Source organism: Castellaniella sp. (genome assembly GCF_049650445.1).
Lineage (GTDB): Bacteria > Pseudomonadota > Gammaproteobacteria > Burkholderiales > Burkholderiaceae_B > Castellaniella.
In genome coordinates, this window is sequence record NZ_JBASAD010000011.1 from 112,316 (window position 1) to 153,534 (window position 41,219).

General features: G+C 66.1%; 39 protein-coding genes and 1 tRNA gene (1 of these 40 cut by a window edge). 14 read left to right on the plus strand and 26 right to left on the minus strand.

Annotated elements, in window-relative coordinates; all coding sequences use genetic code 11:
• The 4 genes from WA983_RS03310 to gabD form a co-directional block, all read right to left on the minus strand.
• Positions 1–699, minus strand: partial view of an SDR family oxidoreductase gene (locus WA983_RS03310; protein ID WP_424252273.1) — the 5' portion only. The gene continues 327 nt to the left of window position 1, outside the view; only the first 699 of its 1,026 coding nucleotides appear in the window; its start codon is at positions 697–699; its stop codon lies off the left edge, out of view.
• A gap of 9 nt (positions 700–708) precedes the next feature.
• Entirely contained in the window at positions 709–1,983 is a 1,275-nt protein-coding gene (gene tviB, locus WA983_RS03315; protein WP_424252275.1) for a Vi polysaccharide biosynthesis UDP-N-acetylglucosamine C-6 dehydrogenase TviB, read from the minus strand.
• Positions 1,984–2,026: 43 nt separating this feature from the next.
• Entirely contained in the window at positions 2,027–3,109 is a 1,083-nt protein-coding gene (locus tag WA983_RS03320) for an MraY family glycosyltransferase (protein WP_424252343.1), read from the minus strand.
• A gap of 232 nt (positions 3,110–3,341) precedes the next feature.
• Positions 3,342–4,796 carry an NADP-dependent succinate-semialdehyde dehydrogenase gene (gabD, locus tag WA983_RS03325; protein WP_424252277.1) on the minus strand — a complete coding sequence of 485 codons (1,455 nt, stop codon included), beginning with the start codon at positions 4,794–4,796 and terminating at the stop codon, positions 3,342–3,344.
• 117 nt (positions 4,797–4,913) lie between these two features.
• Between gabD and WA983_RS03330 the strand changes: the two genes are divergently transcribed.
• A complete protein-coding gene (locus tag WA983_RS03330; protein WP_424252279.1) occupies positions 4,914–5,699 on the plus strand; it encodes an IclR family transcriptional regulator in 786 nt (261 codons plus the stop codon).
• Between the two features lie 28 nt (positions 5,700–5,727).
• Positions 5,728–6,996, plus strand: coding sequence for a sodium/glutamate symporter (gene gltS / locus WA983_RS03335; RefSeq protein ID WP_424311596.1), 1,269 nt, complete (start codon positions 5,728–5,730; stop codon positions 6,994–6,996).
• A gap of 411 nt (positions 6,997–7,407) precedes the next feature.
• Here gltS and coq7 read toward each other — a convergent pair whose 3' ends face one another.
• From coq7 to WA983_RS03365, 6 genes are read right to left on the minus strand one after another with little or no spacing between them, the layout of a single operon-like run.
• Positions 7,408–8,127 carry a 2-polyprenyl-3-methyl-6-methoxy-1,4-benzoquinone monooxygenase gene (gene coq7 / locus WA983_RS03340; RefSeq protein WP_424311597.1) on the minus strand — a complete coding sequence of 240 codons (720 nt, stop codon included), beginning with the start codon at positions 8,125–8,127 and terminating at the stop codon, positions 7,408–7,410.
• 12 nt (positions 8,128–8,139) lie between these two features.
• Positions 8,140–8,784, minus strand: a complete 645-nt coding sequence (locus tag WA983_RS03345; protein ID WP_424252285.1) for a hypothetical protein — start codon at positions 8,782–8,784, stop codon at positions 8,140–8,142.
• Positions 8,781–9,431: an SCO family protein gene (locus WA983_RS03350; protein ID WP_424252287.1), complete on the minus strand. Its 651-nt coding sequence runs from the start codon at positions 9,429–9,431 to the stop codon at positions 8,781–8,783. Before WA983_RS03350 ends, WA983_RS03345 begins: the two co-directional genes overlap by 4 nt.
• Before the next feature lie 18 nt (positions 9,432–9,449).
• A complete protein-coding gene (locus WA983_RS03355) occupies positions 9,450–10,031 on the minus strand; it encodes a c-type cytochrome (RefSeq protein ID WP_424311598.1) in 582 nt (193 codons plus the stop codon).
• Positions 10,028–10,657: a cbb3-type cytochrome c oxidase subunit II gene (locus WA983_RS03360; protein ID WP_424252291.1), complete on the minus strand. Its 630-nt coding sequence runs from the start codon at positions 10,655–10,657 to the stop codon at positions 10,028–10,030. Before WA983_RS03360 ends, WA983_RS03355 begins: the two co-directional genes overlap by 4 nt.
• Before the next feature lie 2 nt (positions 10,658–10,659).
• Positions 10,660–12,333: a cbb3-type cytochrome c oxidase subunit I gene (locus WA983_RS03365; protein ID WP_424252293.1), complete on the minus strand. Its 1,674-nt coding sequence runs from the start codon at positions 12,331–12,333 to the stop codon at positions 10,660–10,662.
• Between the two features lie 159 nt (positions 12,334–12,492).
• Here WA983_RS03365 and WA983_RS03370 point away from each other — a divergent pair, with 159 nt between their 5' ends.
• Entirely contained in the window at positions 12,493–12,915 is a 423-nt protein-coding gene (locus tag WA983_RS03370; protein ID WP_424252295.1) for an OsmC family protein, read from the plus strand.
• A 5-nt stretch (positions 12,916–12,920) separates the two neighbouring features.
• Here the strand turns inward: WA983_RS03370 and WA983_RS03375 are convergent, their stop codons facing one another.
• From WA983_RS03375 to WA983_RS03390, 4 genes are read right to left on the minus strand one after another with little or no spacing between them, the layout of a single operon-like run.
• Positions 12,921–13,892 carry a thymidylate synthase gene (locus WA983_RS03375; RefSeq protein ID WP_424252297.1) on the minus strand — a complete coding sequence of 324 codons (972 nt, stop codon included), beginning with the start codon at positions 13,890–13,892 and terminating at the stop codon, positions 12,921–12,923.
• Positions 13,889–14,707, minus strand: a complete 819-nt coding sequence (locus WA983_RS03380; RefSeq protein WP_424252299.1) for an HpcH/HpaI aldolase/citrate lyase family protein — start codon at positions 14,705–14,707, stop codon at positions 13,889–13,891. The genes WA983_RS03375 and WA983_RS03380 overlap by 4 nt, the downstream gene beginning before the upstream one ends.
• 26 nt (positions 14,708–14,733) lie before the next feature.
• Positions 14,734–16,257, minus strand: a complete 1,524-nt coding sequence (locus WA983_RS03385; protein WP_424252300.1) for a fumarate hydratase — start codon at positions 16,255–16,257, stop codon at positions 14,734–14,736.
• A complete protein-coding gene (locus WA983_RS03390; RefSeq protein ID WP_424252302.1) occupies positions 16,254–17,021 on the minus strand; it encodes a crotonase/enoyl-CoA hydratase family protein in 768 nt (255 codons plus the stop codon). The genes WA983_RS03385 and WA983_RS03390 overlap by 4 nt, the downstream gene beginning before the upstream one ends.
• A 104-nt stretch (positions 17,022–17,125) precedes the next feature.
• Between WA983_RS03390 and glyQ the strand changes: the two genes are divergently transcribed.
• From glyQ to gloA, 7 genes are all read left to right on the plus strand, one after another.
• Positions 17,126–18,019: a glycine--tRNA ligase subunit alpha gene (gene glyQ, locus WA983_RS03395; protein ID WP_424252304.1), complete on the plus strand. Its 894-nt coding sequence runs from the start codon at positions 17,126–17,128 to the stop codon at positions 18,017–18,019.
• Positions 18,020–20,161 carry a glycine--tRNA ligase subunit beta gene (gene glyS / locus WA983_RS03400; protein WP_424252306.1) on the plus strand — a complete coding sequence of 714 codons (2,142 nt, stop codon included), beginning with the start codon at positions 18,020–18,022 and terminating at the stop codon, positions 20,159–20,161.
• On the plus strand, positions 20,158–20,712 hold the full coding sequence (gene gmhB / locus WA983_RS03405) for a D-glycero-beta-D-manno-heptose 1,7-bisphosphate 7-phosphatase (protein WP_424252308.1): 555 nt from the start codon (positions 20,158–20,160) through the stop codon (positions 20,710–20,712). Before glyS ends, gmhB begins: the two co-directional genes overlap by 4 nt.
• Complete coding sequence (locus WA983_RS03410; protein WP_424252310.1) at positions 20,709–21,440, plus strand: lysophospholipid acyltransferase family protein; 732 nt, start codon at positions 20,709–20,711, stop codon at positions 21,438–21,440. Before gmhB ends, WA983_RS03410 begins: the two co-directional genes overlap by 4 nt.
• Positions 21,427–22,203, plus strand: coding sequence for a M48 family metallopeptidase (locus WA983_RS03415; RefSeq protein ID WP_424311599.1), 777 nt, complete (start codon positions 21,427–21,429; stop codon positions 22,201–22,203). The genes WA983_RS03410 and WA983_RS03415 overlap by 14 nt, the downstream gene beginning before the upstream one ends.
• A gap of 174 nt (positions 22,204–22,377) precedes the next feature.
• On the plus strand, positions 22,378–23,319 hold the full coding sequence (locus WA983_RS03420) for a universal stress protein (protein ID WP_424311600.1): 942 nt from the start codon (positions 22,378–22,380) through the stop codon (positions 23,317–23,319).
• A gap of 39 nt (positions 23,320–23,358) precedes the next feature.
• The gene (gene gloA, locus WA983_RS03425) at positions 23,359–23,754 is read left to right on the plus strand and encodes a lactoylglutathione lyase (protein ID WP_424252317.1); all 396 of its coding nucleotides are present in this window, start codon (positions 23,359–23,361) and stop codon (positions 23,752–23,754) included.
• A 1-nt stretch (position 23,755) separates the two neighbouring features.
• On the opposite strand, the gene rsmA is transcribed toward gloA, so the two are convergent.
• From rsmA to WA983_RS03440, 3 genes are read right to left on the minus strand one after another with little or no spacing between them, the layout of a single operon-like run.
• Positions 23,756–24,592 carry a 16S rRNA (adenine(1518)-N(6)/adenine(1519)-N(6))-dimethyltransferase RsmA gene (gene rsmA / locus WA983_RS03430; RefSeq protein WP_424252345.1) on the minus strand — a complete coding sequence of 279 codons (837 nt, stop codon included), beginning with the start codon at positions 24,590–24,592 and terminating at the stop codon, positions 23,756–23,758.
• Entirely contained in the window at positions 24,589–26,118 is a 1,530-nt protein-coding gene (locus WA983_RS03435; RefSeq protein ID WP_424252319.1) for a peptidylprolyl isomerase, read from the minus strand. Before WA983_RS03435 ends, rsmA begins: the two co-directional genes overlap by 4 nt.
• Positions 26,115–28,508: an LPS-assembly protein LptD gene (locus WA983_RS03440; protein WP_424311601.1), complete on the minus strand. Its 2,394-nt coding sequence runs from the start codon at positions 28,506–28,508 to the stop codon at positions 26,115–26,117. The genes WA983_RS03435 and WA983_RS03440 overlap by 4 nt, the downstream gene beginning before the upstream one ends.
• Before the next feature lie 163 nt (positions 28,509–28,671).
• Here WA983_RS03440 and WA983_RS03445 point away from each other — a divergent pair, with 163 nt between their 5' ends.
• The 3 genes from WA983_RS03445 (at position 28,672) to WA983_RS03455 (ending at position 31,382) form a co-directional block, all read left to right on the plus strand.
• Positions 28,672–29,721: an aminoglycoside phosphotransferase family protein gene (locus tag WA983_RS03445; RefSeq protein WP_424252323.1), complete on the plus strand. Its 1,050-nt coding sequence runs from the start codon at positions 28,672–28,674 to the stop codon at positions 29,719–29,721.
• Between the two features lie 31 nt (positions 29,722–29,752).
• Positions 29,753–30,520 (plus strand): nucleotidyltransferase family protein, encoded by a 768-nt coding sequence (locus WA983_RS03450; RefSeq protein ID WP_424252325.1) that lies wholly within the window; start codon positions 29,753–29,755, stop codon positions 30,518–30,520.
• 139 nt (positions 30,521–30,659) lie between these two features.
• Positions 30,660–31,382, plus strand: coding sequence for a hypothetical protein (locus tag WA983_RS03455; protein WP_424252327.1), 723 nt, complete (start codon positions 30,660–30,662; stop codon positions 31,380–31,382).
• Between the two features lie 128 nt (positions 31,383–31,510).
• Here WA983_RS03455 and glnQ read toward each other — a convergent pair whose 3' ends face one another.
• The 7 genes from glnQ to WA983_RS03490 all read right to left on the minus strand — a co-directional run bounded on the left by glnQ (position 31,511) and on the right by WA983_RS03490 (position 36,962).
• Entirely contained in the window at positions 31,511–32,239 is a 729-nt protein-coding gene (gene glnQ / locus WA983_RS03460) for a glutamine ABC transporter ATP-binding protein GlnQ (RefSeq protein ID WP_424252328.1), read from the minus strand.
• The gene (locus tag WA983_RS03465) at positions 32,236–33,075 is read right to left on the minus strand and encodes an ABC transporter permease subunit (protein WP_424252330.1); all 840 of its coding nucleotides are present in this window, start codon (positions 33,073–33,075) and stop codon (positions 32,236–32,238) included. Before WA983_RS03465 ends, glnQ begins: the two co-directional genes overlap by 4 nt.
• A 103-nt stretch (positions 33,076–33,178) precedes the next feature.
• On the minus strand, positions 33,179–33,934 hold the full coding sequence (glnH, locus tag WA983_RS03470) for a glutamine ABC transporter substrate-binding protein GlnH (RefSeq protein ID WP_424252346.1): 756 nt from the start codon (positions 33,932–33,934) through the stop codon (positions 33,179–33,181).
• Positions 33,935–34,074: 140 nt separating this feature from the next.
• Complete coding sequence (locus WA983_RS03475) at positions 34,075–34,860, minus strand: MetQ/NlpA family ABC transporter substrate-binding protein (RefSeq protein WP_424252332.1); 786 nt, start codon at positions 34,858–34,860, stop codon at positions 34,075–34,077.
• Between the two features lie 28 nt (positions 34,861–34,888).
• Positions 34,889–35,545, minus strand: a complete 657-nt coding sequence (locus WA983_RS03480) for a methionine ABC transporter permease (protein ID WP_424252333.1) — start codon at positions 35,543–35,545, stop codon at positions 34,889–34,891.
• On the minus strand, positions 35,542–36,555 hold the full coding sequence (locus tag WA983_RS03485; RefSeq protein ID WP_424252335.1) for a methionine ABC transporter ATP-binding protein: 1,014 nt from the start codon (positions 36,553–36,555) through the stop codon (positions 35,542–35,544). The genes WA983_RS03480 and WA983_RS03485 overlap by 4 nt, the downstream gene beginning before the upstream one ends.
• Before the next feature lie 331 nt (positions 36,556–36,886).
• Positions 36,887–36,962 (minus strand) — tRNA-Lys (locus tag WA983_RS03490).
• A 122-nt stretch (positions 36,963–37,084) separates the two neighbouring features.
• Between WA983_RS03490 and WA983_RS03495 the strand changes: the two genes are divergently transcribed.
• Positions 37,085–37,870, plus strand: coding sequence for a metallophosphoesterase (locus WA983_RS03495; RefSeq protein WP_424252337.1), 786 nt, complete (start codon positions 37,085–37,087; stop codon positions 37,868–37,870).
• On the opposite strand, the gene WA983_RS03500 is transcribed toward WA983_RS03495, so the two are convergent.
• Both WA983_RS03500 and WA983_RS03505 read right to left on the minus strand, forming a co-directional pair.
• Positions 37,848–40,034 carry a glycoside hydrolase family 31 protein gene (locus WA983_RS03500; protein WP_424252339.1) on the minus strand — a complete coding sequence of 729 codons (2,187 nt, stop codon included), beginning with the start codon at positions 40,032–40,034 and terminating at the stop codon, positions 37,848–37,850. The genes WA983_RS03495 and WA983_RS03500 overlap by 23 nt on opposite strands.
• Before the next feature lie 128 nt (positions 40,035–40,162).
• On the minus strand, positions 40,163–41,219 hold a 1,057-nt coding region (locus tag WA983_RS03505), incomplete at its 5' end, for an FAD-dependent oxidoreductase (protein WP_424311602.1).

Here is a 41,219-nt window from a genome sequence, read left to right on the forward strand (position 1 = left end):
GCTGGTCTCGCCGTCGCCGTTGATCACGACCTCCTGGTCGCGGATCATGGAGGACACCCATTTCGGGATCACGGCCGCGTAGGCGCCGTCCGGGTCCTGGCGCTGGCCGAAGACGTTGAAATAGCGCAGGCCGACGGTCTTGAAGCCATAGGCGCGGGCAAATACATCCGCGTACAGTTCGTTGACATACTTGGTGACCGCGTAGGGCGACAGCGGCTTGCCGATCAGGTCCTCGACCTTGGGCAGGCCGGGATGGTCGCCGTACGTCGAGCTGGAGGCCGCATAGACGAAGGATTCGACCTGGGCATCGCGCGCCGCCACCAGCATGTTCAACTGGCCGCCGACGTTGACCGCGTTGGTGGTCAAGGGATCGTTCAGCGAACGCGGCACCGAGCCCAACGCCGCCTGGTGCAGCACGTGGCGCACGCCCTTGACCGCCTGCTGGCAGGTGTCCAGGTCGCGGATGTCGCCCTCGATGAAGCGGAAGCGCGCCCACTGCGCAGGGCTGACGCGGGACTCGACCTCGTCCAGGTTGTGCCGGTAGCCGGTGGAAAAATTATCCAGGCCGACGACCGTCTGACCCAGCCCCAGCAGGGCTTCGAGCAGATTGGAGCCGATGAAGCCGGCGCAGCCCGTCACCAGCCAGGTGCGGGGCTGCGCCTGGAGCTCGGCCCGGACGGATTCGTAGCGAGAAGTCATGCAAAAGCCTCAGAGACGCAGGTCGGACTCGCTGGCGGCGAGCACGTATTTCAGGTCGTACAGCACGTGCTCGGGCTTGCCCAGCGCGCGCAGCGCGGCGGCCCCCATGGCGGCGAACTGATCATGCGCCACCGCCAGGATGATGCCGTCGTAGGCGCCGTCGGCCGGCTTGGAAACCGGCGTCAGACCGTATTCGTGCTGCGCCTCGGCCGCGTCGACCCAGGGGTCGTAGACATCCACGTCGATGCTGTATTCGCCCAGCTCGCGCACGATGTCCACCACGCGGGTGTTGCGCAGGTCGGGGCAGTTTTCCTTGAAGGTCAGGCCCATCACCAGCACGCGCGAACCCTGCACCTGGATGCGGCGCTTGGTCATGGCCTTGATCAGTTGGGACACTACGTAGCCGCCCATGGAATCATTCAGACGGCGGCCGGCCAGGATGATTTCCGGGTGATAACCGATGGACTGTGCCTTGTGGGTCAGATAGTACGGATCGACGCCGATGCAGTGCCCGCCGACCAGACCCGGCCGGAAAGGCAGGAAGTTCCATTTGGTGCCGGCGGCCTGCAACACGTCCAGCGTGTCGATGCCCAGGCGGTTGAAGATCAGGGCCAGCTCGTTGATGAGGGCGATGTTCACGTCGCGCTGCGTGTTCTCGATGACCTTGGCGGCCTCGGCGACCTTGATCGAGGGCGCCTTGTGCGTGCCCGCCGTGATGATCTGGCGATACAGCGCATCGACCAGTTCGGCGACCTCAGGCGTGGAGCCCGAGGTGACCTTGCGGATGGTGGCGACGCGGTGCTGCTTGTCGCCCGGGTTGATGCGCTCGGGGCTGTAGCCCGCGTAGAAATCCACGTTGAACTTCAGGCCGGAAATGCGCTCCAGCACCGGCACGCAGACCTCTTCCGTCGCGCCGGGGTAGACCGTGGACTCATAGATCACGATGTCGCCACGCTTGAGGACGCGGCCGATGGTCTCGCTGGCGCGCTCCAGCGGCGTCAGGTCCGGCTGCTTGTATTCGTCGATGGGCGTAGGCACGGTGACGATGAACACATTGGCGGCGGCCAGCTCGGCGGGGTCGGCCGAATAATGCAGTTGCCTGGCCTCGGCCAGTTCGGGGCCCTCGACTTCCAGCGTATGGTCACGGCCGGCGCGCAGTTCCTCGATGCGCCGCGTGTTGATGTCGAAGCCCAGCACGTCACGGTGCTTGCCGAATTCAACCGCCAGCGGCAGGCCCACGTATCCCAGACCGACAACAGCCAGACGGACGTCCTGAATGTTCATTTGGTTCTCCCCGGCATCAATGCCGATTTGACGATATGAAATTTTAATCGCGCCGTACGCCCCGCCCCAGGGACGGCAACAGCAGCCAGCGCGGCCGTCGCCAGGTCACCAGGCGGATGTACAGCCAGATGTAGGCTGCGGCGAAAACGCCCATGCTCAGGCACAGCAGCCAGGCGTTGTCCCACCAGAGCGTGGCGGGCACCAGCCCGATCAGCGCCAGCACCCACAGATAGGGCGAGGTCATGGCGTTGCACAGCGCCGGCAGCGCATGGCGGCGGTCTCGGCTGAACGTGATGCGTACCAGACGGCGAAACACCAGTTGATGCAGGTGCAGCGCGTCGGGCTGATCCACCGGCACGCCACGTTTGAACTTGCGGCGCCAGATGGAAAACAGCGTCTCGAAGACCGGGTAGAACAGCACGGCCAAGGCATAGAAGGGCGACACCCCGGGATTGCGCACCACCAGTTGCACGGCCAGCTCAGCCAGCATGAAGCCGACGAAATACGCCCCGCCATCGCCCAGGAAGACCCGGCCGAAGGGAAAATTCCAGACCAGAAAGCCCAGGGTCGCGGAGGCCAGGGACGTGGCGATGAGGAAAATGGGCATGTCCTGAACCTGCCAGGCGACCAGAGCGAGCGACACCGCCATCAGGGTGGCGATCATGCCGGCCAGGCCGTTCATGCCGTCAATGATGTTCAGGGCGTGCGTGCAACCGCCGACCGCCACCATGGTGAACAGCAGCGAAATGATCGGCCAGGTCGACAGCAGCGTATCGGCCCACGAAAGACCCACGCGCGACACGCCGCCCAGCAGCCACCAGGCGATGCCGGCCGACACGAAGGCCGCCAGCAGGCGCTTGCCGGAACCGATGTCCTTGGTGATGTCCTCGAGCAGCCCGGCGACGAACACCGGCAGCGCCGACACGAACAGTGCCGGCCACAGCCAGGTCAAGGTCATGTTGCTGGGACCCAGCACCAGCAGACCCGCCAGACTGCCGGCCACCACGGCCAGCCCGCCCACCCGGGGCGCTGCGTGGGCATGCATGGCCTGGGGCTTGTGCATGTCCGTATCGCCCGTCAGGCGACCGTGCCAGCGTTCCGATACAACGATCAGACCGCCGACCATGAAGGCGACAATTCCGATGATGGGCCAGCCGAGCGTCGCGGACAAATTGGAGGCGTTCAAGTCAGACCTATTGAGGTAAAACGAGATTATCGGCCAATTTTGTAACTTGTGGTGCGGCGCAGCGGATACAGATGCAACAAAAGGACCCCGCAGATGTGCGGTATCTGCGGGGCCCCGTCCGGGCGCACGACCGTCCGACCTGGACCGGACGGCGGATCAAACAGTCACAGGATCACAGGCCGCCCATGCACAAGTATTTGACGACCAGATAATCGTCCAGCCCGTAGTGCGAGCCCTCGCGCCCCAGGCCGGACTGCTTGACCCCGCCGAAGGGCACGGCCTCGTTGGAAATCAGCCCGGTGTTGATGCCCACCATGCCGTACTCCAGCGCCTCGGCCACGCGCCACACCCGGCCGATGTCGCGGCTGTAGAAATAGGCGGCCAGACCATATTCGGTATCGTTCGCCATGCGGACCACATCCGCGTCGTCGCTGAAACGGAACAGCGGCGCCAGCGGGCCGAAGGTTTCCTCGCGAGCGAATTTCATCGTGGGCAAGGCGTCGGCCACCACCGTCGGCTGGAAGAAGGTATGTCCCAGCGCATGGGGTTCCCCCCCGACCAGGACGCGCCCGCCCTGGGCCACGGCATCCGCAATGTGTTCCTGGACCTTGACCACCGCATCAGCATCGATCAGGGGGCCCTGCGTGACGCCCTCTTCCATGCCGTTGCCCACCTTCAGCTTGCCGACCGCCGCCACCAGCTTGCGGCTGAACGCGTCATACACCGAATCCTGCACGTAGAAACGATTGGTGCACACGCAGGTCTGCCCGGCATTGCGGTATTTGCTGGCGATGGCGCCTTCCACGGCGGCGTCCAGGTCCGCATCGTCGAACACGATGAAAGGCGCGTTGCCGCCCAGTTCCAGGGACAGCTTCTTGATCGAGGGAGCACACTGGCGCATCAGCAGGCGTCCGACCTCGGTCGAACCGGTGAAGGACAGTTTGCGCACGATCGGGCTGGACGTCATTTCACCGCCGATGGCGGGCGCATCCCCGGTCAGGACGGAGAACACGCCGGCCGGCACCCCGGCCTGTTCCGCCAGCACCGCCAGCGCCAGCGCCGAAAACGGCGTCTGCTCGGCCGGTTTGACGACCAGCGGACACCCCGCCGCCAGCGCAGCGCCGGCCTTGCGGGTGATCATGGAAGACGGGAAATTCCAGGGCGTGATGGCGGCGCAGACCCCGATGGGTTCCCGGGTGACGACGACCCGGCGGTCCCGGGCGAACGAAGGGATCACGTCGCCATAGGCGCGCTTGCCCTCTTCGGCGAACCATTCCAGGAACGCGGCGCCATAGGCGATTTCGCCCTTGGATTCGGCCAGCGGCTTGCCCTGCTCGGCGGTCATGATCAGAGCCAGATCCTGGGCGTGTTCGGTCATCAGCTCGAACCAGCGCCGCAGGATGGCTGCGCGTTCCTTGGCGGTCATCGCACGCCAAGCGCCCCAGGCGGTCTGGGCGCCCTCGATGGCCCGACGCGTTTCGGCCGCACCCATGCGGGGCACGGTGCCCAGCAGTTCGCCCGTTGCCGGGTTATGGACGGCAATGGTTTGGGCGGAATCCGCATCGCACCACTGGCCATTGAGATAAGCCTGCTGGCGCAGCAGGTCCGGTTTTTTCAGTGTCAGCATGGCTGTGCTTGTGCCTCGATTGATCGTTCATTATAATGAACGGCGTTTATTGGGATGAACAATCTGATATTAACGACCCGGCCCTTCGGGCGTCAATCCGACCCGACAGGTTCTTGCATGCAAACCGACAAAATCCTGGCGCCGGCCGTGACCCGCGCCTCTGCCGTACTGGACCTGCTGGCCCGCACCGGCCGCCCCATGGCCCTGGCCGAACTGGCCAAGACGCTGCAACTGCCCAAGAGCAGCCTGCACGTCCTGTGCGCGACGCTGGAACATCTGAATCTGGTCACGCGGCTGGACGGCGGACAGATGACGCTCGGGCCGCACGTGATGATGTGGGCCAACGCCTTCATGACGCGACTGGACATCACGCAGGAATTCTTCGCCTCCTGGGATGACATGCGCGTCCTGCCGGAAGAAACCATCACGCTGTCGGTGCGCGACGGCACCGAGGTCGTGTACATCGCCTGCCGCAACGGCAAGCATCCCCTGGGACTGCAATTCCACGCCGGCATGCGGCTGCCGGCGGTCTATACCGCCACGGGCCTGGCCATGCTCAGCACCCTGCCGGACGCCAGTGCGCGCAAGCTGCTGGACAGCCAACCCGGCGGCTGGCCCACGCCCCTGACCGATCACGGCCTGCGCGACACCGCCTCAGCCATCACCGAACTGCAACGTATCCGTCAACAGCGCTATTCGACCGACCACGAAGGGGTGCGCGACGGCATGTATTGCTTCGGCGCGCCGGTTTTCGATTCGCGCCATCCCGAGGCCGTGGCCGGGGTGGCCGTCAGCATCCGCTCGCTGGAAGCCAACCCGGCACTGGAAGAGCGCGCCGGAGACGCCATCCGCAAGCTGGCGGATCGGCTGTCGGAACGGTTGGGGGCTGTACAAGCGTTTTAAAATGGGGCCAGTCGTACCCGGAGAGCCCATGGAAATCATCCTCAACGACCACCACACGCTCATCATCGCCGCCCTCGTGATGCTCACAGGACATTGGCTGGTCTTTCGCATCAAATTCCTGTCCGCCTTCAACATCCCGGAGCCCGTAGCCGGCGGCCTGCTGGCGGCATTCATCATCACGCTGCTGAACGCCGCCACGGGCCTGACCCTCAAACTCGACACCGATCTGCAAACGACGTTCATGCTGATGTTCTTCGCCTCGATCGGCCTGAGCGCGGACTTCACGCGGCTGAAAGAAGGCGGCAAGCCGCTCGTCGTGCTGCTGGCGCTGGTCTCCCTCTTCATCGTGGCGCAGAACGCCATCGGCGTCGGACTGGCGACATTGCTGGGCCTCAAGCCCCTGATCGGCCTGGTGGTCGGCTCGATCTCGCTGACCGGCGGCCACGGCACGGCGGGCGCCTGGGGGCCGGTGCTGGAGACGCAATACGGGATCGCCGGCGCCACCACGCTGGGGATCGCAACGGCGACCTTCGGTCTGGTATTCGGCGGTCTGATCGGCGGACCGGTGGCGCGCCACCTGATCCGCAAGCAAAATCGCACACCCTTGCCGCAGACACGCGCACGCAGCGATATCGACGCCATTTCCGGCGCGCCGCGCCACGCACAGGCCGGCGAAAACGAGGAAAACAAGCGCCTGACGTTCGAGCTCATCGACCAGCCGCGCCTGATCACGGCCTATGCCGCGATCGAAACCCTGGCCATGTTCGCCGCCTGCCTGAGCAGCGCCGACCTGCTCGGCCGCTGGACGCGCGGCACGGCCCTCGAACTGCCCACCTTCATCTGGGCACTGGGCAGCGGCGTGGTGATCCGCAATGTGCTGACCCACGCCTTCCGCTTCCAGATGTTCGACCGCGCGATCGACGTGCTCGGCAACACCTCGCTGTCGCTGTTCCTGGCCATCGCGCTGGTCAGCCTGCGCCTGTGGGAACTGACCGATCTGGCCGGTCCGGTATCCATCATTCTGGCCGTGCAGGTCATGGCGATCATGCTGTACGCGACCTGGATCACCTACCGCTTCATGGGTGCGGACTACGACGCCGCCGTCGTCGCCGCCGGCCACTGCGGCTTCGGCCTGGGTGCCACGCCTACGGCCATCGCCAATATGCAGGCCGTGACCGACCGCTTCGGCCCCTCGTACAAGGCTTACCTGATCGTGCCCCTGGTCGGTGCGTTCTTCGTGGATCTGGTCAACGCAGCCATCCTGCAGCTCTTCACCCAGATTCCTTTCCTGCAATGAAAGGGGGGGAGCTTACGCCCCCACGCTGCGCCTTCGGCTTGCTGCCCCCCAAGGGGGCGCTTTTTGCCTTGGGGCGGCCCGGCGGCAAAAAATGCCCCCACGCTGCGCAGGCTTCGCCTGCTTGCAGATAAAAAAAAGCCCAAGATCCGAAGATCCTGGGCTAAATCCACCAAAGGAGGAGGGTGGAGGAGACAACCTGGGCATGTCGGGCTGCGAGGAACCTGGGTTCCGAGCCGCCGTGATTAGGGGTTTTCCCTCTGCAATCACGTTTCGACATCCGATAAGCAAAGTATATAGGCAAATCTTGCTGCAATGCAAGATCAAATTGTTGTCAATAGACAATACCCAGTGTTTTGTAGTTTTTCGATCACAAAACAGGGTAAGTCCCTAGCTGACCCTGGCCCAACCCGCCTAGATCCGGTAGGCCGTGGTGGTCATGAGCTTGGACATCAGGCGCATGGCGCCCCGCACCGGAGCAGGCAACGGTGCCGCGCCGTGATCCTCGGCGGTGGTCCGGTGGCCGATCTCGTCATCGCGCATCTGCGTCACGATCCGCCGCGAGCGCTGGTCCTGATCCGGCAGAGTGTCCAAATGCCCGTCCAGGTGCTCCTCGACCTGGCGTTCCGTTTCGGCCATGAACCCCAGGTTGTAGGGAATCCCGGCGCGGCTGGCCGCCAGCCCGAGACCAAAGGACCCGGCGTACCACAGGGGATTGAGCAGACTCGGGCGGCTGTGAAGCTCGTCCAGCCGCTGTCGACACCAGGCCAGATGATCGACCTCTTCTTCGGCAGCCTGCAACAGGACGCGGCGTATGCCCTCATCCCTGCACAGCAGCGCCTGACCTCGGTACAGGGCCTGGGCGCAGATTTCACCCACGTGGTTGACCCGCATCAGGCCGGCGGCGTGGCGGGACTCGGCATCGGACAGCACGGGATCGGCGGCAGCCGCCGGCCCGGCAGGATTGCCCCGTGCGTGGGAGACCGTGCCGTCCAGAACGCGCAAGGCGCGCCCGGCCTCGGCCAGGATCGCGTCCAGCCGGCCGGCCCGGCGACGCCATGCCGGAGCCGCGCCGCGGGGGCCCGATCCGTCCACTGACCCCTTGCTGCCCGCTGCATGCACGACCTGTTCCATGAGAAATCCTTTTCAACGATTGAGAAAGCGCCAGACCGGTTTGATCTCGGCCAGCAACCAGCACGACGGCAGAACGATGGCCAGGGCGATCAGGCCTCGACCGGTCCAGTCCTGGTCATCCTGGAGGTAGGCGTTGCACAGGCGAATGGGTTGATCCAGATAGACCATGCCCACGATCGCGCTCATCCAGCAGAAATTACCCAGGAAGAAGAGCTTGATGACCACGTTGGAGCACCGCAGGGATGCCCGCAGCACCCAGCCGCAGAGCGGCAGGCCCAGGTATTTGAACGCCGCCACGCGCCAGTCCGTCAGGGCGTCGTCCAGCGCCTTGGGAATCATCCAGCCGGCACCGATCAGACTGACCAGCAGCAGGCCGGGAACGCCGTATTCATTATAGGACCAGCCCGCACGCCGCCCTGCCTGCGCTTCACCCACCACCGCGCCCGGACGCCGCCCGGCGCGCCAGGCCTGCTCGGCAAACAGCCCCGCCAGGACCAGCAAGGGAATCTGCACCAGCATGTGCAGACTCATCAGCGCCGTCAACGACGTATGCAACCCCACCGCCACGCCGAGGCAGACCAGGGCCACGATCCACCAGGTCGTCGGCCCCGGCCGCCACGTGCCATCGGGCGCAGCAGACGATCGAGCCTCACTCATGGTGTCCCCTCTCCTTGCGGCGCCGGTTCGGCAGCACGCCCAGACAGCGTTTCAGCCGCAGTCAGCGCCAGGCCCGGGTCGTCCAGGTCCAGAATGCGCGCCAGACGGCCGTCGGGCGTCACGATGTGGAAAGCGGCGTTGTGTTCGAATTCGCCCAGTGGCGCCGGTACGACCGTGATGCCGAACAGGGCCAGCGCGGCGTCACGCTGCGCAGCTTGGGTGAAGGACAGGAATTGCCAGAGGCCGGACTCGGCGCCCATGCGCGCTGCATAACGGGTCAGATCCGGCGCCCGGTCACGGGCATCGAAACTGATGCTGATCAGCCGGATGCGATCCTGCAGTCCACGCGCCACGATCGCCTGCTGCAGGCGTTCCGTCAGGGAACCCTGGGCCAGGCACAGCGACAGACAGCGGGTGTAGAAGAAATTGATGATGGCGACGCGCCCGTCGCGGCGCAGATCCTGGCGCAGGTCCAGAACCCGGCCGTCCTCGGCCAATACCGCGGTGGCCGGTATCGCCCGGGGGTGCTGCGCCACGTCCTGGCGGCGCGCATCCTCGGCCGTCAGGACGGCAAAACCGTCCGTCAGGCCGTACAGCGATCCGAGGCCGGCCGCCAGGGCCAGCGCCAGCGCAACAATCCAGCGCACGCCAGCACCCGCCCCAGGCTATTTGCCCAGCAAGGGACGCAGATCCTCATCGCCCTTCCAGGGGGTCTGCTGATCCTTGGTTTCCTCGCGGACCTGGGCGACCGTCTTGGCGTCCGTAGCCGAGGCGGCATTGCCGAAGCTGGAGCGCACATGGGTCACCAGAGCGGCGATTTCCTCGTCGGAGAGCTTATTGAAATGCGGCATCTCGCCGTTGTACTGCGCGCCCTCGACCGTCAGCGGGCCGTGGATGCCGTGCAGCAGGATGCGGATCATGACGCCCGGATCGGACGCATCCACCCATTCGGACTTGGACAAGGGCGGGAACACCCCCGGCACCCCGGCGCCGCTGGCCTGGTGGCAGGCCACGCAGTTGGCCGTGTAGAGCTGGCCCCCATCGGCCGTCAGCGGCACGGCAAAGTCGACCGCGACGCGATCGTCCCCCAGGGACGCGGACATCGGACTGAAGCTGCTGTACAGGTAGTACACCGCCCACGCCAGCAGCACGCCGATGACCGTCAGGACGAGCTTGGGGACCGGACGGCTGCCTTCCTGCGGCTCAGGCTGCTCGCGGCGCTGCTGCTTGAATCGGGACTCACTCATTGCTTGGCTCCTTCTGCGCCGGCCTGCTTGGGGAGTTCCGGCAACAGCACGTCGGGCTTGACCGGATAGGTGTGATCCAGGCCGATCAGGTAGGCCACCAGGTCCAGCGCCTCGGGTGTGGCCACGACGACCTTGCCGGCCGGCACAAAGCTGGGCGGCAGACTGACGACCTTGTCACCCGGATCCGCCTTGTCCTTCAGACGGAACATGAAGGGAAAGGACGGCATATTGCTGCCCGGCACATAGGCGCGCGGGTTGTACAGGTGGCCCAGGTTCCAATCCACGCTGGGCTGACGGGCACCGATGTTGAACAGGTCCGGCCCGGTGCGCATGGTGCCCAGCAGGTGCGGACTGTCATAGTAGTAGTCGCCCGCGACCGGCGCGCGGCCCCAGCCGCGCTGGAAGTCCGGTGCCTGAGACTGGCTGCGCGGCTGCTGCGAATGGCAGTAGACGCAACCCATCTCGATGTAGACCTGACGCCCGCGCAATTGCTGCTCGGTATAGGGCTTCAGGCCTTCGGAGGGCGGCACGTCGGACAACTGCATATGGGGCACCACGACCAGGGTGGCGGTGGCCAGGGCGAGGGTCACCATCGCCCCGCTGAGAAGTTTGTATTCGCTTTCCATGATCAGGCACCTGCAATCGCCTGACGCTCAGGCAAAGATTTACGTTTGTGCAACAACGCGGGACCCACGCGGCTCGTGCCATAGCGCAGCGCCATCAGCACGAAGTGAACGGCGAACACCAGATGGCCCAGGGTCATCATGGCACCGCCCAGCGTACGGGCTTCGAGGTAGGGCATCGTGACCTTCACGGAATCCATGAACGGCCGGGCGGCGTCCAGCATGGCCAGGCCTTGCAGCCAGCCGCCGATCGACAGGCCGACGACATAGATGCCCATGCCCAGGACCACGAGCCAGAAGTGCACGAGGATGAGTTTCGGATGCGGCCACTCCCAGGACATGACGCGCGGCATCACGAAATAGATGGCGCCGAACATCACGATGGAGAAGAAGGCGTACAGGCCCAGGTGGGCGTGGGCCACGGTGAAGTGGGTGAAGTGCGCCACCGTGCTGACGCTGCGCAGCGCCTCGAAGGAGCCTTCGAAGGAACTGACGGTGTACATCATGGCGCCCAGCACGATGAAGCGCAGCGTGGGCGAATAGTACATGGTCTTGAACTGACCGCGCATCGTCAGGTGCTGGTTCACGGAGAACGCCAGCACGGGAATGATCATCATCATGGACTGGACGATCGACAGCGTGACCAGCCAATGCGGCACCGGACCGCCCACCAGGTGGTGGCCGCCGACCTGGCCGTAGAAGAAGGCCAGCGCCCAGAAGCCGATCAGCGACAGGTTGTAGGACTGGATCGGACGGCCGATGATCTTGGGCAGGAAGTAGTACACCGAAGCCAGGGCGATCGGGGTGTAGTACAGGCCCAGCACGTTGTGACCGAACCACCAGTTCATCGTGGCCTGTTCCACACCGAAGTGCACGCCGGGCATCTTGCCCACCAGGTACAGCACCGGGAACCAGAACAGCGCCGCACCCATGTACCAGATCGACACGTACAGGTGCTCGACCTTGCGGTTGCGCAGCGTGAACACCAGCGGCAGCGCGATCAGGGCGCCGCCCACCACCAGCAGGATGCTGATCTGCCAGGGAATTTCCAGCCACTCCAGGCCGTCATTGATGCCCACGGCGATGCTGCCCAGGCCGGCGACCAGGCCGGCGTTCCACAGCATGCAGCCCAGCAGCGCAAAACGGCCGCCGTACAGGCGCGTCTTCAGCAGACGCGGCAGCATCCAGATCGCCACGCCGAAGGCGGCCATCGGACACCAGCCGTAGGCCACCATGTTCAGGTGCAGCGTGCGCGTGCGGCCAAAGGTCAGCCAGGCGTATTCCGTCAGGAACTCGGGACTGTGCAGCTTGATGGAGCTGATCAGGCCGAAGGCCGAGGCGAATACCAGCCAGACGATGGCACAGCACAGAAAGGTGAAGGTGACGTAGGCGGTCGATTGGTCGGCCTCCAGGCGGTCGACGAGCTCTTGCTTCAGCTCGGCGGCCAGGGACGGGTCCACGACGGCCTTGCCGCCATCCGTGACGACCTGCTGCAGGCCAGCCCGCTGCTCCGGCGTGGCGGAAGGATCTTCGACGTGGCCGATTTCGCCGGTCGAGAAGATCACCCCGGCCGCCTCAGGGTTGTCGTCGAACATGTTCCGCCGAAGGGACCAGATGAAAACACCCAGTCCGGTGACGGATAATATGAAGGTCAGGAGTAATACGGTGACGGTATCCACGGCGCTTCCGATGAAAGAAAAAAGACGCGCAGAGCCTTGAAATCCAGCCCTGGCAGCCCGCTATTGTAGGCTCAGATTTGATCTATGATAAATCTGCGTCAGATTTTCAAGCCAGAATTACCCTAATCATGATACGGACATAATCAGGAACGACTCACCATGGAATGCACCATCGACTGGCAAGGCCCCGAGGGCATGCTGTTCATCACCCGCACCGGCAGCGGCCACGTCATCGCCATGGACGGCGCGCCCGACGGCGGCGGCCGCAATCTGGCCGCCCGGCCGATGGAAACCGTGCTGGCCGGCGCCGGCGGCTGCTCAGCCTATGACGTCGTGCTGATCCTGAAACGCGGCCGGCATGCCGTAACCGGCTGCCAGGTGGTCCTGACGTCCGAGCGCGCCGACACCGATCCCAAGGTCTTCACGAAAATCCACTACGCCTTCCGGATCACGGGCCGCGACCTGCCCGCCGCCGCCGTGGAACGCGCGGTGGACCTGTCGCACACGAAATACTGCTCGGCCATCGCCATGCTGGAAAAGACGGCCGAGATCACCCATTCGGTCGAGATCGTCGCGGCCTGACGCCGCTATACCGCCATCGGCGCCGTCAGCGGCGCATGATGCCGGTAGTCGTCCAGCACGAAGTCCGTCGGCTCCAGGCGCTCCAGCCATTCCGGCTCGTAGCGGCCGGTGTCCGCGTAGGCCGGGATGCGATCCGACAAGCGCAGCCGGGGTGCCGGCAGCGGATCGCGGCTAAGTTGTTCGCGCAGCATGTCCACGTGCGTTTCGTAGATGTGCGCATCGCCGATGAAATACGTGAACCAGCGCGGCTCGTAGCCTGTCAGCCGCGCCACCAGATGCGTCAGGGCGGCGCCTTCGGCCAGATTGAACGGCGTGCCCAGACCCACGTCATTGCTGCGGATGTACAGGCACAGCGACAGTTCGCGCGTCGCCGGATTCGCCAGGAACTGGTACAGCAGGTGGCAGGGCGGCAGCGCCATTTCTTCGAGCTGGGCCCAGTTCCAGCCATGAAACAGGATGCGCCGGCTGCCCGGATCGCGCATCAGCGTGTCCAGGCAGGCGCGCAACTGGTCCACGGCCTTGTAGAGCAGCACGTGCGCCCGCCCCTGGTCTGCAACCGGGCCGACCACGCGGTAGCCCTGTCCCTGCGCCGCCTCGATGCGCGCGGCAGCGTCAGCCGGCAGCAGCTTGTAGGCTGGCCACTGGCGCCACTGCACCCCATAGACCGGCCCCAGGTCGTCGGGGCCGTCACGCCAGGGGCTGTCCAGCCAGGCGCGGTTCTCGTTGGCGTTCTGATCCCAGACCCGGCAACCCAGCGCGCGGAAATCCGCCGCGCTGTCGGCCGCCCGCAGGAAACCGACCAGTTCGCCCATGGCCGACTTGAAGGCCAGGCGCTTGGTGGTGACGGCGGGAAAACCCTGGCGCAGGTCGAAGCGCAGGCAGGCGCCCGGCAGGCTGAGCGTACGCACGCCGGTGCGGTTGTCCTGCCAGGCGCCCTGATCGAAGATCGAGCGGACCAGGTCCAGATAGGCCTTCATGCAGATTGCTCCAGGATGCGCCGGGCCCGTTCGATCAGGGGCAGGTCGACCATGCGGCCATCCAGGCGAAACGCGTATTCGCCGGTCGCATCGGCGTGAGCCACCACCTGGCGCGCCCAGTCGATTTCCTCGGCCAGCGGCCGATATACGCGATGCGCCACGGGGATCTGGGCGGGATGGATGCACATCATCCCGCCGAACCCCATGTCCCGCGCCATCGTGCACGAACGCTCCAGCGCGTCCAGGTCGGTGAAGTCCGGATGGACGCAGTCCAGCGGATCAGCCAGCCCGTGCATCCGGCTGGCCTTCAGGATGTCGAAGCGGATCTGCCCGAGCACGAACCGGGCCGCCTCCGTCATCAGCCGCGTCCCCAGTTCGACCAGCAGGTCCAGGCTGCCGAAGGACAGCCGCGCCACGCCATGGGCCTCGGCAATCCGGTCCAGCGACCGCAATCCGGCGGCGGACTCGATCACCGGCATCAGGGGCTTGCCCGCCCCCGACACGATGTAGACGTGGTCCGCGATCTGCGCCTTGGGCAGGACGATGCCGGTGACCGAGGGCAGCGAACGGCACAGGGCCAGGTCGTCCTCGAACCAGGGGGTCGTGCCATCGTTGATGCGCACCCACAGGCGGTCTCCGGGATGCGCCGCCACGTGGCGTGCCAGCGCGTCGCGCGCGGCGGCCTTGGCCTCGGGCGCGACGGAGTCCTCGAGGTCGACGATCACGACGTCCGCGCCGCTGGCGACCGCCTTGGGTATGCGCTCCGGCCGGCTGGCCGGCACGAACAGCGCCGAACGCATCGATGTATCACGCATGGCAATCCCCCTCTTCAAGTCGCCGTTCAGGCCTGCACCGGGACGATACGCGCGGCGATGCGTTCGCGCCACTCACGCGGCCCGGTCTGATGGACCGAGGTGCCCTGAGCGTCGACCGCCACCGTCACCGGCATGTCACGCACCTCGAACTCGTAGATGGCTTCCATGCCCAGATCCTCGAAGCCCACCACCCGCGCGGAGCGGATGGCCTTGGACACCAGGTAGGCGGAACCACCCACGGCCATCAGGTAGGCCGAGCCATGACGGCGGATGGCCTCGATGGCGGCAGGACCGCGCTCGGCCTTGCCGATCATGGCCAGCAACCCCGCCTGTCCCAACATCATATCGGTAAACGCATCCATCCGCGTCGAGGTGGTGGGGCCCGCCGGGCCGACGACCTCGTCGCGCACCGGATCGACCGGGCCGACGTAGTAGATGACGCGCCCGCGGAAATCCACCGGCAGGGATTCACCGCGTGCCAGCATGTCCTGGATGCGCTTGTGGGCCGCGTCGCGCCCGGTCAGGATGTGGCCCGACAGCAGCAGGCGCTCGCCCGGTTTCCAGGAGGCGACTTCCTCGCGGGTCAGCGTGTCCAGGTTGACCTGACGCGAGGCCTTGTAGTCGGGCTTCCAGTGGACTTCCGGCCACTCGGACAGGGCGGGCGGCTGCAGTACCGCCGGGCCGTTGCCGTCCAGCGTGAAATGCACGTGGCGCGTGGCGGCGCAGTTCGGGATCATGGCGACCGGCTTGGAGGCGGCGTGCGTCGGGCACGTCAGGATCTTGACGTCCAGCACCGTGGTCAGCCCGCCCAGACCCTGGGCGCCAATGCCCAGCGCGTTGACCTGACGGTACAGGTCGATGCGCAGTTCTTCCAGCTTGTTCTGCGGGCCGCGCTGCAGCAGCTCGTACATATCGATGTCCTGCATCAGGGACTGCTTGGCCATGAGCATGGCCTTTTCCGCCGTGCCGCCCACGCCGATCCCCAGCATGCCCGGCGGGCACCAGCCCGCGCCCATGAGCGGCACGGTCTTGAGCACCCAGTCCACCAGCGATTCGCTGGGGTTGAGCATGGCGAACTTGGTCTTGTTTTCCGAGCCGCCGCCCTTGGCCGCGACCTGCACGTCCACCGTGTTCCCGGGGACCAGTTCGACGTGCAGCACACAGGGCGTGTTGTCGCGCGTATTGCGGCGCGTGAACAGGGGATCGTCCAGCACGGAAGCACGCAGCGGATTATCAGGATTGGTATAGCCCCGGCGCACGCCCTCGTCGCACAGTTCCTGCAGGCTGCGGCGCGTGTCGAAGCGCACGTCCATGCCCACCTTCAGGAAGACGTTGACGATGCCGGTGTCCTGGCAAATCGGGCGGTGGCCTTCGGCGCACAGGCGCGAATTGGTCAGTATCTGGGCGATGGCGTCGCGCGCCGCCGGGCTTTCTTCCAGTTCGTAGGCGCGCGCCAGATGCTGGATGTAATCCAGCGGGTGATAGATGCTGATGAATTGGACAGCGTCCTCGATCGACTGGATCAGATCGTCTTCGGTGATTGTGGTCATTTTCCTTTCCAAACCGGGGGGCGTTTCTCGGCGAACGCGGTCGCGCCTTCGCGGGCGTCCTCCGAGGTGAAGATATGGGCGACCAGGGGCCGCTGGCGTTCGAACATCTCTTCCGGGCGCCAGTTGCGCGACTGCGCCACGATGGACTTGGCCGTACGCACCGCCAGCGGGCCGTTGTCGGCGATGGCCCGCGCCATTGCCAGGGCCTCGTCCAGCGCCGCGCCGGGTTCGGCCAGGCGATTGACCAGACCCAGTTGATGCAGGCGCTCGGCGCTGAACGCCTCGCCCGTCAGCACGACCTCCATGGCCACATGATAAGGAATGCGCGAGGGCAGACGCAGCATGCCGCCCGACCCCGGCACCAGGCCGCGCCGGACTTCGGGCAGGCCGAAGCGGGCGTCACGCGCCGCCACGACCAGATCGCAGGCCAACACCAGTTCGCACCCGCCGGCCAAGGCATAGCCCTCGACGGCGGCGATCAGCGGCTTGGCGGGCGGCTGTTCGCACAGGCCGGCGAAGCCGCGCTTGCCTACGTAAGGGCGCTGGCCGGTCGCGGCAAAGGCCTTCAGGTCCATACCCGAACAGAAATTCCCCCCGGACCCGGTCAGCACGCCCAGACGCAGGTCCGGATCGTTGTCCAGGATGTCCATGGCGGCGGCCAAAGCCTGGGCCGTCTCCAGGTTGATGGCGTTGCGCGCCTGAGGCCGGTTAAGCTGCATCACCAGCACCCCGTCCAGGCGCTGCACGTCAAGGCAATCACTCATATGTTCTCCGAAAAAAGAGAAGTGGATAAAATGGCCCTTCCGGACGCGGCCCAGGCCGTGCCCGCCGGACGACACAAACCTTCGCGGGCCGGTCCCGCCATGCCATGCTTACATTCCAACAACTGATTTTATCGCTCCAGCAATATTGGGATCGCCAGGGGTGCGCCCTGCTGCAACCCTACGACATGGAAGTCGGGGCCGGCACCTCGCATACTGCCACGTTTCTGCGCGCCATCGGCCCGGAGCCCTGGCGCGCGGCCTACGTGCAACCCTCGCGCCGCCCCAAGGACGGGCGCTATGGCGAAAACCCCAACCGGCTGCAGCACTACTACCAGTTCCAGGTCGTGCTCAAGCCGGCGCCGCTCGACATTCTGGACCTGTACATCGGCTCCCTGCGCGCGTTGGGCATCGATCCGCAACAGCACGACATCCGCTTCGTCGAGGACGACTGGGAAAACCCCACGCTGGGTGCCTGGGGCCTGGGCTGGGAAGTCTGGCTGAACGGCATGGAAGTCACCCAGTTCACCTACTTCCAGCAGGTGGGCGGACTGGACTGCAATCCGACCATGGGCGAAATCACCTACGGCCTGGAACGTCTGGCCATGTACCTGCAGGGGGTGGAATCGGTCTATGACCTGGTCTGGACCCAGGGCCCCGACGGCACGCCCGTGTACTACCGCGACGTGTTCCACCAGAACGAGGTCGAACAGTCCACCTACAACTTCGAGATTGCGTCCACCGCCATGCTGTTCGCCCACTTCAACGACTACGAGGCCGAGGCCAAACGCCTGATCGAAGTCCCGCTCGCCCTGCCCGCCTACGAGGCCACCCTCAAGGCCGCCCACACGTTCAACCTGCTGGACGCGCGCGGCGCCATCAGCGTCACCGAACGCGCCACCTACATCGGCCGCATCCGTGCGCTGTCGCGTGCCGTGGCGCAAGCCTACTACGATGCGCGCGAACGCCTGGGCTTCCCCATGCTGCGGGAGGTCGCGTAAATGAACACGAATCCGAACGCGCGCCCGCTGATCGTCGAGCTGGTCACCGAAGAACTCCCTCCCAAGGCGCTGGACGCCCTGGGCCAGGCCTTCGCCGAAGGCATCCGCAAGACGCTGGACTCGCTCGGCCTGCTGGCCGCCCCCGGCGCCACCGCCTACGCCACACCCCGGCGTCTGGCCGTGCGGCTGGACGCCGTCCTGGGCCAGGCACCCGACCAGGCCTACACCGAAAAACTCATGCCTGCGGCCATCGGCCTGAACGAGGCGGGTGAGCCGACCCCCGCGCTGCTGAAAAAACTCCTGGCCAAGGGCCTGGGGCACCTGGGCGCCGCCGATCTGAGCCGCCAGCACGATGGCAAGCAGGACGTGCTCTACGCCGAAGGCACCGCCCCCGGCGCACGACTGGCCGACGGCCTGCAGCAGGCCCTGGACTACGCCGTCACCCACTTGCCCATCCCCAAGGTCATGCAATATCAGTTGGCCGATGGCCGCACCAACGTCAAGTTCGTGCGCCCGGCCCAGCACCTGCTGGCCCTGTGGGGCGCGGACGTCGTGCCCGTGCAGACCCTGGGCCTGCAGGCCGACCGGCTCACCCTGGGCCACCGCTTCCTGACGAACGGCCCGCTGTCCATCGAATCCGCCGAGTCCTGGGCTGGCCGCCTGGCCGATGACGGCCGCGTGGTGCCGTCCTTCGCCGATCGGCGCGCGCTCATCGCCCGTCAACTGGACGAATCCTCCGCCTCGCTGGGTGCAACCATCGGCCAGGACCCCGAGGTCAAGGCCCTGCTCGACGAAGTCACCGCCCTGGTCGAATACCCGACGGTCTACGTCGGCGCCTTCGAGGAAGCCTTTCTGGCCGTGCCGCCGGAATGCCTGATCCTGACGATGCGGCTGAACCAGAAATATTTCCCCCTGTTCGACCCGGCCACGGGCGCACTGACCCATCGTTTCCTGATCGTCAGCAATTCGCAGCCCGCCGATCCGACCCACATCATCCAGGGGAATCAACGCGTGGTGCGTCCGCGCCTGGCCGACGCGCAGTTCTTCTACCAGACCGACCTGAAGACCCCGCTGATCGACCGGGTGGCCGAACTGGCCAACAGCGTCTACCACAACAAGCTCGGCACTCAGTTGCAGCGCACCGAGCGCGTGCGCAAGCTGGCCCGCTGGCTGGCACCGCTGCTGGGCGGCCCCTTCGAGCCCGCCGCCCGTGCCGCCATGCTGGCGCACGCCGACCTGGGCACCCAGATGGTGGGCGAATTTCCCGAACTGCAAGGCATCATGGGGGCCTACTACGCGGCCCACGACGGCGAGCCACCCGCAGTCGTACGCGCCCTGCGTGACCAATATCGCATCCGCCTGGACGAACCGGTCACCGATGCCACGCTCGCGTCCGCCGTGCTGTACATGGCGGAGCGCGCCGAGACGCTGATCGGGATCTGGGGGATCGGCCTGGCGCCCACGGGCGAACGCGATCCCTACGGCCTGCGCCGCGCAGCCCTGGGTCTGATCAGCGCCTACGAACAGCTCACGGCCGGCGGCCAGTTGCAGGCCAGCCAGGACTCCCCGGCGCGCCTGTCCGCCCTGCTGGAACAAGCGGCGGCCAACTTCGCGCCCGGCCAGATCGCCGACGGCACGGTCGAGGCCGTGCTGGACTTCGTCTACGAACGCTGTCGCAATCAATTGGCGGCCAGCCACGAGCGCTCGGCCATCGACGCGGTGCTGGCCCTGCGCCCGCCGCTGCATCAGATCGCGGCACGCGTCCAGGCCTGCGAACGATTCGCCGCACTGCCCGAGGCTGAATCCCTGGCAGCCGCCAACAAGCGCGTCAGCAATCTGCTGAAAAAAGCCAACGACGCGCAACCCGGCTTCGACCCGGCCCTGCTGGCCGAACCGGCCGAACGTCAATTGGCCGAGACCATCGCCCGCCTGGAACCCAGATCCACCGCCCAACTGCAGGCCGGGGACTTCACCGCCAGCCTGGCCACCCTGGCCCAGGCCCGCACCGCCGTCGACGCCTTCTTCACCGACGTCATGGTCATGGCCGAAGACCCCCGCGTGCGAGCCAACCGCCTGGCCCTGCTGCGGTCTCTGCACGACCTGATGAATCAGGTGGCCGATCTGTCGAGGCTCGCCCGGTGAAACTCATCATCCTGGACCGCGACGGGGTCATCAATCAGGACAGCGACGCGTACATCAAGTCGCCGGACGAGTGGGTGCCGATCCCCGGCAGCCCGGAAGCCATCGGCCGGCTCAGCCAGGCCGGCTGGCGCGTCGTCGTGGCCACCAACCAGTCCGGCGTCGCCCGGGGCCTGTTCACCATGGAAACCCTGGGCGCGATCCACGCCCGGATGCGCCAGGTGGTGGCCGACGCGGGCGGGCGCATCGACGCCATCTTCTGCTGCCCCCACGGTCCGGACGAAGACTGTGCCTGCCGCAAGCCACTGCCCGGCATGCTGCACGACATCGCCCAGCGTCTGGACGTGCGCCTGGATGGCGTTCCGCTGGTGGGCGACAGCCTGCGCGACCTGCGCGCCGCCGCCGCCGCCCACTGCGCCCCCTGGCTGGTCCTGACCGGAAAAGGCAAAAAAACCTGGGAAACCTCGGGCACCAGCGGCGAACTGCCCGCCGGCACGCAAGTCCGCGACGATCTGGCCGCCGTGGCCGACACCTTGCTCAAGGCCGCACCATGACCCACCTGCGCTCCGCACTCTACATGGCCTGGCTGGTCGTGACGGTAATCCCCTACGCCCTGTGCTGCGTGCTATGGGCGCCCCTGCCCCTGTCGTGGCGCTATCGCCTGACCCTGGGATGGCCGCGCATGGCGTTGTGGGGAGCCCGCTGGATTCTGGGCATGCGCTATCAGGCGCAAGGCTGGGAGCACCTGCCCACCTCAGGCCCGGCCATCATTCTGTCCAAGCACCAGTCCGCCTGGGAAACCTTGTATTTCGCGGTCAAGCTGCCACGCGACGTGGTCTTCGTCTACAAAAAAGAATTGCACCGCGTACCCTTCTTCGGCTGGGGTCTGGCCCTGCTCAGCATGATCCCCATCGACCGCACCAAGGGCAAGGAATCCTTCGATCAGGTGGTCAAGATCGGCAGCCGGCGCCTGGAAGAAGGCCGCTGGCCGGTGCTGTTTCCCGAAGGCACCCGCGTCGCGCCCGGCCAGATCGGCCGTTACAAGCAAGGTGGCGCGCTGCTGGCCTGCCACACCGGTGCGCCGGTGATCCCGGTTGCCCACAATGCCGGCGAATGCTGGCCCCGCAACGCCTTCCTGAAGACGCCGGGCCTGGTGACCGTGTCCTTCGGCCCCGCCATCGATCCTGCCGGCCACACGCCGACTTCCCTGAACGACGCCGTGCGCGACTGGATCGAGGCCGAGATGCGGCGCCTCAATCCCGAGCGCTATGCGAACCGCTGACCCCCCGCCCGCCCTGCCCCCGGACGCGCGCTGGCTGACCCTGGCGCTGGACGACGGGCTGCTGGGCTACACGCTGCGCCGGGCACGCCGCACGACGATCGGCTTGCACATCCGTGACACCGGCCTGGCGATCCAGGCTCCTGCCTGGGCCACGCGCGCACAGATCGAGGACGCCATCCGCCACAAGGCCGCCTGGATCAGGGACAAGCTCCGGGACCGCGACCGGCGGCTGGAGCTGCTGGCCCTGCAGGCCGGCCAATGGTGCGCGGGCGGCCGCATCCCCTACCTGGGTGTCGCCATCGAACTGCGGCTGGACGGTGCCCGGTCGGCCCGCTACGAAGGCGATCCCGACACACCCGCCGCCGGCGACCGCCTGTTTCTGCCCCTGCCCGACACGGCGGACACCAGCCGCATCCAGGAGCGTGCCCAGGCCTGGCTGCAGACGCGCGCACGGATCGATTTCGAGATTCGGCTGCGGCGCTGTCTGGATCAGGCAGAGCAATCGATCGCCGGCTGGGGCCTGTCTTCCGCCCAGGGCCGCTGGGGCTCATGCACCAGCCAGCGGCGCATCCGCCTGAACTGGCGCCTGATCCATTTCGCCCCAGCCCTGATCGACTACGTGGTCGCCCACGAAGTCGCCCATCTGAAAGAAATGAACCACAGCCCAGCCTTCTGGCGCGAGGTCGAGCGCCTGTGCCCGGACTTCTGGACGGCGCGCGACACGCTGCGCCGCCAGCCTCCGGACACCCTGCCGTTGATCTGAGGCCACTGCGCGACCGACGGGTCGATCACGATAGCCCGCGCCAGGCCCGGGGTCACGCCATGGCACAGGTTTACGCCATCCTGAATGTCGGTTAATGTGCAGCGCTGTCGCGCTTTGCTTTGACGGACCTGCTTTTACCGGCCTCTTACAGACTCATCTCGGACAAGTGACCACATGAACGAAAACAACACCAACCTTCCTGTGATCGTGGGTTATGACACCTCCCCGGAAAGCGCGTTCGCGCTCGAATGGGCCACCCGGGTCGCGCAGCACCGGGGCTGCGCCTTGCGGGTGATTTCCGCCGCCGACATCGATCTGTCCAGCATCGAACTGGCGCGCCCCGGCATCCAGGAAATGTACCTGGACCAGGCCCAGCAACAGGCCCAGGAAGGCGCGGACCTGGCCAAAACCTTTGCCGCCGGCATCCTGGTCACGTCCGAAGGACAGCCGGGCAGCGCCGCCGGCGCTCTGGTCAATGCCTCGCGGCAAGGCTCTCTGCTGGTCGTCGGCCACCGCGCCCGGGGCCTGCTGCCCGACATGCTGCTGGGCTCGGTCGCCTTCAAGGCGACCCATCACGCCGCCTGCCCGGTCGCCATCGTGCGCAAATCGCCGCGCCCCCTGCCCTGCGCGACGTACCCGGTGGTGGCGGGTGTGGACGGCTCGGAACACGGCACCCATGCCTTGCAAGAGGCCGCACGCCTGGCCGCCGATACCGGCTCGTTCCTGCGGATCGTCGCCGCCTGGGAACGCCCCAGCCAGGCACTCTGGTCGCTGGCTTCGCGGCGACATCTGACCCAAAAGGACGGCACCCAGGGAGGCTACTCCGATGCGGAGATTCAGCTCATCTACGAAAAAATCGTCGCGGAGATCGAACAACGGGCGCAGCGGATCGCGCAACAAGCCGCCGACGAGGTCCGCCAACACCATCCGGATCTCAGGACGGAACTGCACATCAGCGAAGGCGCCGCCGACCACGTCATCCTCGAAGCCTCCACCGACGCCAGCATGATCGCCGTAGGCGCCCGGGGTCTGGGCGATCTGCAGAACCTGCACCTGGGCTCGATCAGCCGCAAAGTCATGCAAAAGGCCGAATGCGCGGTCTATGTCGTGCGCTAAGATGAGCGCAGGCACACCGTTTTTCGATAGGATTTCGCCATGAGATTACTGCACACCATGCTGCGCGTCGGCAACCTGGACCGTTCCCTGATGTTCTACACAGAGACGCTGGGCATGCGGCTGCTGCGCCGCAAGGACTACCCCGAGGGCCGTTTCACCCTGGCCTTCGTCGGCTACCAGGACGAGGCCGAGGGCGCCGTCATCGAGCTGACCCACAACTGGGACACCGACCGCTACGAGATCGGCACCGGCTACGGCCACATCGCCATCGAGGTCGAGGACGCCTACGACACCTGCGCCACCATCAAGTCACGCGGCGGTCTGGTCGTACGCGAAGCCGGCCCGATGAAGCACGGCACCACCGTGATCGCTTTTGTCGAAGACCCTGACGGCTACAAGATCGAACTGATCCAGCGCGCTGGTCGCGAAGACTAGATCACGCTGTCGGCGTCACGCCGGCGGCCGATAGGGCATCGGCCATGTCCATGAACTGGGCCACCGTCAATTCCTGAGGCCGCGCCGTAGGCGCCACCCCCAGGGCATCCCAGTCCAGCCATTCCGCCCAGGCGCCCAGGCTGCCCCGGATCATCTTGCGGCGCTGTTCGAAGACCCGCGCCACCAGCCGTTCGAACACCCGCGCGTCGCGGGGCTGGCGCAGCGTATCGGCTGCCAGCGGACGCATGCGTACCACGGCCGACATCACGCGTGGCGGCGGATCGAACGCATCAGGCGGCACGTCGAACAGGTGCGTCATGCGGTAGCGCGCCTGCAGCATGACGGACAGGCGTCCGTACTGGGTGTCGCCGGGACGGGCCACCATGCGGTCGATGACTTCGCGCTGCAGCATGAAATGCTGGTCGCGGACCCGGTCGGCCCAGCGCAGCAGATGGAACAGCAAGGGGCTGGAAATGTTATAGGGCAGGTTGCCCACCACGCGCAGCCGGGCGTCCTGTGCCTCGGCCGCACCCGCCTGGGCACCAGCAGCAGGCGCCAGATCGCCGAAATCCACCGTCAGAGCATCGGCCTCGACCACCCGCAGACGGTCCTCGCCCCAGCGGCCGCGCAGGCGACGGGCCAGATCACGGTCCAGTTCGACCACGGTCAGCCGGTCCAGCCGGTCCAGCAGCGGCGCCGTCAGCGCCGACAGGCCCGGACCGATCTCGACCATGGCGTCGCCAGGCTGCGGATCGATGGCGCGCACGATGGAGTCCACCACCGACTCGTCGGCCAGGAAGTGCTGGCCGAAGCGTTTGCGCGCCTGGTGCACCATCAGCGGCTGCCGCCGGCCGCCTTTTCCAGGCGGTTGTCGATATAGGCCTGGCCGCGCAACTGGTCGAGCCAGTCTTCATAGGCCGGCCCGATGCGGCGCTGCATCAGTTCGCGGCGCGCCTGCATGCGGCGGAATTCCTGCTCCATGTTCTTGGTCTGGCGGCCCTCGACCTGGATCAGGTGCCAGCCGAACGGCGACTTGATCGGTTCGCTGATCTGGCCGTCCTTCAGCGCGTTCATGGCCTGCTCGAAAGCCGGCACGGTCTCGCCGGGGTTCAGCCAGCCGAGATCGCCACCCTGAGGCGCGGAAGCGTCCTCGGAATAGCGCTTGGCCAGTTCAGTAAAGGATTCGCCGTGCTCGATGCGGGTACGCAGGCCTTCGAGGATGGCACGGGCCTTGTCGTCGCTCATGACCTTGGAGGTCTTGATCAGGATGTGGCGGGCATGGGTCTGCGTGACCATCATGGGGCCCGAGGGCGTCGGCGCGCGCGACGCCTGGGCCTGGGCCTGGGCCTGCTGAGCCTGCGCCTGAGCGGGCTTCGCCGCCCCGGAGGACTTGGGTGCCGGGCGCTGGGCGTAGCCGCGGCGCAGAACCTTCAGGATGTGGAAGCCACGGCCGCTCTGCACGATCCCGCTGACGCCTCCCGGCGGCGTGTTGGCGACCGCCTGCGCGAACAGGTCGGGCCAGTCGTGCAAGGGCCGGATGCCCATATTGCCGCCCTCCAGGGCCTGGGGCCCGTTCGACGAAGCTGCCGCGACACCGGCAAAATCGGCACCGGACTTCAGCTTGCGCAGAATGGCCTCGGCCTGTTTGCGCTTTTCCTGGACCGTGCTTTCGGCGGCGTAGTCGGGGACTTCGATCAGGATCTGCGCCAGTTCGACCAGTTCGGGACCGGTCGGAGCCGGCGCCGGCTCGGGTTCCGGCGCGGGTGCAGGCGCAGGCGCGGCCATCGGCTGGCCGGCGTTCATGGACAGGAAGGCATCGACGTCGCTGTTGCTGATGGTGATGCGATCCTCGACGAAGCGCTGACGCAGGATGTCGTCCTGGATCTGGGAGCGCAGATCGGTGCGGTAGTCGTCCCAATTCATGCCGCTGTTGGCGATTTCATGCCGCAACTGATCCACCGTGATGCGGTTGCGCTGGGCAATGGTCTGCACCGCCTGATCGACCTGGGCGTCGGACACCCGGATGCCGACGCGCTGGGCCTCGTGATCCTGCAGAGCCGCATTGATCATCTGCTGCAGCACCTGCCGCCGAAGCACGGCCGCCTCGGGCACCGGAATACGCTGCTGTTCCATCTGGCGGCGCACCTGAACCGCCTTGGCGTCCACCTGGGCCAGCGTGATGACTTCTTTGTCGACGATGGCGGCGATGCCGTCCACGAATTGCTGGGACGACGCCGGAGCGGGTGCGGCCTGGGCCGGACGGTTCGCCGGCTTGCCGGCAGCCAACGCGGACGCCGACACCCAGGCGCTCAGCACGATGGTCAGCGACAGTGCGCGGGCGGGATGACGCAAGCCAGACATCATTCGTACCTCTCAAAAACAGTTTTTTCAGGCGTGGGGGGAGTCACGGGCCGGTAGCCAATGACGCGATCACTCAGCAGGGACATGGGATCGGTGCCCAAGGAACCCAGACCGGTAAGCTCTAGTTGCAGGAACAGCGCAGTGTTGGTCTTCTGGGCCGACACCGCGTAGCGTTGCATCACCACGCGCGCAGCCCAGCCGCCGTCGCCCCGGTATTCCAGACCCATGATGGACTGGGTATTGCGCTTTTCGGCCAGGGAATAATCGTAGCGCCCCACCCCGTACCAACGCCGGGACAGCGGCCACTGGGTGCTCAGGCTGACCTGTTCACGGGACTCGGGCACGGTGCCATAGGGCAGCACCCCGTAAGGATCGGCATAGCTATTGACGTCGCGCTCGTAGCGATAGGACAGCGACACCGTCGCCAGGCGCTTCGGCGCCCAGCGCACGCCACTGCTGAGCCGGTTGCGCCTCTGGGTCTCGTGGTCGAACTGCCCATCGAAATACACCGAGAACGTATCGGTCAGCGCGGCCTTGGCCCCGACCAGATAATCCGACTGGGTGCCGCTGCGCGGTGCCTCGCCGGCCAGCGTCACCTTCTGCTGGTCGAAGTAGAAACGCTGGGCGAACGACAGGGACAGGCGCTCGAACCCGGTGTCCGCGTCCAACCAGCGGCTGGTCAGACCGGCGGTCAACTGGTTGGCATTGGAGATGCGATCCCAGCCGCCGCTGAAGATATTTTCATCGAAAGCCTGCTGGTAATTGAAGGTCGCCAGCCCCGTGTCGAACACGGGCAGGTTCGACTGATCACGGTACGGCACGTACAGGTAGTACAGGCGCGGCTCCAGCGTCTGGATGGCGGCGTTGCCGAACAACGAGGCGTTGCGCTCGAAAGTCAGGCCGGTGTCCACAGAGGCGATCGGCAGCACCCGAGACTGGCTGGTGGGACGCCCGGCGAAACGCGTCATGCCCGGCTCGGTGGCGAACCATTCGGTTTCATACTGGCTCATGTGCAGGCCGACCTTCGGGGTCAGGTAGGCGCCGGGCAGCACGAAAGGCCGCGCAATCGAGGTATAGGAGGTCAGGCGCGTACCATTGGGCATCAGGCGCTTGCCGGACTGATCGGGAAAGGCATCGCCGCGATAGATCGGCGCGATGAAGCGGGTCGCCGTGTTCTCGGACACCACATCCAGGCCATGCCAGCCGTAGCGCCGCGCGTTGAAGGTCAACTGAGGCAGCATGTCGTAGGGCGGCGCCAGGAAGGACCCGGTGCTGTCCTGCAAGGTCTGGTAGCGGTAGAACTGCAGCGAGCCGGACAGATAGCGGCTGTCGGACCAGGACAGCAGTGCCTGGCTGGGCATGTAGGTGATGGCCGCGTCCGTCAGCCCGAAGGACGAGAAATCACGGAAATAATCGTCGTCCGAGACCTTGCGCGCATCCAGGTAGGCGCTGAAGCCCTGGCCCAGCGTCTGGGTGTGCTGCATCGAATACATCCAGCGCTTGTTGCCCGTCTGCTGGTCGCGCATGATGTAGGTGCCGAACAGTTCGGAATGGGAACTGCCGCTCATGTGACGGAATTCGGTGCCCAGCAGCAGACCGCGCTTGGTGAGATAGCGGGGAAACAGCGTCGCGTCGTAATTCGGCGCCAGGTTCAGATAATACGGCGTGGTCAGCTCGATCCCGCCGTTGCTGGACGTGCCATAGGTCGGCACCAGAAAGCCGGACTTGCGGTCCTTGCCCAGCGGGAACGTCAAATAGGGTGAATACAGGATCGGCGCACCCTTGAAATACAGCACACCGTTGCGCGCGACACCTTCGTTTTCATCCAGGTACAGATCAACGCGACTTGAATCGATGTACCAGGCGGGGTCCGGCCCCGTCCAGCCGCTGTAGCGCAGGTTTTTCAGGCGCATGTGCTGACGGCTGATGATGTCGGCTTCGTCGGCCTGCCCGACGCCGCCCGTGCCGCCCAGCCAGAAGCGCGGCTGCTCGACCAGGCCCTGTTCGGTCTCGACGTTGTAACGCAGATGCGGACCGCGCACGATATTGCCATCGCGAACCATCAGGCCATTGCCGCGGACATCGGCTTCGCCCGTGGATTGCAGGTAGTCGATGCGATCGCCCTTGATCACGGAATCCAGACGGCGGACCTGGGCGTTGCCTTGCAGAATCACCCGCCCATCCGCATCGCGGCTGATGTCATCGCCGATCAGAAACGACGGCAGGGCGTCGTCCTTGAGCCCCGGATGCAGCCGCAGGCTGCCGACCATCCGCATGCCGCCGTCCGCATCCGGCGCGGGCGGTGCAGCCAGAGCCGGCGCCGACAGGCATAGGCCCAGGCCCAGGCCCAGGCCCAGGCCCAGGAAGATGATGCGACCGATCCAATGCGCCAAGACCCGGTTCCCCGAAATGGTTGAAAGAAACAACGGCCGATCGGTCCACCCGCGACGACCAGCGACCCAGTATTATAGAGAAGCCGGGCCGCATCGTGTCCGCTCATCCAGCCGGTCGATCCGCTGCCCCTTTCCTATCCCGAATTTCTCTCGAATCCCGCGCATGATCCCTACCTCCACCCCGGACCTCCGCCTGGACGCCCTGCGCCACTGGCTGGGCCTGCACGCCGACCGGCTGGGCCTGGTCCTGGACAGCCTGGCACCTGTTTCCGGCGATGCCAGCTTCCGCCGCTATTTCCGCCTGCAGTCCACGGGCGGCACCCTGATCGCCATGGACGCCCCGCCGCCCCACGAGGACTGCGCGCCCTTCGTCCGCATCGCCGGGCTGCTGGCGCAAGGCGGGTTGCGCGTCCCCGAGATCCTGGCCCAGGATCTGGACCAGGGCTTCCTGCTGCTCACCGACCTGGGCAAGCACACCTTCTACGAGGTCTTGCGCGACGGTCTGGAACAGGACGAGGCCGCCCTGCAGCGGCATTACCGGGGCGCCCTGCGCGCCCTGGTCGCGTTGCAGCAATGCCCGGCCGACAGCCTGCCGCCCTATGACGAAGCCCGCCTGCTCGAAGAACTGGCCGTCTTTCCGCAGTGGTATCTACGCACTCATCTGGCCCACACGCCCGATGCCGCTGCCGAGGCCGCGCTGGCGGACATCTTCGGCCTGCTGGCACAGCGGGCGGCGGCGCAGCCGCGCGTCCTGGTGCACCGGGACTTCCATTCGCCCAACCTGATGCTCGGCGCCGACACGCCGGACTCTGCTCCCGGCATCATCGATTTCCAGGACGCCCTGAACGGCCCGATCAGCTACGACATCGCCTCGCTGGCCATGGATGCCCGCACCACCTGGGACGAAGCCCGCCAGCTCGACTGGGCCATCCGCTACTGGGAATACGCCCGGGCGGCGGGGCTGCCGGTCCCGGATGACTTCGCCGACTTCCACGTCGACTACGAATGGATGGGGCTGCAGCGCAACCTGCGTATTCTGGGCGTCTTCGCTCGCCTGTCGCACCGCGACGGCAAGCACCACTACCTGGACCACATGCCCCGGGTGCGGACCTACGTGAACCAGGTCGCGGGGCGCTACGCCGTCTTCCGTCCCCTGCTGCGCCTGCTGGATCAGGCCGAACAGACACCCAAGACCGAGGGATTTTCGTTCTAGTCAGGCCCCCGCTCATCAAGGAATCATCACCATGCGCGCCATGATTCTGGCCGCCGGACGCGGCGAACGCATGCGCCCGCTGACGGACACTTGCCCCAAACCCTTGCTGCCCGTGGGCGGCCGCCCCCTGATTGCCTGGCACCTGGCACACCTGGCCCGCGCCGGCATCACCGACGTTCTGGTGAACCACGCCTGGCTGGGCGAACGGATCGAGGCCGCGCTGGGTGACGGCCGAGCGTACGGCGTGCGGCTGCGCTATTCAGCCGAATCCCCCGCCCTGGAAACAGCGGGCGGCATCGCACGCGCCCTGCCGTTCTTCCAGGACCAGCCCTTCCTGGTCCTGAACGGCGACGTCTGGTGCGACTGGGACCCCGCGCGGGCGCCGCGCCTGGCGGCCGCGTGGCCGGCCGACCGCCTGGCCCATCTGGTTCTGGTGGCCAACCCCGACCACCACCCCGAAGGCGATTTCGTTCTGCAGGCCGACGGCGGAGTCGCACCGCGCACGGACAGCGACGCAGGCCATCCGGATGGCCTCGGGCACGCGTCAGCGGCGCAATCCCTGACCGCGCCGACCGCCGCACTGACCTTCGCCGGCATCGGCCTGTATCGCCCCTCCCTGTTCGCCGACACCGATCCGGATCAGCCCGCGCCGCTCGCGCCACTGCTGCGCCAGGCGATGGCGGCCCACGCCGTGAGCGGCGAACGGCACACGGGACGCTGGATCGACGTCGGCACGCCCGCGCGCCTGGCGGCCCTGGACGCCGAACTGGGGGAGCGCACGATGAGTCCGGACACCTGACCACCCCCATCAAATCGCAACCGGATGTAGGTCCGCCCCCAGGAAAACCACGAAAACGTTTATCCTATTCGGTTTCGCGCCCGCGCGCCCAAGCGGCGCGGCGCTTTGTGCAGGCTTCACGCAATTCAGGAATTTCGTCATGTCGCTCGGCCCCAAACGCCCCACCTTCAAGCCCACGCCCTACGGCTATACCCGGCGCAGCCGTGGCATCCCTCGTTGGCTGATGCTGCTGATCACCGGCGTGGTGCTGGGTGCCGGGGGTGTGCTGTTCCTGCAGCGCAGCTACGGCCCGCAGCGCCTCACGGTCGAACAATCCGAGCAATTGCGCTCGGACCTGAACACCTCCAACATGGAAAGCCAGCGCCTGTCCATCGAGTCTGAAAAGATCAAGACCGAAATCAAGCAGGCGCGCCAGGATCAGCAGGAGCAGGCCGCCCGCGCCGAACAGGCGCGCAAGCAGACCGCCGACATGGAGGCCGGTCTCGCCAGCCTGATCCAGGCCATCCCCCCCGATCCGCGCGGCACCTCGCCGGGCATTCGTGGCGCCGACATGGTCGCGCGCGATGCCGGCGTGGACTACCGCATCCTGTTGATCCAGGATCTGCCGGAAGGCCGATCCGAGGTCCCCGCCCTGCGCGGCCGGATCAAACTGATCGCCCAGGGGGCCTACCCCAACGGCAACACGGGCTACATCGATCTGGCCGAGCAGCCCCTGGACATGGGCCGCTACATCGTCATCGAAGGCCGCGCCGAACTGCCGAACAAGGCCTTCCGGCCACGCCAGGTCACCATCCAGGTCATGGGCGAAGGGTCCGACAAGGTCATCGCCACGCGCACTTTCCACGTGGTGGCCGGACGCTGATCGGCACGCCCCCCCAGCAAAAGCTCAAATGCCCGCCGCCTCGTACCTTGCAAGGCACTCGGATTCGATAGGCATGGGACAGTCCGCAAGGGACTGCCCCATGTCCGATCTCATCCGGGCATTTGAATTTATGAAACGTGCTGCAGAAAGTCCCGCAGCCGTTGACTCGGCGGCTGACTGAGCAAGGCCGCAGGCTCGCCGTCCTCGGCGATCTTGCCGCCGTCCATGAAGATCAGGCGACTGCCGACCTTGCGGGCGAACTCCATTTCGTGGGTGACCACGATCATGGTCATGCCTGCCTCGGCCACGTCCTGCATCACTTTCAGGACCTCGTGGCGCAGTTCCGGGTCCAGCGCCGACGTCGGTTCGTCGAACAGCATCAGCAGCGGCTTGATGGCCAATGCGCGGGCGATCGCCACGCGTTGTTGCTGGCCACCGGACAACTGCCCGGGATAGTGACCGGCGCGTTCGGCCAGCCCCACCTTGGACAGCAGTTCCAGCGCCTGTGCGCGGGCCTGGTCGCGGGGCGTGCCCCGGGTGTGGACGGGACCGAACATGACGTTCTCCAGCGCCGTGAGCTGGGGAAACAGATTGAACTGCTGGAACACCATGCCGGCCTCTCGGCGCAGTTCTCGCACCTGAGCCGGCGGCCCCAGGACACTGTGGCCGTTGACGATGATATCCCCGCCCTGGATGGTTTCCAGCACGTTGATGCAGCGCAGAAAGGTGGATTTGCCCGAACCGGACGGCCCCACCACGACCACGACCTCGCCCGCATCGATGCTCAGGTCGATGCCGTCGAGGACGACATTGTCGCCAAAGCACTTGGTGACGTTCTTGAATTCGACGATGCTCATACGATGCGCGTCCTGTGTTCGATGTATTTCAACGCCAGCGCGATGCAGCCCGTCATGATCAGGTAGATCACCGCCACCGCGCCCCAGATTTCCACGGCACGGAAATTACCGGCGATGATTTCCTGACCCTGGCGGGTGAGTTCAGCCACCCCGATCACGATGAACAGGGACGAGTCCTTGAGGCTGATGATGCACTGGTTGCCCATCGTGGGAATCATGCGCCGCAGCGCCACCGGACCGATGATGCGCGCCAGGATCTTGTGAAACGGCAGACCCATGGCCTGCCCGGCTTCGTACAGGCCCTTGGGCACCGACAGCAGGCCGGCGCGCACGATCTCGGCAATATAGGCGCCCGAATTGATCATCAGCGTCACGGTCGCGGCCGTGAAGCCATCGATGCGCAAGTTCACCAGCAGCGGCAGCGCGAAATAGATGAACATCACCTGGACCACGATCGGCGTGCCACGGATCACCAGGATGTAGACCTGGGACAGAAAGGACAGCACCAGCGGCACCCAGGAAAAAAAGCGCCAGACCAACAAGGCCAGCACCGCCAGTCGCAGCGCCCACCAGGCCTCGTCGGGCACGCCGGCCAGAGGACCGTCGCCCAGCCAGGATGCCAGCCGCAGCAGGATCACGGCAAGCACCACGATCACGAGGCTCCAGGCCAGGGAACGGCGCGTCACGGGCACCGGCACGTACGTCACCACGACCCCGGACAGGGCGCCGATGATCGTGCCGCCCACCAGGCCCAGCAGGGTGATCTGGATCGTCATCCAAGCACCAGCCATCAGGTCGGGCCAGGCGGCCCAGATAGCGGACCATTCAAAAGTCATGGTCTTTCCCCATCAAAACAGGCATCCGCGTCACGGATACCGAAAATACGGCAACGGCGGCCGGACGCAGGCATCCGGCCGCCGTTGAATCAATCAGCCGCGGTCAGTTTACGGCGCTGGCCTTCTTGCCGAACCAGGTTTCATACAGCTTGTCGTAGGTGCCGTTGGACTTCAATTCCGCCAAGGCCTTGTTGACGACGGGCACCAGTTCGCTGCCCTTGGGGAAGGCAATGCCGTAGAAGTCGCCGCTCTTGAGCGAACCGACGACCTTGACCTTGCCGTTGCCGGCGGTCTTGGCGTAGTACTGGACGTTGGGCGTGTCGTGCACCACGGCGTCCACACGACCGGTGGCCAGTTCCAGGAAGGCGTTGTCGATGTTCGGGAAGAGCTTGAGCTTGGCCGAGGGCACGTTGGCCTTCATGTAGTCCACCGTCGCGGTGCCGATCTTCACGGCCACCGTCTTGCCTTCCAGGTCCTTCGCGGTCTTGATCGGGCTGTCGTTGGCCACCAGAATGGCCAGGCCGGACTCATAGTAAGGCTCGGAGAAGTCGATGACCTTGGCGCGGTCCTCGCGGATGGTGATCCCGGCCAGGGCCACGTCCACGTTGCGCGTCTGCAGGCCCGGGATGATGCCGTTGAAGTCCATCGGCTGCAGCTTGTAGGTCAGCCCGGCCTGCTTGGCGATGGCGTCCCACAACTGGACGTCGAACCCGGTGTATTTGCCGTTCTGCTTGAACTCGAACGGCACGAAGGCCGTATCGGTGGCGACGATCAGGTCCTTGGCGGACGCCTGGGTCATCGGCAGGGCCAGGGTCAGGGCCAGCCCCGCCAGGGCCGCTTTGAAGGTCTTGGACAGCATCATGTAGTCTCCTTGTGGAAGTCTTTGCTGCGGCCGGTACGCCGCGTTCTCATTCATGTTAACTGAAATGCCCGTGATTCCCGCGCCCCAAAAGGCCGGAATCACGGGCATGCGCCGCAATTTTCGGGAAATCCCCTAAATTAAAAAGCGGGGACGATGGCGCCCTTGTAGTGCTCCAGGATGTAGTCGCGGACCTTGGCGGAGTGCAGGGCATCGACCAGCTTGCGGATCGCGGGATCGTCCTTGCGATCTTCGCGGACCGCCACCAGGTTGGCGTAGGGAGAATCCTTGTCCTCGATGAACAGGGCGTCCTTCACCGGGTTCAGGCCGGCTTCCAGCGCGTAGTTGGTGTTGATCAGGGCCACGTCCACGTCGGGCAGCACGCGCGGCAGGGTGGCGGCTTCCAGTTCGCGGAACTTCAGGTGCTTGGGGTTTTCCGACACGTCGCGGGCGGTCGCCAGGATGTTGCTCGGGTCCTTCAGCTTGATCAGGCCTTGCTTTTGCAACAGCAGCAGGGCGCGAGCGCCGTTCGAGGGATCATTCGGGATGGCGATCTGAGCGCCGTCCTTCAGGTCCTTGATGTCCTTGATCTTCTGCGAGTAGGCACCAAAGGGCTCGACGTGGACCAGACCCACCGGCACCAGCTTCGTGCCGTGTTCCTTGTTGAAGGAATCCAGGTAAGGCTGATGCTGGAAGAAATTGACGTCGATCTGCTTGTCGGAGACCTGCAGATTGGGCTGGACGTAGTCGGTGAAGACCTTGATGTCCAGATCCACGCCTTCCTTGGCCAGATCGGGCTTGACGAATTCCAGCAGCTCGGCGTGCGGCACGGGGGTGGCCGCCACGGACAGCTTGGCCGCCTGCGCCGGAGCGGCGAAGGCCAGGGGCAATGCCAGCGCCAGAACCGGCGCGAATTTCTTGAACATGAAAACTCTCCTAAAAACCCAGAAACAACTACCGTCTGTTGAGCTTGGCCACCCAGCGGTCGCCGAGCACTTGAAAAACCTGAACCATGACCACCAGAATTACGACCGTGACGACCATGACGTCGCCCTGATAGCGTTGATAGCCGTAGCGCACCGCCAGGTCACCCAGACCGCCGCCGCCGATCACGCCCGACATCGCGGAATAGCCGACCAGGGTGATGGCCGTGACCACAATGGCCGCCAGGATGCCGGTGGTCGCCTCCGGCAGCAGCGCCCACAGCACCGTCTGGCGGGACGTCGCCCCCATGGCGCGGCAGGCTTCGTTCACCCCCGGGTCCAGTTCGCGCAATACGTTCTCCACCAGCCGGGCGAAGAACGGCGCGGCGCTCGCCACCAGCGGCGGAATCGAGCCCTGAACGCCCAGTGCCGTCCCCACCACCAGGCGGGAAAACGGAATCATCACGATCAGCAGGATCAGGAACGGCACCGAACGCATCACGTTCACGATGAACGCGACCGTCTGGTACACCGCGCGGTTGTCCATGGCCTGCCCCGGACTGGACAGAAACAGCAGCACCCCGACCGGCAGACCGATCAGCACGGTGAACAGCAGAGAAAAGCCCGTCATCAGCAAAGTGTCGATCGTGGCTGCGCCGATCATCCACCAATCCACATTCGCCATCATGGCCGCAATACCTCGTAATCGACGCCTGCCGCATCCAGCGCGGGGGCGAGTCCATCCAGACCGGCCCCGGTCCCTGCGGCCGCCACGACCAACTGGCCATAGGGCGTATCCTTGATCCGACCCACCGAGCCCTGCAGGATGCTCAGGTCCAGGCCCAGATCGCGGCTCAGGCGGCTGAGCAGCGGGCTGGCCGTGTTGTCGCCCCGGAAGCTCAGGCGCAGCAGACGGCCCGGCACACCCTGGGCCAGAGCGCGCCAACCCTCGCCGCCGTCCAGACCGCTTTCAGACAGCAGCGCACGCGTCGCATCGTGTCCGGGATGCAGAAAGACCTCCAGCACCTGGCCAGCCTCGACGATACGGCCGCCCTCGATCACCGCCACCCGGTCGCAGACCGCCCGGATCACGTCCATGCCGTGCGTAATCAGCACGATCGTCAGTCCCAGGCGCTGGTTGATGTCGCCCAGCAAGCGCAAGATGGACTGGGTGGTTTCCGGGTCCAGCGCCGAGGTCGCCTCGTCGCACAGCAGCAGGCGCGGCTTGCTGGCGAGCGCACGGGCAATGCCCACGCGCTGCTGCTGGCCGCCGGACAACTGCCCCGGATATTTGTGTGCCTGATCGGCCAGGCCGACCAGATTCAGGACTTCGCGGGCACGCGCCTCGCGGTCCGCGCGCGGCATGCCCGACAGACGCAGCGGAAAGCAGACGTTGTCCATCACCGTGCGCGAACGCAGCAGATTGAAATGCTGGAACACCATACCCACCGAGCGCCGGTATTCGCGCAACTGAGCATCGGAAAACGCCGTGATGTCGCGCCCGTCCACCCGTACGCTGCCCTCGGTGGGGCGCTCCAGCAGATTGAGCATGCGGATCAGGGTGCTTTTGCCCGCACCCGAACGCCCGATGATGCCGAAGACCTCGCCTTCGCGGATGTTCAGGTTGACGTCGATGAGCGCGTTCACCGCCCGACCGGCGGATTCGTACGTCTTACGGATGTTCTCGAGATCGATCAAGATGCGTGGTCACTGAGAAAAAAACGATCCCGGATCAACGGGATTCGAAACAGGAATTTACCATGTCGATTTGGCATTTTATGCCGATAGCATATTACTTAAAATAATAATCGCACGATGGTGAGGACGGACTGACAAGCGCCCCCGGACGAGGATCGCCCGCGACCCGGACGGGACATACGCGGAAGTACGGATACACATCCCTGGAGGCTGGTCGCACAATGACCCCAGCTTGCCTCATGTGTTTCGTCAAGAGGATGGCAATGCCCCGGGAAAAGCAGAACGCCTCCCCGAAGGGAGGCGCTACGCATTGGATACCGCAAGGAAATTCTGGTGGGTCGTGCGCGGTTCGAACGCGCGACCAACGGATTAAAAGTCCGGTGCTCTACCGACTGAGCTAACGACCCACGAAGCCCTAAATTTTCGCATTACATCCAGATAGCGTCAAGTTCTCAACAGTCTTTTCACAACGCTTTGTTTTAAAAGGCTTTTCATCACCCGGCTCCGGAGACCACGAGAGACTCCCCCCATGTCCGACCCGAACACCTACCCATCCCTGCGGCTGCACATCCTGTCCGACCTGCATCTCGGCCAGCAAGGCCTGGACCTGCCCGATGTCGAAGCGGACGTCACCATCCTGGCGGGCGACATCGCCCGCCCCCGGGCGGCCATGGACTGGGCGGGCCGGATCGACCGCCCCGTGCTGTACGTGCCGGGCAACCACGAGTTCTACGGCGGCGGCATCCCCGACGTGCGCGCGGAACTGGCCGACCAGGCGCAGGCGCACGGCATAGAACTGCTGGATCAGCGGGCCATGGTGATCGGCGGGGTGCGCTTTCTGGGGGCCACGCTATGGACGGATTTCGAACTGTTCGGCGCCGAACTGCGCGACCTGGCGATGGAGCGCACCGCAGAGTTCATGCGCGACTTTCAGGTCATCGGCAACGGCGACGGCTCGCGTTTCACGCCTCAGGATGCCGCTGCGCTGTTCCGCGCCCAATACGACTGGCTGGACGCCCAATTGGATCAGCCCCACTCGGGGCCGACGGTGGTCATCACGCATCACGCACCGAACATGCGCAGCGTGCATCCGCGCTTTTCCGAATCCCTGATCAGCGCAGGTTTCGTGTCCGAGTGCGCCAGCCTGCTGGGCCGGGCCGATCTCTGGATCCACGGCCACACGCATGACAGTTTCGACTATTCGGTGTACGGTGCGCGCGTCATCTGCAACCCGCGCGGCTACTGCCGCGACGGGGTCAACGAGAACCCGGACTTCGATCCGGGATTGTGTATCACCGTGCCCTGGAAATCCTGACTTCGGCGCCCCGGCGCTTGACCTCCAGGCCTTCGGACGGCAGGATGCGCAGGCCTTCCAGGCCCTTGATGTAGCTGGAGCCCTGCATCTGCATCACGCGGATCTTGTTGCGCATGACCACCGGGTTGTGTTCGGGCATCCCGAACATCCAGACTTCTTCGAGGATGCGCGCCGAATTGATTTCGCCGGTGTGCTGGGCCGTCGGCCCCAGGCACAGCATATGGCCCTCGCGGCCGAAGACCGGCAGCGTGTCCAGGCCCGGACGCACCGTCCAGCGGGTGCCGCCTTCGTAGCGCCAGCCCGTGTTCAGGTCCCACCAGGCGTCACCCTGGGGCAGATAGACCTCGGTCACACCCCCGGGTTGCATGACGGGGGCCACCAGCAACGCCGGCCCCAGCAGGTACTGGGTGTCCCAGACATGCGCGTCGGCGTCGGCCGGATAGGCCTGAGCCATGGACCGCTGCACCGGCAGGCCGGTGCGCACGGCGTCGTCGATGATGCCGGCCACATAGGGCAGCAAGCGATAGCGCCATTGCAGCCAGTGTGCGATCAGCGCACGCGTGTCGGCATCGAAGGCGTCCGGCATCAGCGCCGGCAAGCCCTGAAAGCTGAAATTGGCGGAAAACACGCCCATCGCCAGCCAACGCAGATAGAGTTCGGGCGTCAACGCATCGGTCGGCCGCCCGGAATGACCCAGGCGGTGGGTCTGCACCGCCACACCGCTGTTGCCGACCGACAGAGCGGCCCGCAAGGTGGCGGCATAGCCGTCCCAGTCGTTGTCCACGGCTGGCCCCTGCTGCCAGGCGAAACGCTGCACCCCGGGGAACAGGTCGCGACTGAGCAGGACGCCTTCCTGGGGCGTACGCGGGCCGGCAACGGCGTCGAACAGGGCACGGCGCGCCAGATGGGGATAGGCCGTCCGCAGCACGGCACCGGCTTCGCCGCCACGCGCCTCGACCCCATCGGGCAAGGCGAACTGCGCCTGGCAGACAGGCGCATCCAGGCCTTCTTCAACGGCCTGCAAATGACGTTCGGTCCACAGGCGGGCCGCATCCCGGTGCGTCAGGTCCAGCAGCCCGAACGGCTGGCCGCCGGAAGCCGGTGTGCCGGGACAGACCCAGGGGTCGCCTTCGGTATCGCACAGCAGCCAGCCCCGATCCTCCCATTCTTCGAACAGCGGGGTGCCCTGCAGGACGCCAGGGATGCAGGCCCCTGCCAGATGCACGTCGAGCGCGGCGGCCGCGGCCGCAAAACCACGCCAGTCGGGCACACGGTCCGACCATTCGAAGACGGGCTTGTCGGCCTGGAAGCCCAGGATGGCCGGATCGGCCAGCACCAGCGCATCCAGCGCCATGCCCTGGCCGCGCAGGCTGCGTATCTGCTGCAGGCTGGATTCGGCGGACTGGCCCGGCGCCTGGTCCAGCCAGACGCCCATGGGCCAGAGATTGGGCTGCCCGGCGCGTCCGGTGAGCGCCGTGTATTGGTTCAGAATTTCGGACGGTTCGCCGACGAACAGAAACAGGTCGAGGCCCTCGCCCCGCGTCTGGACGGCATAGATGCCATCGACTGACAGATCATGTTCCACACGATCCAGCGTATTGACGTGCACACCCCAGCCGCGCGGGCTCCAGGCCAGAGGCAGACTGCGGTCCGCCGGCTGGTCGGACACCAGGCGGGCGCCTCGGCGATCCAGATCGCCCAGGGACTCTCCCAGGCCGTACAGGCCCTCGTCGGGTTCCAGTGTCCAGGCCAGTGGCCACACGGCCTCATCACCGTCGCCGGAAAGCCGGACCGGCAGATCGGCGCGGGCCACGCACTGGTCGCCCCGGAACAGCCGCAGGCCGGAATCGGACCCACCGATCTCCAGACCGGCTTCGCCCTGAGTCAGGCGCCAGCCGCCCGACATCGCTGCCTGGCATTCCATTTCCCCGACCGGTTCCTGGCGTGCCAGCAGCAGGTCGGCCTGGCGCTGCGCGCGCAGCGTCGGCTTGCCGGGCTCCAGCCAGGCGACAGGCCCGCAACGCAGGCGGAACACGCCAGGTGCATGGGCCTCGATTCGCAGGCGCCATTCACCGGCATGCAACGCCCATTCGACGCAGGAAGGCGTCGTCACGACCGGGCCGGTCTCGAAAACTTGGTCCGCCAATTCGATGGTGGGTGACACAGCGTGATCCTCTGGGCACTTGATCCGCAAGCGTCTTGCGGAGATGCGGCTTGCAAAAGACGTTATTCTGACGGATTTGCGCCATAAAATAAAATCCCGGCCTCAGGAACCTCTGATTCGGAGGCTCCTCAACGCAAACCAATGCGCCTGACCAGTTCACGTTCGGCGGGCACGGGCTCGCCATCGAGCCACGCGCCGATCAGATCGCCCGCCAGGGCGGACCAGCTCAGACCACGCGACCCATAGGCGCACGCCAGCCACAGCCCCGGCCGATCCGGCACCGCACCGATCAGGGGCAAGTGGTCGCGCGTAGCGGCCCGCCAGCCGGCCCATCCCACTGCCTCGCCCCGCCCCAGCCAGGGGATGTCCCGCGCCGCGACCCAGCCCTGTACGCGTGCCAGAATGTCCCGGTGACCGGCCTCATCCGCCACGGCCTCGGCCACATCGGGCCGGTAGGTGCTGCCGACCACGCCCCAGCCATCCCGAGGCGGCAGACAATAGCCATGGCCCGACAGGACACAACGCGGCACATCAGACGCGCCCGCCGGATACAGACTGACCTGCCCCGCAAGCGGCGTAAGCCCCGACAGGACCGGCAGACGCTCGACCGTCACCAGATCGGCCAGCAAAGTTCGCGCCCGCAACGCATTGGCCACCACGACCCGGTCCGCCCGCCCCACTTCCCGCCCCTCGGCGTCCCGCAATGACCAGCCGCCGTCCGCCACCTGGGCCAGCGAATCGACGGCGGCGGGCCGGCGCGTCACGCCCGGCAAGCCCAGCAGCGCGGCAATCAGTTCGCCCGGACACACGCGCAGCGCGCCGGGAAACCAGAGCCCGCCCCAAGGCACCCCGGCCCCGGCCTGAAGCCCCGCCTGCACGGGGTCGAGCCAGCGCACCCAGCCTTCCGGAAAGCCCAGCCGCACCAGGGCCTGACGCTGCACATGCGCCTGCGATTCCGACTGCGCGCAGACCAGAGCACCGCAGGCCTGCGGCCGGGCTGCTTCGCACAGCCCCAGCCAACGGGCGCGCGCCCGGTCCAGGCCGGCCCGGCTCAGGCGCGAACGCGTGTCGTCGTCCGGACTGAGGGCGGGCACCAGCGCGGCAGCCCCTCTCCGGCGCAACGCCGGATCGACGTCCAGGGCGCACTGCGGGTCCCAGACCTCGACCTCGTGGCCGCGACCGGCC

Coding starts and splice junctions, on each gene's coding strand:
- tviB (WP_424252275.1), bottom strand. CDS start 1,983: ATGAACATTCAGGACGTCCGTCTGGCTGTTGTCGGTCTGGGATACGTG.
- WA983_RS03320 (WP_424252343.1), bottom strand. CDS start 3,109: ATGGTCGGCGGTCTGATCGTTGTATCGGAACGCTGGCACGGTCGCCTG.
- gabD (WP_424252277.1), bottom strand. CDS start 4,796: ATGCTGACACTGAAAAAACCGGACCTGCTGCGCCAGCAGGCTTATCTC.
- WA983_RS03330 (WP_424252279.1), top strand. CDS start 4,914: ATGCAAACCGACAAAATCCTGGCGCCGGCCGTGACCCGCGCCTCTGCC.
- gltS (WP_424311596.1), top strand. CDS start 5,728: ATGGAAATCATCCTCAACGACCACCACACGCTCATCATCGCCGCCCTC.
- coq7 (WP_424311597.1), bottom strand. CDS start 8,127: ATGGAACAGGTCGTGCATGCAGCGGGCAGCAAGGGGTCAGTGGACGGA.
- WA983_RS03345 (WP_424252285.1), bottom strand. CDS start 8,784: ATGAGTGAGGCTCGATCGTCTGCTGCGCCCGATGGCACGTGGCGGCCG.
- WA983_RS03355 (WP_424311598.1), bottom strand. CDS start 10,031: ATGAGTGAGTCCCGATTCAAGCAGCAGCGCCGCGAGCAGCCTGAGCCG.
- WA983_RS03360 (WP_424252291.1), bottom strand. CDS start 10,657: ATGGAAAGCGAATACAAACTTCTCAGCGGGGCGATGGTGACCCTCGCC.
- WA983_RS03370 (WP_424252295.1), top strand. CDS start 12,493: ATGGAATGCACCATCGACTGGCAAGGCCCCGAGGGCATGCTGTTCATC.
- WA983_RS03375 (WP_424252297.1), bottom strand. CDS start 13,892: ATGAAGGCCTATCTGGACCTGGTCCGCTCGATCTTCGATCAGGGCGCC.
- WA983_RS03380 (WP_424252299.1), bottom strand. CDS start 14,707: ATGCGTGATACATCGATGCGTTCGGCGCTGTTCGTGCCGGCCAGCCGG.
- WA983_RS03385 (WP_424252300.1), bottom strand. CDS start 16,257: ATGACCACAATCACCGAAGACGATCTGATCCAGTCGATCGAGGACGCT.
- WA983_RS03390 (WP_424252302.1), bottom strand. CDS start 17,021: ATGAGTGATTGCCTTGACGTGCAGCGCCTGGACGGGGTGCTGGTGATG.
- glyQ (WP_424252304.1), top strand. CDS start 17,126: ATGCTTACATTCCAACAACTGATTTTATCGCTCCAGCAATATTGGGAT.
- glyS (WP_424252306.1), top strand. CDS start 18,020: ATGAACACGAATCCGAACGCGCGCCCGCTGATCGTCGAGCTGGTCACC.
- WA983_RS03410 (WP_424252310.1), top strand. CDS start 20,709: ATGACCCACCTGCGCTCCGCACTCTACATGGCCTGGCTGGTCGTGACG.
- WA983_RS03415 (WP_424311599.1), top strand. CDS start 21,427: ATGCGAACCGCTGACCCCCCGCCCGCCCTGCCCCCGGACGCGCGCTGG.
- WA983_RS03420 (WP_424311600.1), top strand. CDS start 22,378: ATGAACGAAAACAACACCAACCTTCCTGTGATCGTGGGTTATGACACC.
- gloA (WP_424252317.1), top strand. CDS start 23,359: ATGAGATTACTGCACACCATGCTGCGCGTCGGCAACCTGGACCGTTCC.
- WA983_RS03435 (WP_424252319.1), bottom strand. CDS start 26,118: ATGATGTCTGGCTTGCGTCATCCCGCCCGCGCACTGTCGCTGACCATC.
- WA983_RS03445 (WP_424252323.1), top strand. CDS start 28,672: ATGATCCCTACCTCCACCCCGGACCTCCGCCTGGACGCCCTGCGCCAC.
- WA983_RS03450 (WP_424252325.1), top strand. CDS start 29,753: ATGCGCGCCATGATTCTGGCCGCCGGACGCGGCGAACGCATGCGCCCG.
- WA983_RS03455 (WP_424252327.1), top strand. CDS start 30,660: ATGTCGCTCGGCCCCAAACGCCCCACCTTCAAGCCCACGCCCTACGGC.
- glnQ (WP_424252328.1), bottom strand. CDS start 32,239: ATGAGCATCGTCGAATTCAAGAACGTCACCAAGTGCTTTGGCGACAAT.
- WA983_RS03465 (WP_424252330.1), bottom strand. CDS start 33,075: ATGACTTTTGAATGGTCCGCTATCTGGGCCGCCTGGCCCGACCTGATG.
- glnH (WP_424252346.1), bottom strand. CDS start 33,934: ATGCTGTCCAAGACCTTCAAAGCGGCCCTGGCGGGGCTGGCCCTGACC.
- WA983_RS03475 (WP_424252332.1), bottom strand. CDS start 34,860: ATGTTCAAGAAATTCGCGCCGGTTCTGGCGCTGGCATTGCCCCTGGCC.
- WA983_RS03480 (WP_424252333.1), bottom strand. CDS start 35,545: ATGATGGCGAATGTGGATTGGTGGATGATCGGCGCAGCCACGATCGAC.
- WA983_RS03495 (WP_424252337.1), top strand. CDS start 37,085: ATGTCCGACCCGAACACCTACCCATCCCTGCGGCTGCACATCCTGTCC.